The sequence below is a fragment of the Bacillus sp. N5-665 genome (assembly GCF_022637375.2).
Classification (GTDB): Bacteria; Bacillota; Bacilli; order Bacillales; family Bacillaceae_G; genus Bacillus_A; species Bacillus_A wiedmannii.
On sequence record NZ_CP093325.1, the window covers coordinates 4,790,001 to 4,847,671 of the forward strand.

The 57,671-nt window shown below is 35.8% G+C and carries 49 protein-coding genes, 1 rRNA gene and 1 pseudogene (2 of these 51 cut by a window edge); 19 read left to right on the top strand and 32 right to left on the bottom strand.

Going from position 1 to position 57,671, the window contains the following annotated elements; all coding sequences use genetic code 11:
* Nucleotides 1-735: ribosomal RNA gene (locus MNO09_RS27325) — 16S ribosomal RNA — on the bottom strand; it reaches 817 nt to the left of the window's first position.
* 734 nt (nucleotides 736-1,469) lie between these two features.
* On the opposite strand from MNO09_RS27325, the gene MNO09_RS27330 reads away from it, so the two are divergent.
* Entirely contained in the window at nucleotides 1,470-4,514 is a 3,045-nt protein-coding gene (locus MNO09_RS27330) for an efflux RND transporter permease subunit (protein ID WP_070169402.1), read from the top strand.
* A gap of 43 nt (nucleotides 4,515-4,557) precedes the next feature.
* Here the strand turns inward: MNO09_RS27330 and MNO09_RS27335 are convergent, their stop codons facing one another.
* The 4 genes from MNO09_RS27335 to MNO09_RS27350 form a co-directional block, all read right to left on the bottom strand.
* On the bottom strand, nucleotides 4,558-5,082 hold the full coding sequence (locus MNO09_RS27335; protein ID WP_000465765.1) for a P-loop nucleotide/nucleoside kinase family protein: 525 nt from the start codon (nucleotides 5,080-5,082) through the stop codon (nucleotides 4,558-4,560).
* A gap of 135 nt (nucleotides 5,083-5,217) precedes the next feature.
* A complete protein-coding gene (gene pstA, locus MNO09_RS27340) occupies nucleotides 5,218-6,138 on the bottom strand; it encodes a phosphate ABC transporter permease PstA (RefSeq protein ID WP_000994129.1) in 921 nt (306 codons plus the stop codon).
* A 2-nt stretch (nucleotides 6,139-6,140) separates the two neighbouring features.
* Nucleotides 6,141-7,031: a phosphate ABC transporter permease subunit PstC gene (gene pstC, locus MNO09_RS27345; RefSeq protein ID WP_241950074.1), complete on the bottom strand. Its 891-nt coding sequence runs from the start codon at nucleotides 7,029-7,031 to the stop codon at nucleotides 6,141-6,143.
* A 71-nt stretch (nucleotides 7,032-7,102) separates the two neighbouring features.
* Complete coding sequence (locus MNO09_RS27350) at nucleotides 7,103-8,005, bottom strand: phosphate ABC transporter substrate-binding protein PstS family protein (protein ID WP_000245097.1); 903 nt, start codon at nucleotides 8,003-8,005, stop codon at nucleotides 7,103-7,105.
* Nucleotides 8,006-8,514: 509 nt separating this feature from the next.
* Between MNO09_RS27350 and MNO09_RS27355 the strand changes: the two genes are divergently transcribed.
* From MNO09_RS27355 to MNO09_RS27365, 3 genes are read left to right on the top strand one after another with little or no spacing between them, the layout of a single operon-like run.
* Nucleotides 8,515-8,772, top strand: a complete 258-nt coding sequence (locus tag MNO09_RS27355; RefSeq protein WP_000252989.1) for a FeoA family protein — start codon at nucleotides 8,515-8,517, stop codon at nucleotides 8,770-8,772.
* A complete protein-coding gene (locus MNO09_RS27360) occupies nucleotides 8,769-9,491 on the top strand; it encodes a FeoB small GTPase domain-containing protein (protein WP_000033857.1) in 723 nt (240 codons plus the stop codon). Before MNO09_RS27355 ends, MNO09_RS27360 begins: the two co-directional genes overlap by 4 nt.
* Nucleotides 9,469-10,869: a nucleoside recognition domain-containing protein gene (locus MNO09_RS27365; protein ID WP_000443603.1), complete on the top strand. Its 1,401-nt coding sequence runs from the start codon at nucleotides 9,469-9,471 to the stop codon at nucleotides 10,867-10,869. The genes MNO09_RS27360 and MNO09_RS27365 overlap by 23 nt, the downstream gene beginning before the upstream one ends.
* 211 nt (nucleotides 10,870-11,080) lie before the next feature.
* Here the strand turns inward: MNO09_RS27365 and MNO09_RS27370 are convergent, their stop codons facing one another.
* From MNO09_RS27370 to MNO09_RS27400, 7 genes are all read right to left on the bottom strand, one after another.
* Complete coding sequence (locus MNO09_RS27370) at nucleotides 11,081-12,247, bottom strand: Ger(x)C family spore germination protein (RefSeq protein WP_140399204.1); 1,167 nt, start codon at nucleotides 12,245-12,247, stop codon at nucleotides 11,081-11,083.
* Entirely contained in the window at nucleotides 12,231-13,355 is a 1,125-nt protein-coding gene (gene gerLB, locus MNO09_RS27375; protein WP_000802029.1) for a spore germination protein GerLB, read from the bottom strand. Before gerLB ends, MNO09_RS27370 begins: the two co-directional genes overlap by 17 nt.
* Nucleotides 13,356-14,834: a spore germination protein GerLA gene (gene gerLA, locus MNO09_RS27380; protein ID WP_095205680.1), complete on the bottom strand. Its 1,479-nt coding sequence runs from the start codon at nucleotides 14,832-14,834 to the stop codon at nucleotides 13,356-13,358.
* A 101-nt stretch (nucleotides 14,835-14,935) separates the two neighbouring features.
* A complete protein-coding gene (locus MNO09_RS27385; RefSeq protein WP_000561012.1) occupies nucleotides 14,936-16,408 on the bottom strand; it encodes a sodium:solute symporter family protein in 1,473 nt (490 codons plus the stop codon).
* Nucleotides 16,405-16,602 (bottom strand): DUF3311 domain-containing protein, encoded by a 198-nt coding sequence (locus tag MNO09_RS27390; protein WP_000719861.1) that lies wholly within the window; start codon nucleotides 16,600-16,602, stop codon nucleotides 16,405-16,407. Before MNO09_RS27390 ends, MNO09_RS27385 begins: the two co-directional genes overlap by 4 nt.
* A gap of 1 nt (nucleotide 16,603) precedes the next feature.
* Entirely contained in the window at nucleotides 16,604-17,779 is a 1,176-nt protein-coding gene (locus tag MNO09_RS27395; RefSeq protein WP_000382108.1) for a M20 family metallopeptidase, read from the bottom strand.
* A gap of 132 nt (nucleotides 17,780-17,911) precedes the next feature.
* Nucleotides 17,912-18,622: a C39 family peptidase gene (locus MNO09_RS27400; RefSeq protein ID WP_000734466.1), complete on the bottom strand. Its 711-nt coding sequence runs from the start codon at nucleotides 18,620-18,622 to the stop codon at nucleotides 17,912-17,914.
* A gap of 376 nt (nucleotides 18,623-18,998) precedes the next feature.
* Between MNO09_RS27400 and MNO09_RS27405 the strand changes: the two genes are divergently transcribed.
* The 8 genes from MNO09_RS27405 (at nucleotide 18,999) to MNO09_RS27440 (ending at nucleotide 27,343) form a co-directional block, all read left to right on the top strand.
* The gene (locus MNO09_RS27405) at nucleotides 18,999-20,414 is read left to right on the top strand and encodes an amino acid permease (protein WP_001076072.1); all 1,416 of its coding nucleotides are present in this window, start codon (nucleotides 18,999-19,001) and stop codon (nucleotides 20,412-20,414) included.
* A 282-nt stretch (nucleotides 20,415-20,696) separates the two neighbouring features.
* Entirely contained in the window at nucleotides 20,697-21,572 is an 876-nt protein-coding gene (gene qoxA / locus MNO09_RS27410; RefSeq protein WP_001176181.1) for a cytochrome aa3 quinol oxidase subunit II, read from the top strand.
* 33 nt (nucleotides 21,573-21,605) lie between these two features.
* Nucleotides 21,606-23,540 carry a cytochrome aa3 quinol oxidase subunit I gene (gene qoxB / locus MNO09_RS27415; protein WP_000762383.1) on the top strand — a complete coding sequence of 645 codons (1,935 nt, stop codon included), beginning with the start codon at nucleotides 21,606-21,608 and terminating at the stop codon, nucleotides 23,538-23,540.
* A gap of 13 nt (nucleotides 23,541-23,553) precedes the next feature.
* Nucleotides 23,554-24,156 carry a cytochrome aa3 quinol oxidase subunit III gene (gene qoxC / locus MNO09_RS27420; protein ID WP_000729313.1) on the top strand — a complete coding sequence of 201 codons (603 nt, stop codon included), beginning with the start codon at nucleotides 23,554-23,556 and terminating at the stop codon, nucleotides 24,154-24,156.
* A complete protein-coding gene (qoxD, locus tag MNO09_RS27425) occupies nucleotides 24,157-24,468 on the top strand; it encodes a cytochrome aa3 quinol oxidase subunit IV (protein WP_000531382.1) in 312 nt (103 codons plus the stop codon).
* Nucleotides 24,469-24,750: 282 nt separating this feature from the next.
* Entirely contained in the window at nucleotides 24,751-26,580 is a 1,830-nt protein-coding gene (locus tag MNO09_RS27430) for a monovalent cation:proton antiporter family protein (protein WP_000399985.1), read from the top strand.
* A gap of 53 nt (nucleotides 26,581-26,633) precedes the next feature.
* Nucleotides 26,634-26,891: a DUF4022 family protein gene (locus tag MNO09_RS27435; RefSeq protein ID WP_000926994.1), complete on the top strand. Its 258-nt coding sequence runs from the start codon at nucleotides 26,634-26,636 to the stop codon at nucleotides 26,889-26,891.
* Nucleotides 26,892-26,905: 14 nt separating this feature from the next.
* Nucleotides 26,906-27,343, top strand: a complete 438-nt coding sequence (locus MNO09_RS27440; RefSeq protein ID WP_000633770.1) for a GNAT family N-acetyltransferase — start codon at nucleotides 26,906-26,908, stop codon at nucleotides 27,341-27,343.
* A gap of 39 nt (nucleotides 27,344-27,382) precedes the next feature.
* Here the strand turns inward: MNO09_RS27440 and MNO09_RS27445 are convergent, their stop codons facing one another.
* The 3 genes from MNO09_RS27445 to MNO09_RS27455 form a co-directional block, all read right to left on the bottom strand.
* On the bottom strand, nucleotides 27,383-27,811 hold the full coding sequence (locus MNO09_RS27445; RefSeq protein WP_002096846.1) for a hypothetical protein: 429 nt from the start codon (nucleotides 27,809-27,811) through the stop codon (nucleotides 27,383-27,385).
* Between the two features lie 4 nt (nucleotides 27,812-27,815).
* Nucleotides 27,816-28,016 carry a helix-turn-helix transcriptional regulator gene (locus tag MNO09_RS27450; RefSeq protein ID WP_000301181.1) on the bottom strand — a complete coding sequence of 67 codons (201 nt, stop codon included), beginning with the start codon at nucleotides 28,014-28,016 and terminating at the stop codon, nucleotides 27,816-27,818.
* A 136-nt stretch (nucleotides 28,017-28,152) separates the two neighbouring features.
* Nucleotides 28,153-29,445, bottom strand: coding sequence for an NCS2 family permease (locus MNO09_RS27455; protein ID WP_000487201.1), 1,293 nt, complete (start codon nucleotides 29,443-29,445; stop codon nucleotides 28,153-28,155).
* A gap of 280 nt (nucleotides 29,446-29,725) precedes the next feature.
* Between MNO09_RS27455 and MNO09_RS27460 the strand changes: the two genes are divergently transcribed.
* Together MNO09_RS27460 and MNO09_RS27465 are read left to right on the top strand one after the other, a co-directional pair.
* Nucleotides 29,726-31,117, top strand: coding sequence for an amino acid permease (locus tag MNO09_RS27460; RefSeq protein WP_001164884.1), 1,392 nt, complete (start codon nucleotides 29,726-29,728; stop codon nucleotides 31,115-31,117).
* 170 nt (nucleotides 31,118-31,287) lie between these two features.
* A complete protein-coding gene (locus tag MNO09_RS27465; protein WP_000791502.1) occupies nucleotides 31,288-32,835 on the top strand; it encodes a DNA-binding protein in 1,548 nt (515 codons plus the stop codon).
* Nucleotides 32,836-32,870: 35 nt separating this feature from the next.
* On the opposite strand, the gene MNO09_RS27470 is transcribed toward MNO09_RS27465, so the two are convergent.
* On the bottom strand, nucleotides 32,871-34,592 hold the full coding sequence (locus MNO09_RS27470; protein ID WP_000656722.1) for a DUF2339 domain-containing protein: 1,722 nt from the start codon (nucleotides 34,590-34,592) through the stop codon (nucleotides 32,871-32,873).
* Nucleotides 34,593-34,725: 133 nt separating this feature from the next.
* Nucleotides 34,726-36,027: a branched-chain amino acid transport system II carrier protein BrnQ1 gene (gene brnQ1 / locus MNO09_RS27475; RefSeq protein WP_000771654.1), complete on the bottom strand. Its 1,302-nt coding sequence runs from the start codon at nucleotides 36,025-36,027 to the stop codon at nucleotides 34,726-34,728.
* Between the two features lie 252 nt (nucleotides 36,028-36,279).
* On the opposite strand from brnQ1, the gene MNO09_RS27480 reads away from it, so the two are divergent.
* Entirely contained in the window at nucleotides 36,280-37,665 is a 1,386-nt protein-coding gene (locus tag MNO09_RS27480; protein ID WP_000446267.1) for a peptide MFS transporter, read from the top strand.
* A gap of 30 nt (nucleotides 37,666-37,695) precedes the next feature.
* Here the strand turns inward: MNO09_RS27480 and MNO09_RS27485 are convergent, their stop codons facing one another.
* The 5 genes from MNO09_RS27485 to MNO09_RS27505 all read right to left on the bottom strand — a co-directional run bounded on the left by MNO09_RS27485 (nucleotide 37,696) and on the right by MNO09_RS27505 (nucleotide 41,774).
* Complete coding sequence (locus tag MNO09_RS27485) at nucleotides 37,696-38,817, bottom strand: YHYH domain-containing protein (RefSeq protein WP_000813418.1); 1,122 nt, start codon at nucleotides 38,815-38,817, stop codon at nucleotides 37,696-37,698.
* 139 nt (nucleotides 38,818-38,956) lie between these two features.
* Nucleotides 38,957-39,589: a class A sortase gene (locus MNO09_RS27490; protein ID WP_001041721.1), complete on the bottom strand. Its 633-nt coding sequence runs from the start codon at nucleotides 39,587-39,589 to the stop codon at nucleotides 38,957-38,959.
* Nucleotides 39,590-39,705: 116 nt separating this feature from the next.
* Nucleotides 39,706-40,179, bottom strand: a complete 474-nt coding sequence (locus tag MNO09_RS27495; RefSeq protein ID WP_033657839.1) for a hypothetical protein — start codon at nucleotides 40,177-40,179, stop codon at nucleotides 39,706-39,708.
* Entirely contained in the window at nucleotides 40,172-40,390 is a 219-nt protein-coding gene (locus MNO09_RS27500) for a helix-turn-helix transcriptional regulator (RefSeq protein WP_000154013.1), read from the bottom strand. Before MNO09_RS27500 ends, MNO09_RS27495 begins: the two co-directional genes overlap by 8 nt.
* Nucleotides 40,391-40,502: 112 nt before the next feature.
* Nucleotides 40,503-41,774 carry a 3D domain-containing protein gene (locus MNO09_RS27505; RefSeq protein WP_001105794.1) on the bottom strand — a complete coding sequence of 424 codons (1,272 nt, stop codon included), beginning with the start codon at nucleotides 41,772-41,774 and terminating at the stop codon, nucleotides 40,503-40,505.
* 646 nt (nucleotides 41,775-42,420) lie between these two features.
* On the opposite strand from MNO09_RS27505, the pseudogene MNO09_RS31115 reads away from it, so the two are divergent.
* Nucleotides 42,421-42,939: pseudogene (locus MNO09_RS31115) on the top strand (methyl-accepting chemotaxis protein); the annotation flags it as partial.
* 134 nt (nucleotides 42,940-43,073) lie between these two features.
* Nucleotides 43,074-43,886: an undecaprenyl-diphosphate phosphatase gene (locus tag MNO09_RS27515; protein WP_000434545.1), complete on the top strand. Its 813-nt coding sequence runs from the start codon at nucleotides 43,074-43,076 to the stop codon at nucleotides 43,884-43,886.
* A 118-nt stretch (nucleotides 43,887-44,004) separates the two neighbouring features.
* Here MNO09_RS27515 and MNO09_RS27520 read toward each other — a convergent pair whose 3' ends face one another.
* A complete protein-coding gene (locus tag MNO09_RS27520; protein ID WP_001268325.1) occupies nucleotides 44,005-44,208 on the bottom strand; it encodes a hypothetical protein in 204 nt (67 codons plus the stop codon).
* Between the two features lie 172 nt (nucleotides 44,209-44,380).
* Between MNO09_RS27520 and MNO09_RS27525 the strand changes: the two genes are divergently transcribed.
* Nucleotides 44,381-45,532 carry a VanZ family protein gene (locus MNO09_RS27525; RefSeq protein ID WP_000128049.1) on the top strand — a complete coding sequence of 384 codons (1,152 nt, stop codon included), beginning with the start codon at nucleotides 44,381-44,383 and terminating at the stop codon, nucleotides 45,530-45,532.
* Nucleotides 45,533-45,539: 7 nt separating this feature from the next.
* Here MNO09_RS27525 and MNO09_RS27530 read toward each other — a convergent pair whose 3' ends face one another.
* The 6 genes from MNO09_RS27530 to bdhA form a co-directional block, all read right to left on the bottom strand.
* Complete coding sequence (locus MNO09_RS27530) at nucleotides 45,540-46,853, bottom strand: D-arabinono-1,4-lactone oxidase (protein WP_000948938.1); 1,314 nt, start codon at nucleotides 46,851-46,853, stop codon at nucleotides 45,540-45,542.
* The gene (locus tag MNO09_RS27535; RefSeq protein WP_000373764.1) at nucleotides 46,841-48,013 is read right to left on the bottom strand and encodes an amino acid deaminase/aldolase; all 1,173 of its coding nucleotides are present in this window, start codon (nucleotides 48,011-48,013) and stop codon (nucleotides 46,841-46,843) included. Before MNO09_RS27535 ends, MNO09_RS27530 begins: the two co-directional genes overlap by 13 nt.
* A gap of 109 nt (nucleotides 48,014-48,122) precedes the next feature.
* The gene (gene sph, locus MNO09_RS27540; RefSeq protein ID WP_000676780.1) at nucleotides 48,123-49,124 is read right to left on the bottom strand and encodes a sphingomyelinase C; all 1,002 of its coding nucleotides are present in this window, start codon (nucleotides 49,122-49,124) and stop codon (nucleotides 48,123-48,125) included.
* A 72-nt stretch (nucleotides 49,125-49,196) separates the two neighbouring features.
* On the bottom strand, nucleotides 49,197-50,048 hold the full coding sequence (cerA, locus tag MNO09_RS27545; protein ID WP_000731006.1) for a phospholipase CerA: 852 nt from the start codon (nucleotides 50,046-50,048) through the stop codon (nucleotides 49,197-49,199).
* A 264-nt stretch (nucleotides 50,049-50,312) separates the two neighbouring features.
* Nucleotides 50,313-50,657 carry a potassium channel family protein gene (locus MNO09_RS27550; protein ID WP_000948235.1) on the bottom strand — a complete coding sequence of 115 codons (345 nt, stop codon included), beginning with the start codon at nucleotides 50,655-50,657 and terminating at the stop codon, nucleotides 50,313-50,315.
* A 118-nt stretch (nucleotides 50,658-50,775) separates the two neighbouring features.
* Nucleotides 50,776-51,828: a (R,R)-butanediol dehydrogenase gene (gene bdhA / locus MNO09_RS27555; RefSeq protein WP_000645835.1), complete on the bottom strand. Its 1,053-nt coding sequence runs from the start codon at nucleotides 51,826-51,828 to the stop codon at nucleotides 50,776-50,778.
* Nucleotides 51,829-52,054: 226 nt separating this feature from the next.
* On the opposite strand from bdhA, the gene MNO09_RS27560 reads away from it, so the two are divergent.
* Nucleotides 52,055-53,233: an MFS transporter gene (locus tag MNO09_RS27560; protein WP_000873252.1), complete on the top strand. Its 1,179-nt coding sequence runs from the start codon at nucleotides 52,055-52,057 to the stop codon at nucleotides 53,231-53,233.
* Nucleotides 53,234-53,516: 283 nt separating this feature from the next.
* On the opposite strand, the gene inhA2 is transcribed toward MNO09_RS27560, so the two are convergent.
* The 3 genes from inhA2 to rbsB form a co-directional block, all read right to left on the bottom strand.
* Entirely contained in the window at nucleotides 53,517-55,916 is a 2,400-nt protein-coding gene (inhA2, locus tag MNO09_RS27565; RefSeq protein WP_001252996.1) for a M6 family metalloprotease immune inhibitor InhA2, read from the bottom strand.
* 316 nt (nucleotides 55,917-56,232) lie between these two features.
* On the bottom strand, nucleotides 56,233-56,880 hold the full coding sequence (fsa, locus tag MNO09_RS27570; RefSeq protein ID WP_000667669.1) for a fructose-6-phosphate aldolase: 648 nt from the start codon (nucleotides 56,878-56,880) through the stop codon (nucleotides 56,233-56,235).
* Nucleotides 56,881-56,914: 34 nt separating this feature from the next.
* On the bottom strand, nucleotides 56,915-57,671 hold the 3' portion of the coding sequence (gene rbsB / locus MNO09_RS27575; protein WP_000758981.1) for a ribose ABC transporter substrate-binding protein RbsB. The gene runs 170 nt beyond the window's last position; the window shows 757 of its 927 coding nt (coding positions 171-927); its start codon lies beyond the right edge, outside the window — the gene reads right to left on this strand; its stop codon occupies nucleotides 56,915-56,917.

A 57,671-nucleotide genomic window follows, 5' to 3' on the forward strand; every position in this document is an offset into this window, starting at 1 on the left:
GCCACTGGTGTTCCTCCATATCTCTACGCATTTCACCGCTACACATGGAATTCCACTTTCCTCTTCTGCACTCAAGTCTCCCAGTTTCCAATGACCCTCCACGGTTGAGCCGTGGGCTTTCACATCAGACTTAAGAAACCACCTGCGCGCGCTTTACGCCCAATAATTCCGGATAACGCTTGCCACCTACGTATTACCGCGGCTGCTGGCACGTAGTTAGCCGTGGCTTTCTGGTTAGGTACCGTCAAGGTGCCAGCTTATTCAACTAGCACTTGTTCTTCCCTAACAACAGAGTTTTACGACCCGAAAGCCTTCATCACTCACGCGGCGTTGCTCCGTCAGACTTTCGTCCATTGCGGAAGATTCCCTACTGCTGCCTCCCGTAGGAGTCTGGGCCGTGTCTCAGTCCCAGTGTGGCCGATCACCCTCTCAGGTCGGCTACGCATCGTTGCCTTGGTGAGCCGTTACCTCACCAACTAGCTAATGCGACGCGGGTCCATCCATAAGTGACAGCCGAAGCCGCCTTTCAATTTCGAACCATGCAGTTCAAAATGTTATCCGGTATTAGCCCCGGTTTCCCGGAGTTATCCCAGTCTTATGGGCAGGTTACCCACGTGTTACTCACCCGTCCGCCGCTAACTTCTTGAGAGCAAGCTCTCAATCCATTCGCTCGACTTGCATGTATTAGGCACGCCGCCAGCGTTCATCCTGAGCCAGGATCAAACTCTCCAATAAAGTTAGTTTGTCTAGCATCTAAAAATAAAAATTGACGTTTCACGTTGTTTGTTTCGTTCAGTTTTCAAAGAACTTGTTTGCCGCTCCAGAAGCGACTTCACCATATTAACATCTTCGTTTTTTGATGTCAACTAAGTTTTAAAATTTCTTTTTTGTCGTTTTCTGCGTTTCCGCATCAGCGACGTTTATTAATATACCATCATGATTTTTAAATAACAAGTGTTTTTTTAAAAAAACACAAAAAAATATCCATCCTACTTTCTTCTATATAGAGACGCCTCATCCCATCTACGGAAAACAGCTATTTAAATTGTATACCAATACACTCTAGTTAACCAAACTGTATTTCATAACCCCTTCCTAGATTTTCATTCTCTTCTATATTAACGCCTGATCATTCGCTTCTCTATAGACTAACAATATAAAAAACAAATTAATCCAAACTAAAAAATAGATTCACCACTTCCTACATAAAGCAAACATGCCGATTTTTAGTTTTGTTCCTCCACACAAACTATTAATTGAACGAATCGGTTGTTTACAGACAGCTCGATTAGGTAATAGTCTTATCGCTCGGCGAATAGCGGCATAAATAACGAAATTCCAACAAAAACATTAACTTAAGATTATTGTTAGAATTTTTTTACATTTAATTAATGAAAAATATCCATTTTTTGTTATATAGTAAGAAAGGACGTACTCAACTATAAATAAACCAATGGAGGAATTACTTTATGGATAGGTTAACAAAGTTTTCATTAAAAAACCGCGCTGCTGTTATCATCATGGTTTTTCTCATTTCCGTACTTGGCGTTTATTCCGGATCTAAACTACCTATGGAATTTTTACCAAGCATCGATAATCCAGCAGTCACTGTCACAACCTTATCTCAAGGACTCGACGCTGAAGCGATGACGAAAGAAGTAACTGATCCCCTCGAAAAACAATTTCGCAATTTAGAACACATCGACAGCATCACCTCTTCTACGCACGAGGGATTATCACGTATCGATATCGCGTATACATCCAAAGCAAATATGAAAGACGCAGCACGCGAGGTTGAAAAGGCCATTAACACAATTAAATTACCTAAAGATGCAACGAAACCAATAGTTAGCCAATTAAATACTTCTATGATCCCACTCGCTCAAATTGCTATCCAGAAGCAAAACGGTTTTTCAAAAGCAGATGAAAAGCAAATCGAAAAAGAAATCGTACCACAACTCGAAAGCATTGATGGTGTTGCCAACGTTATGTTTTTCGGAAAATCAACCTCTGAATTATCTATCACACTAGACCCAAACCAATTAAAAGATAAAAACGTAGCAACAGAACAAATATTAAAAGTTTTACAAGGAAAAGAAACTTCCACTCCAGCTGGAGCAATTACCGTTAATAAAGAAGAATATAATCTTCGTGTCATTGGGGATATAAAAAATGTAGATGATATTAAAAACATAACTGTTGCACCTCAAGTAAAATTGCAAGATGTTGCTCAAATTGAACTTAAACAACACTACGATACAATCTCACATATAAACGGAGAAGAAGGAACCGGATTAATCATCATGAAAGAGCCAAGCAAAAATGCAGTTGCAATCGGAAAGGAAATCGATAAGAAAATCAAAGATATAAGTAAACAATATAAAGATCAGTTTTCTATTAAACTTTTAGCCTCAACTCATGAGCAAGTTGAAAATGCTGTTACTAGTATGGGCAAAGAAGTAATTCTTGGAGCAATTGCTGCAACTCTAATTATCTTAATCTTTTTGCGTAACTTCCGAACGACACTCATCGCCGTTGTCAGTATTCCATTATCTATTTTATTAACACTCTTTTTACTACACCAATCTAACATCACACTTAACACCTTAACGCTTGGTGGTTTAGCAGTTGCAGTTGGACGTCTCGTTGATGATAGTATCGTTGTCATCGAGAACATTTTCCGCCGTTTACAAAAAGAATCTTTCTCTAAAGATATTATTCTCGATGCAACGAAAGAGGTCGCCGTCGCAATTACTTCTTCTACTTTAACAACGGTCGCTGTTTTCTTACCTATCGGCCTCGTATCAGGAGTAATCGGAAAATTAATGTTACCTATGGTATTAGCAGTTGTATATTCTATACTATCATCCTTAATCGTTGCACTAACAGTTGTTCCACTTATGGCTTTTTTACTACTCAAAAAAACAAAGCACAAAAAGCCAAGTTCTTCACCACGATATGTCGCTACATTAAAGTGGGCTCTTTCGCATAAATTCATTATTCTACTTACTGCTTTATTATTATTCGTAGGATCAATTGCAGCCTATGTATTACTACCGAAAGCGAACATAAAATCTGAAGACGACACAATGTTATCTATTAATATGACTTTCCCAACTGATTACGCTCCTGAAACGCAAAAACAAAAAGCCTTCGATTTCGAAAAGAAATTACTTTCTAATTCGGATGTAACGGATGTTATTTTACGAATGGGATCTAGCGCAGAAGATGCACAATGGGGGCAAACGACAAAAAATAATCTTGCCAGTATATTTGTAGTCTTCAAGAAAGGCTCTGATATTGATCAATATATTAAAGAGTTAAAGAAAGAACATAAAGCTTTTGAGCCTGCTGAACTAGATTATATAAAAACGAGTTATTCAAGCTCTGGTGGTGGCAACAATTTGCAATTCAACGTAACAGCTACTAACGAAACGAATTTAAAAGAGGCTGCTACTATCGTCGAAACAAAACTAAAAAATATGACTGCTCTCTCTAAAGTAAAAACAAATTTAGAAGACTCTAAGAAAGAATGGCAAATCCATGTTGATCAAACAAAGGCCGAACAACTAGGCTTAACACCAGAATTAGCAGCTCAACAAGTAGCATTCCTTATGAAGAAATCACCTATTGGTGAAGTTTCAATTAATAATGAAAAAACAACTATTATAATAGAACACAAAAAAGAAAACATTACTAAACAAGAAGACATTTTAAACACAAACATACTATCACCTATTAATGGACCAATTCCTTTAAAAGACATTGCAACTATTTCAGAAAAGCAACTTCAAACAGAAGTCTTCCATAAAGACGGAAAAGAAACGATTCAAATTACTGCCGAGGCCTCAAATGAAGATTTAAGTAAAGTAAGCGCAGAAGTAAACGAAACGATAGCTAACTTAGACTTACCTAGCGGCGCAAAAGTAACTATTGCAGGTGCAACTGAATCTATGCAAGAGAACTTCACAGATTTATTCAAAATTATGGGGATTGCAATCGGGATTGTATATTTAATTATGGTTATCACCTTCGGACAGGCGCGCGCTCCTTTTGCAATTTTGTTCTCCTTGCCATTAGCTGCTGTTGGCGGTATTTTAGGGTTAATCATTTCAGGAACACCTGTTGATGTAAATTCCTTAATCGGCGCATTAATGTTAATCGGGATTGTCGTTACAAACGCTATTGTATTAATAGAAAGAGTGCAACAAAATCGGGAACACGGCATGGAAACAAGAGAAGCCTTACTAGAAGCGGGTTCTACTAGATTACGTCCAATTATTATGACAGCTATAACGACAATCGTCGCTATGCTTCCTCTCCTATTTGGTCAATCGCAAGCAGGAAGCATGGTATCAAAAAGTCTTGCCGTCGTTGTCATCGGTGGTTTAGCAGTCTCAACCGTTCTTACATTAGTAGTCGTTCCAGTTATGTATGAACTATTAGATAAAATCGGGAGAAAAAGACGCTCTCGTAGAAAAATAAGCACTTCTACAGAAACACCTGATATTTAAAGAAAAAGGCGTTATCTTCAAGAACGAAGATAACGCCTTTTCTCTACTTACTGATATAATCCATCATTTTTTGAGCATATCGCTCTAGAGGTTTACCAGAATCTACAATAAGACATTCACTATTTAAAGGTCTTTTACTACCATCTAACCACTTTTTAAAAGCTACTTCCGAATCGACTTTTCCAATCTGACTGACCATACGTTTACGTGTTTGTAACCTATTATTAATCTCCTCCATATCATTAAGATAGCATTCAATATATTTATATTTCACACCATGTTTATTAGACAGTTTCATTCCTTTTTCAACCATCCCTTCATATAAACATGGACTATCTAATATAACACTATGCCCTTGTTCTAAATAAGAATCAATCAATGCCCATTCAACATCGTATGATACTCCTCCAACAATTGTCGATTCAACCCCTTTCATTTCTAATGATTGTAACAATGCCGATTTCAAAACGTCATGATTTACAATTACAGCACCCGTTAACTTCGCTATATACTTAGAAACTGTCGATTTTCCCGATCCAGGAAAACCTGACATTTGCAGAAAAAACAAATTAACTTCTCCTCTCACCTGTACCTATTCATCTATATAATCAATTACAAATTCAACAATCATTACATCCATTCCTTCTATATTAAAATACAAAAAGAACTCTCTACTTATAAGTAGAGAGTTCCTCTTTATAATTTATGCCACTTTTGCTTTCTTCGTCGTTTTACTTTTTCTTTTCGTTCCTGTAAAACGCTTGTGCAATATAGATGCTACCAAGCGTGAAATAACGTTGAATAGTAATACCATAATAATTAATACAGCTGCAGATTTTGTCGCAATCAACTTTGCATCCGGAATAACTCCTTCAGAATTTAACTTCCAAATGTGAACCGCTAACGTTTCAGCTGGTCTAAATGGATTTAAAGGATGCGCAGGACTTGAGAAGTCCGCTGCTGAATTTAAAATCGGGGATGTTAAACCCGCTGTGTAAATTAACGCTGCCGCTTCACCAAATATACGACCTGCCGCTAAAATAATACCTGTAATAATTTGCGGTAATGACGACGGAATAATGATACGAGCAATTGTTTGCCATTTCGTTGCACCTAATCCAAGACTTGCCTCTTTTACATTATGAGGCACTTCTGAAATCGCATTTTCACAAACACGTGTTAAACCTGGTAAGTTTAAAATAGTTAAAGCAAGAGCACCGCCCATTACTGTGTATCCCCAACCCGTCATGGTAACGAACACTAACAAACCGAATAAACCAACAACAATCGAAGGTAACGACGCCATTGTCTCAATACATAAGCGAACAAAATTTAAAAAGCGCCCTTGTTTTGCGTACTCTGCTAAATATATTCCAGCCCCTAACCCAAGAGGAATAGATATAACAAGCGTTATAACAAGCATGTAGAAAGAATTGAATAACTGTGGACCAATCCCACCACCAGCTCTTGTATTACTTGGTTCTCCAAACAAAAAATCAGGATCCCAAAATCCCCATCCCTTTTGCAGAATTTCAAACACTAAGAATACTAGCAGAGCTACAACTAAAGCCGCAACCGCATAAAAGATACCTGTCCAAATTTTATTTACCGTTCTTGCATTCATTATTATCGCTCACCTCTTTGCCCAATCGCTCGAATTACTAAAATAAACAGGAATGAAATAACAAGTAAAATCATCGCTAAAGTCCATAGCGCATTATTCCAAGCAGTTCCGTTTAATGTATTTGTCATGTCCATTGTCAAAATACCAGTTAACGTCGCTGTCGGGCTATATATTCCTTCTGGTAATTTAATTGTGTTCCCGATTACCATTTGAACCGCTAATGCTTCACCAAAAGCACGCGCTAAACCTAAAACAACACCTGTTAAAATCCCTTTTTTCGCAGCAGGAACAATCACTCGGCTAACCGCTTGCCATTTCGTTGATCCTAGACCATAAGAAGCTTCTAAATAATCAAATGGAACAGAGCGTATTGCATCAGAAGCGATACTAGCAATAGTAGGTAAAATCATAATACTTAATACAACAATACCCGCAATTAGACTAAATCCCACTCCCCCGAACGAATCACGTAATAGTGGCACTAAAATCGTAACCCCTAATAATCCGTATACAACCGAAGGAATACCAACTAATAATTCTAAAACGGGCTTCAATACTTTATTTCCAAACTTTGGCGAAATTAAATTCATGAATATAGCAAGAGCTATAGCAATTGGTGCACTAATAATAACCGCACCTAACGAAACCACCGTTGAACCTACAATAAAAATCAAAGCCCCGAAGGTTCCTTCGTCAGCATTTGGATTCCATTTTGTCGATGTTAACATCTCAGTAAATGAGATACCACTTTGTGTAAAAGATTGAATACCTTTACCGCAAATAAACGCAATAATAGCTAATGTAATTAAAACAATAAAAATACCACAAAACGTAACAAGCGATTTTCCTATATATTCACTTTTTACGTAATTAATTTGTTTTTTCCCCTTCATCACAGGTCAGACCCCACTTCATAGATTGAAATGAACAGGACTGGCCTTGCAGCCAGCCCCATAAAAATTTATTACTTATTTAATTTAGACATTGGGATGTAACCCATATCTTCTACTTGCTTTTCAAAGTCTTTTCCTTTTACATAATCAATGTAAGCTTTCGTTGCTTCTTTCGCTTCACCTTTTGTTACCATGTACTCGTAAGACCAGAATGGATATTTACCAGACGAAATGTTTTCAACTTTTGGTTCAGAACCATCAATTTTCACTGTTTGTAGCGCACCTTTTTTATCGCCAACCATGTAAGACATTGCTAAATAACTTACTGAACCTGGAGTAGAATTGATCGCTTGCTCTACTGCACCGTTAGAATCTTGTGTTGTACCAGTTCCATCATTAATTTTCGCTTCTTTCATAACTGTCTTTTCAAATGTAGCACGTGTACCAGATGAAGCTGGACGGTTAATTACGTTGATTTTTTCATCTTTCCCGCCTACCTCTTTCCAGTTTGTTACTTTCCCAGTGAAGATATCTTGTACTTGTTGCACTGTTAAGTTATCAACTTTTACATCTTTATTTACGACAAGCGCGAATGCAATACCCGCAACCTTGTTATCTACTAATTCTTTCGCTTTTTCAGCATCTTTTATTTTATCCCCTGATGGAACATCTGAATTACCAATTTGTACTGCACCCGATGCTACTTGGTTAATCCCAGTTCCACTACCGCCGCCTTGCACTTGAATAGAAACTTTTGAATTTTTCTCCATGAATTTCTTTCCAGCTTCCTCCGCAAGAGGTAGAAGAGCTGTAGAACCAGCTGCTGCAATCGTACCTGATAATTCTTGTTTTGTATTATCGCTTCCTTTAGCAGTTTCTTTACTAGCTGTATCATCTGCTTTCCCACATCCAACTAACGCCCCTGCTACCACTAAAGCTGCTAAAGAAAATTTAATACCTTTTTTCATAACCATGTCTTGTACCCCCATTTGGATTATCACTTTTCGAATTCATTTTCTTTCGAACACAAATTCATTGTAGGACAACAATATTATGTGAGTGTTAAGCAATTTTTAATTTTAAGTAAATGACGATAATAACCCTTAAAAGCTAGGAATCCCAACATTTATAGTTAAAGAACCCAACAAAATCCACACGAATTAAGCTGTAATGTAAATTTATTCTTAACAATGTAAATTCAATGTAAATGTTTTTCGCTCTTTTCCCTTTTTAATTAAAAATACATTTACAAATACATTGTATCTTTTAACTTTTACACTCTTACTTTATTTACATTCAACAGAATTTCAGTAATATTTTTTAGTACAACTAAATAAATTGGAACAATTCTAAAAATAAATGAATATTTTTAAAGTACCAATTGACAGCATCATCCAATGTAGTCTACTATATTATTAACAAAAAGTTTACCTAAGGAAACTTTTTAAACTTAAACAAACAATATAGAGATGAGGTAACTTTTATGGTATCGGCTAATACAAAACCACTTTCCGAGTTTAAGACAGGAGAGTTTGTACAAATTGAGAAGATACAATTAGAAGGAACTATGAAACGACGTTTATTAGACTTAGGATTTATCCCTGGGGCAACAATTAAAGTATTACAGCGCAGTCCGCTTGGAGATCCGGTCGCTTATCAAGTAAGCAATACAACTATCGCACTACGTAAGGAAGAAAGTTCCCTTATTTTCGGGGTATTAATAGGAGATGATTTCAGATGAGCAAACATCGTATTGCTTTAGCTGGCAACCCGAACACCGGGAAAAGTACATTATTTAATACTTTAACAGGCTTAAAACAACACACTGGAAACTGGACGGGAAAAACTGTTTTAAAAGCTGAAGGGGAATATGAACATAACGGAAGTAAATATACATTAATAGATTTACCCGGAACTTACTCACTATATTCAAATTCTGCGGATGAAGAAGTAGCAAGAGATTATATTATATTTGAAAAACCAGAAGTAACTGTAGTTGTTATAGATGCAACTGCAATGGAAAGAAATTTAAATTTAGCTCTCCAAGTGATGGAAATGACAAGCAATGTAGTCATTTGTATTAATTTAATTGATGAAGCGGAGAAAAAAGGCATCGTTATTGATGAAAAGAAATTAGCAAAATCGCTCGGTGTACCTGTAGTTAAGATTTCTGCTCGTAACCGAGTAGGTATTGGGCATTTGCTAAGCGTTATCGCTAAAGTAGCAAATAAAAAATTAATTCCAACACCAATTAAAATTTCTTACAGTGAAAAAATCGAAAATATGATTCAGGAATTAGAACCACAAATTTATAAAGTGTTCGGTGATATGTATCCAGCACGTTGGATTGCGTTACGTATATTAGATGGAGATAAAAATTTCTTAACTACACTTCAAAAACACCATAATGAACCGCTTGTAAGGGAGGTCGTAATGAATGGAATCTCACTCAGCCAGTAAAGCTCTTCCATTAGACTATATTATTCAACATGCACAAACACTCTCAAAAGAAGATATACGAGATGATATTGTCGGAGATATTTATCGAACATCTGCAAGCATATGTAAAGAGTCTGTTCAATATACAAATACTGATAAATTGTATCGTTCTGAAAAACTAGATAAAATTTTCACATCTCCAATCTGGGGATTTCCAATTATGCTCGGTATTTTATCTATTATTTTTTATCTTACAATTGCAGGTGCTAACGTACCATCTGATATGATTGCTGAGTTTTTCGGATGGGCCGAAGGATATTTAACATCTTGGTTCCAGGCAGCACATGCACCCGAATGGCTACATGGCATTTTAATACTTGGTTTATTCCGTGGTATCGGTGCTGTTATTAGCGTTATGTTACCACCTATGGCAATCTTTTTCCCTATGTTCGCACTATTAGAAAACTACGGATACTTACCACGTGTCGCTTTTAATATGGATCGCTTATTCAAACGCTCCGGTGCACATGGCAAACAATCTTTAACAATGGCAATGGGATTTGGTTGTAATGCAGCCGCTATTATGTCAACGCGTATTATTGAATCACCACGTGAACGTATGCTTGCAATCTTAACAAACAACTTCGTTCCTTGTAACGGTCGCTGGCCTATGTTAATTTTAATGGCTTCCTTATTTATGGCCGCTGGTTATACAGGTAGTATGCAAACATTAGTTACTGCTGGCGTTGTAGTTGGAATGGTTGTAATTGGTGTTATTATGACATTAACTGTTTCTTGGGTACTATCAAAAACAGCTTTAAAAGGTGTGCCAACTCACTACACTCTTGAGTTACCACCGTACCGTAAACCAAAAGTTTGGAATACAATTGTACGTGCAACACTCGATAAATCAATTTATGTTTTAAAACGAGCTGTTGTTGTAGCTGCCCCTGCTGCTGCATTAACTTGGTTACTAGCTAATATTTTCATCGGTGACACAAGCTTACTTATGTATTTTGTAAACTTCCTAGATCCGTTCGCTAAAATGTTAGGACTTGATGGATTTATTTTAGCTGCATTCATTCTTGGACTACCAGCGAATGAAATTGTTATCCCTATTTTATTAATGTCTTATTTATCAACTGGAGCTTTAACTGAAATAGACGATTTTAATCAAATTAAAAATCTATTCTTAGAAAATGGTTGGACTTGGTTAACAGCGTTAAACACAATGTTGTTCTCACTTCTTCACTTCCCATGTGGAACAACACTGGTTAACATATATAAAGAAACAAAAAGTGCAAAATGGACATTCTTATCGTTTGCAATCCCTACCGTTATCGCCATTGTTGTGACATTCCTCTCTACACAGTTGGTACATTGGTTAGGGCTTGTATAAAAGCAAAGCATACATAGAAGGTATCCCCCTTCACATATGCTTTGTGCGAAAGAAACCTGAAATCATTCAGGTTTCTTTTTTTGTGCATCAGTATTCCAAGGCTGTGCTCCATACATTGTGAGTTTCTTATGAATAAAGTATATGGCCCCCGGAAGAATCGCCATTAATATTGTGCAACTAATTCCTAATCCAGTAAACACCTTCCATCACCTTACTTTACTCTTTTTGGTAAAGCTGAACCTGAATGCTCAATTGTCGGATGAACATGAACAGTAATCTCAGCATTACTAAAGTAATTTTCACCTTGATCCCAATTCTTATCTATCTTCTTCCATTCTTTATAATTATGCCGCTTATATACGTTCCCTAACTCTAATACATCTACCTTATATTTTTTTTGAACAAGCTTAATCGATTTTTGAATGCGCTTCTCCATTTCCTCCGTGATGTTTTTCTTTAATCGCTTTTCGTTCATAATTTGTTTATGATCACTAAAATGCAACTCAGCCAATGTTCCTTCCAAAAACAAGTGAATATCGAACTTCGGTTTTGTAGCATTTTCTGTAGATACTTTAATCTTTCGACGCATTTTATGAATTTCATATGTAATAAGCTGGTCTTTTTTACGAATGGTAAAGAATCCTCCAATTTTCTTACCTATTATATAATTTATTCCAAATGTTTCTTCTCCATTCAAACTACCTACACACTTATTATCCTTCCCGCGAAACAACGCTGCCCCGTTCATTTGTACCCCTTGCCTTGTTAATTCAAGAATAGGTAATACGAAGCTTCGGTTGGAAATCATCTTTTCCTGAACTTCACCAATTCTTGCAGCCTCAATCATTTGAGCATTTTTCGGAGGATGTTCAGCTAACATATCAATATACTGCGCCGGTAAATTTTCAGGCTTAGCGCTCTGCTTCAAAATAGCTTCTGCATTTTTCTTAGAAACGAACAAACGTATATTTCTTCTCATCTCATGATCACGAATATATACATCTAACGTATTTTGTAAAACATATGGATTCGATAATAAATCTTTAGAAAAAATTATCACTTGTATGTGCGGAAAGAATAGTGAGCGACTAATTTTTTTGGCAATAATTCGTATTTGCTCAAAGACACTATCTGCCTTCGCACTCACATTAATATAATTTTCGCTATCTCCACCACCTTGTCCACCTTGTTGCGACAATTTACTGGGGAGTACCATCTGATACGTCCCTTTCATAATTGGATTCGCTTTCTTTTTTTTCACAATATCATAGGCTGCACCTACTACAAATCCTCTTTCTTCTATTTCTTCTAACTCAGAGCATCCACCTATCGATCCCGCTAACACTAGAAGCATTATAATTTTAAGAAGGTGTTTCATTTCTACCATTCCTTCTTTTTATTTTATATACAATAAAAACTAACAAAGGTGCTAACACGACAAAGCCCATATCTATCCAAGCTAAATAAGTTCCGTAATTTGACAAGTCATTCAAACTACTAGGTATCATATTCAGCATAAAAATAATCGGGGCACTTACGAAAATAAAAATATGTTTCTTCACTTTCGGAAACATAGCACAAAACAATAAAGATGCGACGTCATAATACATTGCTGTAGTGTTATAAATAGTAATAATCCAAGTAGTAAAAAAAATCGCATCAAACCTTTCTAAAAACCCCCCACCAATTTCAATTTCTTTCCCTAGTTCAATTGTTGGATATGTCAATCCACGTGTTGTCATATATGTAAAAACACTAATACAAGTTACATAAATTAAAATGTATGACAACACGTTTACCATCACCGCTTTTGCAACTGCCATCGGTGCCTTTTTCACTGACTTATCGTTCAACATCACAGCATAAAACAGAGCTACCTCAAATCCGATAAATGTGAAAATAGAGTTTTTAACTCCTACAGCATATTGACTGACGTCCGTTTGAAAAGCTGGTAGTAAATTATTTATTTCCATTAAATTTATATTCAATAAAGAAAGCAGCACTATCGCAATTAAAACTATAGGTAAAAACAAAACGTTTAGCCTTAATAAAGCCGCTCTCGATCCTGCTATTCCATAAATAACAACTAATAGGAAAAAGAAAGACAATAGTTGCACTGGTGTATCACTAAATAAATACGTTTGTGAAATAATTGCAATCATTCGCGATTCATATGCTGTCAAAGCAGCAAACGTTAATACTAAAATGCTACTAATTGTGTATGCAACAGGCTTCGTCAAATGTGCACTCGTATATTGAACAAAGTTTTGTTTTGGGAATAAAATAGCTACCCTCGTTACAAACCACCCTAAAACCGCACAGACTAATCCACCCAAAAGCAAAATAATCCAACCGTCCGAAAATAAGGTTTGCGTAGCAATATCTCGCGGCATAGATAATGCACCTATACCGATAATTGTTGACGATACCGCAAAACCAATTTCACGAGATCCAATCTCTTCATCCCCATATTCAAATGGCTTCAATTACTCTCGCTCCTTTGGACGTATTGTAGAATCTTTCGTTTGTAAGTACTCTGGTCTTTCTTTCAACATTGATTTTGGCAAGCGAATCATTTCTTCTTCCCAATCTTTATAAAATGCAGGAGCAATAGGCGTTGTATATGGCACCCCAACACTCTTTAAATTCGTAATATGAATCGCAAGTGCAATAAGAGCTAAAATAATTCCATATAGTCCAAAAGCAGTCGCCGCTAAAACAAAGACAAAAAGTAAAATCCGAAACGTAATCGTAATGCTATATACAGGCAGTGAAAATGTAGCAATTGCAGTAACTGCAATAATAATTACTAAAAACGGATTTACAATCCCTGCGTTCACCGCAGCTTCTCCAATTACAAGACCACCTACAATCCCAATTGTTTGCCCCATCGGTTTTGGCAACCTAATTCCCGCTTCTCGTATTAACTCCATCGTTAATGCCATCATTAACGTTTCTATATATGCCGGAAATGGTACCCCTTCTCTCGCTCCCGCAATAGAATAAGCTAATTTAGAGGGAATAAGCCCTTGATGATACGAAACAAGCGCTACGTACGTGGCAGGTAGTAAAACAGCAGCAATACCTGATCCCATACGTAAAATTCTTAATAACGTACCAATTACCCAGCGCTCATAATGATCTTCTACAGATTGAAAAATATCAACAAACACTAGTGGAGCGATAAGAGCAAATGGTGATCCGTCCACTAAAATGGCCGCTTTTCCTTTCGCTAGCGCAGCCACTATATTATCAGGTCTTTCTGTATTCAAAAATTGCGGGAATGGTGATAAATTATTGTCTTGAATTAATTGCTCAATCGTTCCTGTCTCAAGAATAACGTCTGCCACTATTGATTGAAGCCGTCGATCTAATTCGTCTACAATATAAGGGTTAATAATATCCTCTATATAGACTAAAGTTACTTCTTTTTGCGATCGCTTCCCCATAATATAGGATCGAAACCGTAACTTCGGATCACGTAAGCTGCGGCGAATTAACATCTTATTTACGTTAATATCTTCATTCAATCCAATTCTTGGTCCACGTATTAAATCTTCTGTTACTGGAGATTCTAGACTTCTTTTTTCCCATGCTCGGCTATTAATGACAATAGCGGTTTGAATATTATCAATTAATATAACTGTGTCTCCTGCTAAAATCGCATTTATAATGTCTGGAAACGTTGTCTTCATACCGACTTCTGCAATAGAAATAAAACGATCCAATAATGTTTGAACAACAGCTTCTTCTTTTTGTACTTCTTCATATTGAAGTGTACGAACTACATATTTATAAACATTATCCTTATCTGTTAACCCACATAAAAAAATAACCGCACAGCGTGTAAAACTACCCGCAAGGGCAACTTCCCTAATTGTTAAATCATTAGGCGAACCTAATTCATCCCTAATTTCTTTCATAACTTCAAATAAGTTACCTTTTAACTCTAACAATTCCCCCACCTAACTTCCTTTTCAACAAGTTTTTAGTTAGATTCCGCTAATAGAAGAAAATATATACAAAAAAGAGCTATCTCTTTTCAAAGATAGCTCTAGCACACGGATTACTTTTCTACTATTATACTGTCTGTCTTTATAGACACATTTCTCGTGAACCCGCTAACGATAAACATCACAATCATATTCATTAACAATGCGACTATACCTACATTTAAATCTTTTATATATTGAGGGAAACCTGGAAACATTGTAGCTATAGTTGAACCAGATAAAGTAATATATGCGACCACTAACAATCCAATCCCCATTCCTGCAATTGCCCCTTGCTTCGTAATAACTTGACGTGGAAACAAACTACATACAAGCGCAGGGAAAAGTTGTGTCACTATACTGTATCCCATTAAAAGAAGTGCTCCTATTGTTTCTCCACCTTTAAAAGTGAACAAAACAGCTACAAGCGTTACTACAGGAACAAATAATTTTGCCGCTTTAGCAACTTGTCTATCTGAAGCAGATGGGACCATTGTTCGGTAAATATTTTTTGCTAATAAAGTAGATGCCGCCATAACAAGCATGGAACCCGGAACTAATGCTGTTAATACTCCTGCACTACCAATAATACCAATAAACCATGGATCAAATGTTTGAAGAGCGAGACGGAATAACGAAAGGTCTACATCCCCTCCCTTTAACCCTGGAACTTGCAGTATAGCTGCAAACCCTGCAAAGAACACGAAAAGTAAAACTAAAGAATACAATGGCATAATTGCCGCATTTTTACGAAATACTTTTTCATTTTTTGCAGAGAAAGCAGAAGCGAATGTATGGGGCCACATATAGAAACCGAGAGCTGTTAATACAATAGTAGAAACAAACCAAGAAATGCTCATTCCTTCATCAGGTAAAGATAGAAATCCTGGTTTTGCTGCTTCTACAGCTTCAAACATCGGCTGAAAACCTCCGTAATAATGATATGGTAAATATATACCTAAAAACATAACGATAAACAGGATCATAATATCCTTCAAAGCGGCTGTCCAAGCAGAGCCGTATATGCCTGAAACCATTACATATATCGTTATAACAATCGCACCAATCCACACTGCAATAACTGGTGATACCCTGCCGTAAGATGCTTCCGAAACGATAATACCTAATCCTTTTAACTGTAAAACAAGGTATGGGATAATTGAAATAACCCCAATGACAGAAACGATAATGCCAAGCGTCTGACTCTTATATTTCTTCACAAAAAAATCTGGCTGTGAAACAAGATTATGCTCTTTCGCATACTTCCAAACTGGCGGCAATAAAAAGTAAGATAAAATATAAGCTAGTGCACCATAACCTAAAATATAGAAAGTAGGTGCTCCTTTACTATACGCCCATCCACTTCCGCCTAAAAATGTGAACGTCGTATAAATTTCACCTGCCATAAGAAGAAAAACAAAAATAGTGCCAAAGCCTCTTCCTCCAACTGACCATTGCTCTAAATTCATATCTTTTCCATGTTGTGCCCGAATTCCTAAAAATAGTGCGAGAAACAAAAATAAAATAATGATAAGTAAGGCGATCATTTTACATCCCCCTTATTAGCAGGATCAAATACGTACACAAGCCCCATACAAAGAGACGTAATGAGCACCGATAATAATACCCAAAATAATAAAAATGGCATCCCTAATACGTAAGGAGTAACTGAATTAGCAAATACAGGTCCAACAACTAAACAAAAAACTGGAATAAGCGCTAATACGTGTATTTTCTTCATCTCATTCTCCTTTACTTATAAAATTCATAATAGATGATACAAAAACTTCCACTCCAATCGGTAATGCATCTTCATCAATCGTAAAACGAGGATGATGGTGCGGATATATAATTCCCTTCTCTTTATTTCCCGCTCCGATAAAAAAGAATGTCCCTGGCGCCTTTTGTAAAAACGCTGAAAAATCTTCCCCAGCCATCGTCGGTTGTAAACGAGTAACTCGTTCCCTTCCATAAAGCTGTAATGCAGTTTGCTCAATAATCTCTGTAACTTCATAATCATTTACTACTGGTCGATATCCATATTCATAAGAAAATGTATATTTCGCTCCGTAAGATTCCGTCACATGCTTCACAATCCGTTCAATCCTTTTCTCTGTTTCTTCTCGCAACTCATGTCTTAAACTCCGCACTGTCCCTTCAATCTCCGCTTGTTCTGGAATCACATTATGGGTTGTCCCAGCATGAAATTGCGTAACAGATACTACAAGAGAATCTAACGGATTCGTGAGGCGAGATACAATGTGCTGAAGTTGCGAAACGACTTGTGTACCGATTGCAATACTATCAACCGTTTCATGAGGGATTCCAGCATGTCCACCTTTTCCTTCTATCGTAATTTTAAAAACATCTGGGGCAGCCATTGCAGGACCATAAATTACACCTATTTTACCAACCTCTAACGATGCCCAAAGGTGAGCACCAATAATATAATCCACACCTTCCATTACGCCCGCTGCAACCATTTCCTCTGCACCGCCAGGAAAGTTTTCTTCTGCATGTTGGAAGAGAAAACGAATCTCTCCTTTAATCTTCTCTCTTTTTTCTACTAACTTATGTACGACCCCAAGTAATATCGCTATATGTCCATCATGGCCACATGCATGCATAACACCTGGATATGTAGAAATAAAATCAAACTCATTTTCTTCATGAATAGGAAGAGCGTCCATGTCAGCACGAACCGCGATGGTTTTACCAGGTTGCTTACCAATCAACCTTGCCATTACACTATATTTAGTAGGTCTTGACACTTCTAAACATGGGATTTTTCGAAGTATATCGAATACAAATTGCGATGTTTTTTCTTCTTGAAAAGATAACTCTGGATACTTATGAAAATGCCTTCTCCACTCAATCAATTGATTTTTCGATAAAACCAGTTCCTTTGCAACATCCATTTCTCTTCGCCCCTTCTTCACCAAGTTAAATGTTATTATAACGTGAATTGTTAACTTTTAAAAGAATATTCTGAATTTTCCATTATAATAACTTAAAAATAAAAAGCCATCAAAAAGATGACTTTTTCAGTATTATAGAATAGTAATCGCTTGTTTCCCCATTTGCTCCCAAGCTTTCTCAAACTCTGCTCGCGGAACAGCAAAACGCGGATTATTTTTAAGCGGATCATTTACATATACAAAGTTTTGATCATACCCAACTATTACTACACTATGTTCATAATATGTAATTTTCACTTCGCCAGAGCTTGTATTCCATGTTTCAAAACTACTCTCGGCTAGTGGCTTAAACGTTGTATTAATAATGACCCATACTGGCGAACCGGAACTAACTACTTTATACATATCTTGCACGTCTCTACCTGTTAAATTAACTACTTTTTCAGGAGCATATTTTTCTGCTAAATTAAAAATGGGTTGATTATATACACCATATCCTGGCTCTGCCTTCGTATAAATATTTCCAACAAACCCCTCATAAGGATTTCCACGTAAACCATTTTGTTCAAATGGAACACGATGAATTTCGCTAGCAAGTTGCATCTTATCTACTTGTATACCTTTGTATTTTAGCAACATAGCCAAACTTGTAACTTCACATCCACGAGGTAATTCTGGTAACTGCTTTATAAACGGAACATTTTCAATCATAGTTGCTTCTTTCATTTCAGATAAAAACTCTAAACGGAACACTTGCGCCTTTTGTATAATTTTATCTTTCCCTATAAAAAACGCGGCAGCAAATATAATTCCAAAAACAAAAAGATATTTTAACTTTTTCATTTTAAACAAAACTCCATTAATTATTATTTTACAGACATACCTCTTATCATTGTACCTTTCTTCTTACTAGTTTGCTAGAAAGATTCTATGAATTATTGTTCACACTTCCATCGTTATAAAATTCTAATTATTTTTAATAAAAAGAAAAAACAATATACTTTTCTGAATATTTTTGCTAAAATCAAAATAATTAACATAGTGAAGATATCACCTTGTTAATAAAAACATTCTTAGAGTATTTAGTCATAGTTCGCATTTTTACATACTCCATTCATTTCATAATAAATAAGCCGAGTATGTGTCACATCCCCCACTAATGATTAAAAACTCGGAATGAAAATCAATTCATACAAGAAAATAACGGGGTGAGGGGCATATGAATCAACAAGTAGAACAAACAGATTTAAAACGAACAATGAAAAGTAGACACCTATTTATGATTGCACTTGGTGGGGTTATCGGAACTGGCCTATTTATGGGATCTGGTCAAATCGTCCATAACGCCGGTCCTGGTGGTGCTATTCTTGCATTTTTAGTCGGTGGATTTGTTATGTATTTAACGATGTTATGTCTTGGTGAATTATCAGTTGCTATGCCAGAAGCAGGTTCATTCCAAAGCTATGCAAGCAAATTTATTTCACCTGGTTTTGGATTTGTTGTCGGTTGGATGTATTGGTTAAATTGGGCTGTTACAGTTGGGGTAGAGTTAACAACTGTAAGTATTTTAATGAAACGTTGGTTTCCAGACGTTTCTTCGTGGATTTGGTGTGTTACATTTGCAGCAGCACTCTTTCTTGTAAACGCATTATCAGCAAAGGCATATGCAGAAGCAGAATTTTGGTTCGCAAGTGTAAAAGTCGCAACCATTGTTATTTTCATCGTACTCGGTGGTGCAGTTATGTTCGGTCTACTAGACTTTAATGGAAAACCAGCACCAATGCTTCACAATTTCACTGAAAATGGCGGGTTATTTCCAAACGGTGCATTAGCTGTTCTTCTTACGATGATTACAGTAAATTACTCCTTCCAAGGAACAGAATTAATCGGAATTGCTTCAGGAGAAAGTGAAAACCCTGAGAAAACAATTCCAAAAGCGATTAAAAATACCATTTGGCGAACTCTCTTCTTCTTCGTCCTAGCAATATCAGTTGTTGTAGGTTTACTCCCATGGCAAGAGGCTAATCTAGTCGAAAGTCCATTTGTACTTGTATTTGATGTGGCTGGTGTTCCATATGCAGCTGACATTATGAACTTTGTTATTATTACAGCAGTATTATCCGTAGCCAACTCTGGTCTATACGCAAATTCTCGTATGCTTTGGGCGATGGCAAAACAAGGAATGGCAAGTCCAGCTTTTACGAAGTTAACTAAAAAAGGAGTGCCACTAAACGCATTAATTTTCAGTCTAATTTTTGCAAGTTTGTCTCTATTAACAAGTATATTTGCGGCAGATACTGTCTTTTTAGTTTTAACATCTATTGCAGCTATGGCCGCTGTCGTAGTTTGGATGTCAATCGCAGCTTCACAGTTTTTCTTCCGTAGAAATTTCTTAAAAAACGGCGGGGACATTAATGATTTAAAATATCGCACACCACTTTATCCAATCGTTCCAATCGTAGCATTCTCACTCAATTTCATTACATTTGTTAGTTTAGCTTTCATTCCAGATCAGAGAATTGCTCTTTATTGTGGTATTCCATTTATGATTTTTTGTTACATTTTATACCAATTAAAATATAAAAAAGTTGTCACATTTGAACAACAAATAAATCTAAAAAAAGAAGTAAACTAAATATACAAAATATTCAGCTATCTTTCTTATCATAAGATAGCTTTTTTCTATTTCTTGGATATCTTGGTATAACTTTATTTATCTTAAAATTTCCACAATCACGTTTTTCACTGGAAAATGGTTTACAATGTTATCAAGTTACAAATGATATTCACCTTAAAAAGTGTGCATTTGTGTCTATTTTTTAACAATATCACAAAAACTATTGCCATCTATAAATTAATAGGTTTATATTGTTTTATTGGCATAGTTTCAATCCAAGGAGAAAGGAGATTTTCAATCGTGCAACTAAAGAAAACGTTTTGGAAGCTGGCTTCGCTTCTTCCGTTATCATTACTTCTGTTCCTCGGCGGCTGTGATAAGAAACTCGCAGTATTAAATCCGCAAGGACCTGTTGCAAAAGCACAGTATGATTTAATTGTTTGGTCATTCTTGCTTATGTCATTAATTATCGCAATTGTATTCATCTTGTTTACAGTCATCTTGATTCGTTATCGTGAAAAACCAGAGAATATGGACTACGAGCCACCTGAACAACACGGTAACACATTATTAGAAATTATTTGGACGCTTGTTCCTGTTATTATCGTTATCGCATTATCGATTCCAACAGTAAAAGCAACGTATGCTTCGGAAGAGGTTCCGGAAGAGTCCAAACATATTAAACCAGTTGAGATTTATGTTACATCTGCAAACTGGAAATGGTTATTCAGTTACCCAGAGGAAAAAATTGAAACCGTTAACTATTTAAACATCCCAGCTGGTGTACCAATTCAATTCAAACTGACTTCTGTCGGTCCAATGAATGCTTTCTGGGTACCAGAACTTGGTGGTATGAAGTACACTATGGATGGCATGATTATGGATCTTTATTTACAAGCTGATAAGCCGGGTTCTTACCTAGGCCGTAGTGCGAACTTCTCTGGTGAAGGATTCACACATATGGAGTTCGAAGTTGAAGCAAAAACTAAAGAGAAATATGACAAGTGGGTTAAAGAAGTACAACAAACTGCTCCTAAACTAACAGAAGATAAGTACAACGAAATTGTTAAACCTGGTGTAGTTGGTCGTATGACATTCTCTAGTCACCACTTAAGTTATGTAGATCCAAAATCACTTGAATATTGTGATTACAACTACTACAAAAACAAAAAATAATAGCTATTATTCCAACAGATTGGAGTGAACACAGTGAAGCTTGATGAATTCTTTGTCACAGGTGACCCGATTATTTACGGTGCAGACGCTTCTATCGTTCTTGTGACATTAGCAATCATTTTCGTACTAACAAAGTATAAAAAATGGAAATGGCTTTGGGACGAATGGTTAACAACTGTTGACCATAAAAAGATTGGGGCCATGTATATTATTTCTGCGGTTATCATGTTATTCCGTGGTGGTATGGACGGTTTAATGATCCGTGCACAGTTAACATTCCCAGAAACAACTTATTTAAATGCTGAACACTATAACGGAATCTTCACAACACACGGTACAGTTATGATTCTTTTCATGGCGATGCCATTCGTTATGGGATTAATGAACCTTGTAGTACCATTACAAATTGGTGCTCGTGACGTTGCATATCCGTTCTTAAATGCTTTAAGTTTCTGGTTATTCTTTGTCGGAGCAATGTTATTCAACATCGCTTTCGTAATCGGTGGTTCTCCAGACGCTGGGTGGACTTCTTACTTCCCAATGGCAGGTACAGAGTTTACTTCTGGTGTAGGAAATAACTACTACGCAATTGCATTACAGATTTCAGGTCTCGGTACGCTAATGACCGGTATTAACTTCCTTGTTACTATCTTAAAAATGCGTACACCTGGTATGACTTTAATGAGAATGCCAATGTTTACTTGGTCAATCTTAATTACAACAGTTATCATTATTTTCGCTTTCCCAGTATTAACAGTTGCTCTTGCATTAATGACATTTGACCGTCTATTCGATGCTCACTTCTTTACGATGGCGAGCGGCGGTATGCCAATGTTATGGGCCAACCTATTCTGGGTATGGGGTCACCCTGAAGTATATATCGTTATTTTACCGGCATTCGGTATTTTCTCTGAAATCATTAGTACATTCTCACGTAAACGTCTATTCGGTTACAGTGCGATGGTATACTCAATGGTTGCAATTTCTTTACTAAGTTTCGTCGTATGGCTTCATCACTTCTTCACGATGGGTGCAGGTCCAGCGGTTAACTCATTCTTCTCGATTTCGACAATGGCGATTTCGATTCCAACCGGGGTTAAGATCTTTAACTGGTTGTTTACACTGTATAAAGGACGTATTCGTTTTACAGTTCCAATGCTTTGGTCATTGGCATTTATTCCAAACTTCGTAGTCGGTGGGGTTACAGGGGTTATGCTTGGTATGGCAGCAGCTGATTATCAGTACCATAACAGCTACTTCCTAATTGCTCACTTCCACTACGTATTAATCGCAGGTACAGTATTCGCTATGCTTGCTGGATTCACATTCTGGTATCCAAAAATGACTGGTCATATGTTAAACGAACGCCTAGGTAAATGGACATTCTGGATCTTTATGAGCGGATTCAATATCTGTTTCTTCCCAATGTACTTCTTAGGTTTAGACGGTATGACTCGTCGTATGTACACTTACTCTGAAAGTCTTGGATGGGGATGGCTAAACCAAATCGCATCTGTTGGTGCGGTAATGATGGGTATTGGTTTCCTAATTCTTTGTTACAACGTAATTTGGAGTGCTCGTCACGGTGAACGTGACACAACTGGAGATCCATGGGATGGCCGTACACTTGAATGGGCAACTCAATCTCCTGTACAACATTACAACTTCGCGAAACTTCCTGAAATCAAAGAAGCTGATGCTTTCTGGTACATGAAAAAACGCGGAGAAACAGTTACACCAGCAGCAGAAGATATCAAACCAATTCACATGCCAAGTAACTCTGGTGTGCCTATTATTGCGTCTTTATTCTTCGGTCTTGCAGGTTTCGCATTAGTATTTAGCTGGTTCTGGCTTGCAGCAATCGGCGGCGTTGGTATTTTAGCTTGCTTAATCTATCGTTCATTCGATTATGATGATGGCTACTACGTAAGTGTTGATGAAATTAAAGAAACAGAACATATAGCATGAGAGGTGAAATGATATGGCGGCTTTAGATAAAAGCTTACCTTTGGAATATCAATCCGAGCAAAGCAGATTGAATATCCTAGGATTCTGGATTTTTCTTGGGGCTGAAATTATGCTGTTCGCAACACTTTTCGCCTCTTATCTAGTACTTGCTGGTCGTACGGCAGATGGCCCAACCCCAGCGCAACTGTTTGAACTTAAAACGCTTTTAATTCAAACATTACTACTTTTAACAAGTAGTTTCACATGTGGTATCGTAATTCACGAAATGCGTAAGCACAACCAAAAAGCAATGCTTGGATGGTTCATCCTTACATTACTTTTAGGTGCAGGTTTCCTATTCTTTGAAATCGAAGAGTTCATTATGTACATCGGTGAAGGCGCAACAATTCAAACAAGTGCTTTCCTATCTGCATTCTTCGTTCTTCTTGGAACGCACGGAGCCCACGTAACAGGCGGTATCATTTGGGCAATTTGTGTTATTATCCAAATTTTAAAACGAGGTTTAACACCAGTTACAGCTCGTAAAGTATTTATTATCAGCTTATACTGGCATTTCCTTGATCTTGTTTGGGTCTTTATTTACACACTAGTTTACTTGAACGGGATGGTGGCGTAAATGGGTCAAAATAACAACCAGGCAAACGGGCATGCGCATAGCGGATTCCCTTGGTCACACGTTTTCGGATTTATTTTATCGCTTGCACTAACGTTTCTAGCGTTATACGTGGCACTTTATACAAACTTGCCACTTTCAACAATCTTAACAACTATTATCGTAATGGCTGTTGCGCAAGCGTTGTTACAATTAATTATGTTCATGCATTTAAAAGAAGGAGAAGGAAGAGTTCAAATTCTTACTATGATATACAGTTTCTTCGTTGCAACTGCAACAGTTGGTTTAACTGTATGGATCTTCTTCTCAATGTAATGTACATGAAAAAGACTGCTGAGATTCCTCAGCAGTCTTTTTTTATCCCTCATTAACGAGCAGTAAGACCCCAGGGGGATCAACTGCCCGTAAAAGCCTTCACTTTATCCCCTCTCCTATTACATCCACATTACGGAATTAACAACAGAATCATGAAAAATATACTTATTATGACAAATCTTAAGAAAACTCTTTCTTTATGAAATCGAATCCATATGCGTTGCTTTTCTACCTATTATATGGCTAAATAAGTACTATATTTATTTGAAGGGAGAGAACGCAATGGAACATCATACTTCTGTTCTATCACTTATGGTTGTCGTTGCAATCGCGTTTTTCGTTCCCCTTTTGTTACAACGCTTTAAATTAAAAGCACTTCCTGTCGTTGTTGCAGAAATCATTGCAGGAATCTTTGTAGGTAAAAGTGGGTTTAATATTATTGAGCCAGATATGTGGCTTCAAGTCTTATCGACACTAGGATTTATCTTCTTAATGTTCTTAAGCGGTTTAGAAATTGATTTTTCTATCTTTAAACAAAAAGGGAAAAAGAATACGACAAACGAACCAAACACATTCCAAGCAGCAAGCATTATCTTCTTATTTATTTTCATCTTATCTTATGCCCTATCATTACTGTTCGTATGGCTAGGATTCGTGGATAATGCAATGTTTATGACTTTAATTATTTCAACTATTTCTTTAGGTGTTGTTGTACCAACATTAAAAGAGAATAACTTAGGAAAAACGGCAATCGGACAAATCATTTTATTAGTCGCTGTTATTGCAGATTTAGTTACAATGATTTTACTCGCTGTATTCGTCGGATTAAATTCCGAAAGCGGCCAAAGCATGTGGCTCCTTCTTCTTCTATTCGGCGCTGGTATTGTTATTTACTTCGTTGCAAAACGCTTTAAAAACATTCCATACTTAGATAGCTTAAAAGCTGGTAGTGTACAAATTGATACACGAGCTGTTTTTGCACTCATCTTAATATTAGTTGGGTTATCTGAATCTGTTGGAGCTGAAAATATTTTAGGTGCCTTCTTAGCAGGGGTACTCGTATCGTTATTATCACCAAATGAAGATATGGTTGAAAAACTGGATTCCATCGGCTACGGTTTCTTCATCCCTATTTTCTTCGTAATGGTTGGTGTGAATCTAGAAGTTTGGTCTATTTTTAAAGAACCTTCTAGCATGCTAATGATCCCAATTTTAATTGTAGGACTCTTTATTTCAAAACTGTTACCATCACTCGTCTTACGAAAATGGTATCCACGTAATATCGTACTAGGAAGTGCCATCTTATTAACATCGACACTTTCTTTAGTTATTGCAGCTGCACAAATTGGTGAAAAACTAGGAATCATCAGTCCAAGTTTATCTGCTTCCCTTATTTTAAGCGCAGTTATTACTTGTATTTTTGCACCTATATTATTTAAAAAAATGTTCCCAAAAGTAGAAACACCAAAACCAAAAGTTTCTATTATTGGCGCAAGCAGAATTACCCTTCCGTTATCACTTGATTTAAAACGAGAAGATTATGACGTAACACTATATATGATGCGTCAAAATAAAATAAATGATGAGGAAGCGAAATCACATGACTTCCCTATCGTAAAATTAGATGACATCACAATCGCTTCATTAACTGAACAAACAGCATTTCATGCAGACCGCGTTGTTGTTGCAACAAGCGATGATGAACAAAACTTATTATTAGCAGAACATGCAAAAGAGCTAGGGGTTGAACATGTTATTGCAAGTGTAGAAGATCCACTTCTACAAGAAAAAGCAACGCAAGAACATATCGCCGTATTCTCAACAATTAACTCTACACGTATTCTATTACGTGCACTAATTGATAAACCGAGTCTCGTTCGCTTAATTACAACAGCAAACGAAACAGTCCGTGAAGTGGAACTACGGAGTAATAAATATAACGGCGTTGCACTTCGTCGCCTTCCATTTTTAGGCGATGTACTCGTCATTCAAATTTATCGTGGAAATAAAGCATTAATCCCACATGGTGATACAAGCCTACAACACGGCGATACATTACTTGTAACTGGCTCAAAAGAACATATCGATACACTAAAAAGCATATTAGAATAGAAAAATGCCCCTCACATAATTGAGGGGCATTTTTTTCCATTTTATATGGTAAAATGTTACTATCACATATTATGAGGATGGATCACATTATGTCTATTGTAACTTTAGCTCTTTTATTATTAGCAGAAATACTCGTTGCCATTATTCTAATCGGTGTTAGCATTGAAATTTGTAGCTACGGATGGAAAAAATCGAATGGAATAAAATACTCTTGCCTCTTACTTTCACTCCTTCTCGGAACTGCTAGCATACTCGGACTTTTCGCCGCACCTGCCTATTTCTTTATACAACTAACAGAAAACGCCTTATAAGAAAGGATGTTAATATGATTACCGTGAAAAATATTGAGGGATCTGAAACTTACGTATTACGTCAAAAAATTTTACGCCCGAATCAAACATTAGCAGATTGTAAATACTCTTCCGACTATGAAACGGACACCTTTCACTTAGGCGCATTTATAAACGATGAACTAATTAGTATCGCTTCCTTCTCAAAAGAGATATACCCTGACTTACTAGCAGGTATTCATTATCGTCTACGAGGAATGGCCACATTACCTGAATTTCGAAACAAACGTGCTGGAAGCTCCTTAATTCAGAAAGCGGAGCAAGTCTTGCAAGAACGCCAAGCAAATATATTATGGTGTAATGGCCGAATTACTGTAGCTGAATATTACAAGCGCTTAGGCTTCCAGGAACATGGTGAAATCTTTGAAATTGAACCGATTGGCCTTCATAAAGTACTGTATAAAAGAATATAAGAAAAGCTTTCCGCAATATGGGAAAGCTTTTCTTATATTTCAATCTTCACTTTTTATTTTTCTCATATATATGTATATAAACAAACTAGGAACTAAAAAACAAGCAAACATAATAAGTCCTGTCATACTAATTTCCTTTATAGAAATATCTGGTGTTACAATGATACAAATAGCTACAATTCCAATAACAATACCTACTGGAATAAATAATAATTTCATAAAATAGCTCCGTGATACTCCACCTGTATGCTCATATGCCTCTACAGAATGTTTTAAATTTAAGAAGTTACTGACTACGATCCCGCACATAAATACCATTAATAAATCCGAAACACTTTCATATCCTGCATCTTGCAAAACGTAGCGATAAAAAACAATACCTAGTATGACGATATTTTGTAAGATGAAAACGAGTCTAATATGTTTTAGCCCCTCAATCATTAAACGTTCATCTTTCACCATTCTCATCCCCTCACTCCTCTTCCTCCCAAAATAAATCATTCAATGTTTTGTCTACCGCATAACAAATTTTCAAACATAAATCTAAAGACGGGTTGTATTTCCCCTTCTCAATTAAACTAATCGTTTGCCTTGTAACGCCTACTTTTTCTGCTAATTGTTGCTGCGTTAAATCTAACTGAACACGCGCGACTTTTATTTTACTTACAGCCATTCATGTTCCTCCTTCACCTATATTGTAACATATATATTCCATTAAGTAATTTATATTTTACTCCATTAATTTGATTTTCACCTTATTATACACAAAAAAGGAGCCTCTCATAAGAAGCCCCTTTCCTATATCTATATTATAAGAATAAATGACATCCAAATAAAATTGTAAATAAGTATAGTAACGGATGTACTTCCATCGCTTTCCCTTTCACAATTTTTAAGACTGGATACACTAAAAATCCAATTGCAATTCCATTCGCAATGCTAGACGTTAACGGAATACCAACGAAAATTAAAAATGCTGGTAATGCATCTTCAAATTCATTCCAATTAATATCACGAAGACTTTGCGCCATTAAACTACCTACAATAATTAATGAAGGAGCTGTAATAGCGGCTACACTTGATAAAGAAGCAATCACAGGGCTGAAGAATGCCGTTATAATCGTTAGACCGACAACTACAATACCTGTTAATCCTGTTTTACCACCTGCAGCAATACCAGCTGATGATTCAATCGTCGCTGCTGTTGGGCTTGTTCCAAATATAGAGCCTGTAGTCCCGCCAATTGCATCTGCAATAAACGCTTTACCAAAACGTTTCTCTGTATTATCTGTAATTAAGCCTGCTTGTTTAATTAAACCGAGTAGTGCACCTGTTGTATCAAATAACAGTACAAGTAAAAATGAAAATACAACACCATATAATCCGTATTCAATTACATCTGAAAAGGCGTTGATTGGGTTTGAAACGATAATTCCCTCTGGTAAATGAGGCATCGCAACAATTTTATCCGTAAACTTCAGTTGCCCTGTAAAGAAGGCGATAACTCCTGTCACAATCATACTAATAAATAATGCACCACTCACACGTAATGCCATTAATACCGCCGCTAATATTAAACCAATTAAAGTTAAAATAACGGCTGGAGAATGAAAATCACCAATCGTAACTAAATTAGATGGATGATCAACGATAATTCCAGAAAGGCGTAATCCAATAAAAGCAATAAATAGTCCAATTCCACCTGCAATTGCATGTTTTAAACTATCAGGAATTGCGACAATTAGCTTTTGCCTAAATGAAGTGAAAGATAATAAAAGAAAAATGATACCTGTTACAAATACTGCTGAAAACGCAATGACATATGTAATCCCCTCTGCCTGTTGAACAACAGAATAAGCAAAATACGCATTCATTCCCATAGCTGGAGCAATAACAATTGGATAGTTAGCTAAAAACGCCATACATAGCGTCCCTATAACAGTCGCAATAATAGTTGCTGTAAAAGCTTGATCAAATGGTACACCTGCATCAGATAATATTTTCGGATTGATGACAAGAATATACGCAAATGTAAAAAAAGTTGTGATGCCAGCTAAAAGCTCTTGCTTCACAGAAGTGTTATATTTTTGTAATTGAAACATGGTTATGTACCCTTCCTACATCTGAATTATTATCACATATTCTTTTCTTACTAGTATGTGAGAAAATATAATACTTAATCTTAACAATCAATAAAAAGAAGAGTCAATATATTCACTAATAGTTCGAATTTTAAGTTTAAGTCTGACAAGTACAGATGTAGTACAGTTAATCATGTTTATTTTTGTAGCATAACAGATAGAAATGTTTTATAATTTGAAATAGTTAAATGTTTAGTAAACGCATTCAAATATCGTTCACTCTACAAGGGGGATTCTTCTTATGCAGCACACAAACAAATCTGAAACTTTAAACCGTGGTTTAAAAGAACGACATATTACTTTAATGTCGCTCGGCTCCGCTATTGGCGTTGGACTATTTTTAGGATCCGCTTCTGCTATTAAGCTAGCTGGCCCTTCTATTCTACTAGGTTATATGATCGCCGGACTCGTTATTTTTTTCATTATGCGAGCACTCGGAGAAATGGCAATTGAACAACCTGTTGCCGGTTCTTTTAGTAAATATGCTTATGATTACCTTGGACCACTAGCTGGCTACATTACTGGTTGGAACTACTGGTTCTTATGGGTTGTTACTTGTATGGCTGAAATTACAGCGGCTGGCATTTACATGCAATACTGGTTCCCAGATATCCCGCGCTGGACTTGGGCTTTACTCGCTCTATTATTAATGAGTGCTTTCAACTTCTTATCCGTAAAAGTATTTGGAGAACTTGAATTTTGGTTTGCTCTCATCAAAATTGTCACAATTATCTGTATGATAATTATTGGAGCTGGTATTATTTTATTCGGATTCGGAAACGGTGGTATCGCTACTGGTATTTCAAACCTTTGGTCACATGGTGGCTGGTTCCCAAATGGTTTTTCTGGGTTACTACTCTCTTTACAAATGGTGTTATTCGCTTATTTAGGCGTTGAATTAATCGGTGTTACAGCGGGTGAAGCTCAAAATCCGAAAAAAACACTCGCAAAAGCAATCGATAACGTATTTTGGAGAATATTACTGTTCTACGTTGGGGCTCTATTCGTTATGATGGCAATTTATCCATGGAATGAACTTGGTGAAAAAGGAAGTCCATTCGTATTAACATTCCAGCAAATCGGTATCGCAAAAGCAGCAGGGATTATTAACTTTGTCGTATTAACAGCAGCTCTTTCTTCTTGTAATGGTGGTTTATTTAGTACAGGCCGTATGCTATTTACATTAGCTCAGCAAAAGAAAGCACCTGAAAGATTTGGTCGTTTAAATAAAAACGGTATTCCGAGTCAAGGAATTATAGCAACAGCTATCGTTTTACTCGTTGGTGTTATATTAAACTATCTTGTGCCCGCAAAAGTGTTTACATGGCTGACTAGTATTTCAACTTTCGGGGCAATTTGGACTTGGGGCATCATTTTAATCGCTCAAATTAAATTCCGTAAAGGTTTGCAAACTGATAAAAAGGACAAGCTAACATATAAAATGCCTTTACATCCATTAAGTTCATATTTCTCACTCGCTTTCCTTGCACTAGTATTAGGTATAATGGCGTATTCAGAAGATACAAGAATTGCATTGATTGTTGGTCCTATTTGGCTTATTGGTTTAGCTATCGTGTATTACATGAAAGGGTTCCATAAAATTGATGAAACACCTAATTCAAAAATTAGTTAAACCCAAAATCTCTTCCTAATTCATTAGGAAGAGATTTTTTCATTATTCACACAAATATTTCTCAATTAAATTAACGTTATCTTTACACTATTTAATATTTTCTATCTTTCTTTCCTGAAAAAAATAGATTACATTATTAAAGCAAATATTTTTATTAGGGGGATTCTTCTATGAAGAATAAAAAATGGATTACATTTTCTTTAGCAACAGCAATTACACTAAGTATAGGAGCTTCAGTCCTTCCGTCTACTTATGCCGAAAGCTCAGTAGACCCAGCTCCTGAAATTGCTGCAAAAGTTGTAAATCAAAATAGCGGGAAGAAAGTATTATTCGATAATACACACGGTCAAACGGCCGGGACCGCTGACTGGGTTATTGATGGTGGCTTTTCTGATTTTGGAAACGGTATTGCCCAAAACGGATATCATGTAAAAGAACTTCGTAAATCAACACCGTTTACGTACGAAGATTTAAAAGACTACAATGTATTTATCGTTCCAGAAGCTAATATTCCTTACAAGAAATCTGAACAAGATGCAATGTTACAATATGTGAAAAATGGCGGAAGTATTTTCTTTATCGCTGACCATTATAATGCAGATCGTAATAAAAATCGCTGGGACTCTTCTGAAGTATTTAATGGATATAGACGCGGTGCATGGGATAATCCTGCAAAAGGAATGTCTAGCGAAGAAATAAATTCACAAGCTATGCAAGGAGTAGAAAGCTCTGATTGGCTATCTGACAACTTCGGTATTCGCTTCCGTTACAATGCAATTGGTGATGTTTCCGCTAAAAATATTGTGTCACCTGAACAATCATTCGGAATTACAAAAGGTGTTTCATCTGTAGCAATGCATGCTGGTTCTACTCTAGCTATTACAAATCCAAAACTAGCAAAGGGACTTGTTTATCTTCCAGAAAACCCATCAAAATGGAATAACGCTGTTGATAGCGGTGTTTATAACGGCGGTGGTGTTGCAGAGGGTCCTTATGCCGCTATCGCTAAAGTAGGACTTGGAAAAGCTGCCTTTATCGGTGACTCTTCTCCCGTTGAAGATGCATCGCCAAAATATGTTCGTGAAGATTCTGGCCAAACAAAGAAAACTTACGATGGATATAAAGAAGAAAACGATGCTATCTTACTAGAAAACATCGTAAATTGGCTATCGAATAAAGAAACATTTACAAGTTTAGATCAAGTAAATGGTTTACAACTTGATTTACCTACCACTTTACAAACATTTGAACAACCAAGCTTATCAACTGAGCCACAACCTGAACCTTGGAGTGCGCCAAATGCAGGTTATCAATGGTTTAATACAAATACTTTTAAACCAGGTTCATACGGTTATAACGGTGCTGTAACAGCAAACGACTACGTAGTTACACACCCTAGCACTCTACCAAACAATGAAGTGTTCCAAATAAAAATCCAAGTAAATAACTTATTACCAAACACAACATACACTAATTACTCTTTAGGTATATTCACTACTGGCGGTACACAAGTAGCAAAAGTTCAAAATACAAATGGTTCTTGGCCATCTGCTTTTGGATATAGTAGTGCATTCTCTTTCACAACAAACAGCTTAGGTTCTGCTGAGAAGATTGTAAATGTACAAATCAATCCAAATACTGCTGGACAAGCAACTCTTCGTCTACGCCAAAATACGACAGCGAAATACAATGAAGCTGTAATAATTGATAAGAAATAATGAAAAAGGCAATCCGCATGCGGATTGCCTTCTTCTCACTTCTCTTCTTTCGAGAAAAACATTCTTGAAATAACGATACCTATACTTCCTACAATTAAGAATAACACAGCCCTGATCATCATCGATACTTCTGGTAAGTCCAGAAGGAATAGCTTCCCTATCGTTACGACTAACACGACTAAGCCGGCATACAATATTTCATTCATATTTTTATTCCGTCCAAGCCAAACGGCAAATAATGCATATACCATCCATAATAACGATACAGATACGCTTATTATACTTCCATCTGTAGACAGCACTTCACCGACTCTAGTAATTGCAATAAATACGATAACCATAAACCAATAGAGCGTTATAGAATAAACATATTTTCCAAAGCTCCTTAACACATCTTTCGCTTGTTTCATGCAGTAATAAAATGTACCTATTAAAATAATATGGGCAACAAACCCAGCTGAAATGAAATGATCAAACGGACTAAAAATAGTCTGTATCATTCCAATCGCGTAAATCGTCGCACTAACATACAATTTCATCTGTTGTTTTACTTTAATAGCAGTCACCATACCGAGGAAACCTTGTAATAATAATACAATCGCTGCATTCACTAAACTATACTCATATAAAATCGCTAAACTAAATGCACCCATTGCGAAACCAAATAAAAGATTTGTAAATGTAGAATGTCGATTCTTCCTATATTCAAACACGAACATAATAGCGTGCACGAGTGCACTAATCATTAATCCCCATGTTGTAAATTCAGGTATTTTTGAAATGGCTAATATAAAGAAAACTGCATTCGCACTAAATATCGCCAAACGTGGCTCTAATATAAAACTTCTCTCCGTAAACATATGCCAAAATAATAGTAAGTGAATCAAACCATAAACAACCGTTAACTGTATTTGCAAATCCTCTACTAACATTGACATAATAGCAAAGAAAACAAAAAGGACAATAGCAGCAACAGCATAAGAAATCATATATAAATACTGATAACGATTTTTCAACGCATACCATAATAAGCTAAGTGTTAGTATCGTCTCATATCCAAAGAAAATATAAGGATTAGGAGTCGTACTATTTAATAAGAATGGCACGAAGAACGCTCCTACGGCTACGAATATAGTAAGATATTCCGATTGATACCTCTTCGCTACATAAATACCTAAAATGACCCATGCAATATTACATACAAACGCAACACTTGCTGGAATAAATCCATATAAATAATGCGCCGCAAATGTCGTTAAAACTATACCCGTAATACTTCCTCCTGCTAATACTAAACCCAACGCTTGCCGCTCTCGTTTAATTTGAATATCACCTATATAATAAAAACCGATTGATAGGACAATACCAAACACAATTCGTATTGCAGGTGTTAATAATCCAGCATCTACCCCTGCTTTAAATAACCAGATTACTCCAAGTAACATAATGCCAACAAATATGCGTGGTAACCAAGTTTGGCAAAACTTAATAATATTAAATGGTTCTGGTTTAAATGCAGATATATCTACTTGTTTTACCTCACGTTCTTGCACGGGCTCCTTTATTGTAACTACTTCTTCTTTTTGCTTTTCCTCCATTACCGTTTCAATATATTCTTTCTTTTCTTTACTAACATGTTGCTGAGCATTTTCTACTTCTATTTCTCTTTGTTTTGCTTTCAATTCAAAAAGCGCTTCTTGAATCGTTTCAATTGCCGTTTCTAGCGCTTCTATTTTCTTATTTAAATCCTCCTTCATACGCTCCCCCCTCATCATCTATTCAAAACCTATATATTACCAATTACCTTTATCATACTCTTAGTCTATTCATTTTCAATACTATTTTTCCAAAAAAAAAGGTGTCTTCCGAAATAGGAAAACACCTTTTTACTCATTTATTCTTATTTAGAACAATACTAACTATAACGCCAATACAAACACCTATAATAGCTGGAACAATCCATCCAACACCTTCTGTATAAAACGGAATGTATTTCAATATTGATGTCCACTGATTCATCATTACATTTTTATTGAAAATATCGATTGCACTAAATACCGCTACAATCCCAACAGTTACTGCATATACGTATGCATACTTTCCAATATATTTATGGAATAACCCTAGAATAATAAGCGTTAATGCAACTGGATAAATAAACCCAAGAATCGGTACTGATACTTTTAAAATTTGTGTTAATCCTAAATTAGCTAAAATCATACTAACAAAACTTAATATAAATGCCCAAACTTTATACGCTACTTTCGGAAATGCACTTGCGAAAAATTGACTACAAGACGTAACAAGTCCGATTGACACACATAAACACGCGATCGTAAAAATAAGACCTAATAAAACGACTCCGCCTTGTCCAAATAATGTAGTCATAACTTGCGCTAACACGTTCGCCCCATTATCAAATGTACCTAACGAACCGCTAATTGAACCAACATATCCAAGTATGACATAAATAATAGATAATAATAGTCCTGCACCAATTCCAGCAATACTCATATATTTCGCTAAACCTTTATCATCTTCAACACCTTTTGCACGAAGAGCATTTGCAATAACAATCCCAAAAATTAAAGCGGCTAGCGCATCCATCGTTAAATATCCCTCTAAAAAGCCTTGGAACATAGGAGCTTGTCCATAGTTTCCAGCAGCCTCTTTCACACTGCCAACTGATGTAAACATACTCTTTATAAAAATAAGGGCAATCATACCTAATAATAACGGTGTTAAAACTTTTCCGAACAACCCCATTAATTTAGACGGTGATAAACTTAACCAGTACACAATGCTAAAGAAAATAACCGTGTAACATAATAAAACTACACTTCCCGATTCTGTGAAGAACTGACCTGGTCCCATTTCAAAAGCTAAACTTCCTGCACGTGGTATACCAAGACCTGGTCCAATAAATAAATACACGATACATGGGAAAATAATGGCGAATGAAGAATGAACCCTACCCGCTAACGTTTGAAAGCTTCCCGCTTTCGCAATAGCGATAACACCCAATATAGGAAGACCTGTTGCTGATATAATAAATCCTATTAATGAAATCCACACATGTTCTCCTGCTTCATACCCAAGGAAAGGTGGGAATATAAGATTCCCCGCTCCAAAGAACATCGAGAATAACATAAGGCTAATCAGTAAAATTTCTTTTTTCTGTAACAATTTCATTTGTTTCTCCTTCTTTAATTTCATCTTTTATGAAATCAATTTCACATATAAAAAAGTGCAATAATCCGCTTCCTAACAAAGAAAACATAGTCCATAGTCTAACATAAAAGAAACACCCATTCTATAGCTATCCCTCTTTTCCAATTTCTTCTGAAAAATCAACCTTTATTGACTTATAATAGTTAATAAGGTAAAATATTAAATGTACAAAATTATTAACTTTGTTTTTGTTTGTGTCAGGAGGAAAATAACATGGAATCAACGATACAACTAGAAAGAGAACAACAAAGAAAAAAGAAACATCCTCCAGGTTTATACTTACTCTTCTTTACAGAAATGTGGGAAAGATTTAGTTACTATGGATTACGAGGATTATTAACATTATATTTAACGACAGCTTTAGTAAGCGGTGGTCTTGGGTTTAGTCCCGCATGGGCACTCTCTATTTACGGATTTTATACTGGAGCTTGTTATTTCACACCATTGATTGGTGGATACTTAACAGACCGTTTTCTAGGTAGACGAAAAGCCATCACAATTGGTGGTATAACAATGGCACTCGGTAACCTTACACTATTTGCCTTGCAAAACCAATTAGGCCTATACCTCGGATTAGCGCTTATTATTATCGGTAATGGATTCTTTAAACCGAATATCTCTACACTTGTGGGAGAATTATACGAAGAGAATGATCCAAAACGTGATAGTGCATTTACCATTTTCTATATGGGTATTAACGTCGGATCATTTTTAGCTCCACTCGTTTGTGGATTTTTATCAGAAAATTTATTCAAAACAACAATTGATGGCGTTGTACATTATGGATTCCGTTACGGTTTCTTAGCAGCTTCAATCGGAATGATTATTGGACAAATTTTATTTACAACATTATCAAATCGCTACCTTGGTGATATCGGTAAAAAACCAACTCGCGATTTGCAAACAGCTGATGGACAACCAACAGTTGGAGATACACCTTTAACAAAAAAAGAAAAACAACGTACCGCAGTTATCGTCATTTTAACATGCTTTGTTGTCTTTTTCTGGGCTGGCTTTGAACAAGCTGGTAGTTCGTTAACATTATATACAAACAAATTTGTAGACCGCTCTGTTTTCGGATGGGAAGTTCCAACATCTTGGTTCCAATCGGTCAATCCATTATTTATTATTTTACTTGCTCCAGTCATTTCAGCATTATGGGCAAAACTTGCAACTCGCAAGCGCGGGGATTTAAAAATCCCAACAAAAATGGGACTTGGTATGATCTTGCTTGGTATCGGTTATATCATTCTCGTTATCGCTACATTAAAAACAGGTAGTGATGAACATAACATTACAGAAAAAGCAAACTTACTATTTATCGTCTTTACGTATCTTTTCCATACGTTAGGTGAGCTATTCTTATCACCTGTTGGACTATCAATGGTTAGTGCACTTGCCCCAGTAAAACTTGCTTCTTTATTAATGGGAGTATGGTTAGCAAGCTCAGGAATCGCCAACATTTTAGGTGGACAACTAGCAAGCTTCACAACTTCACTTGGGTATGCTGAAGTATTTACAGTAATCGGAGCTGCAGCAATTGTGTTAGGTTTTGTTTTATTATTAATTTCTAAGAGATTAGTGAAATGGATGGAATAAAAAAAGATGAGGGATTCCCCTCATCTTTTTTTATGCATTCTTACCTTTTTCTATCGCTTGTTCGTACAGCTCTTTATGTTCTTTATATTCACTTGGCACAAAATTCTTATAGAAGAATGCAAGCCAACTGTCTCCTTTTTTATAGCCTTCTTCTCTAATTTCTGCTGCTTTTTTATTTGATTTAAATCCTTCAATAAACCATTTCTTTAACGATTCATTTTTTTCATACTTAGCAGGAATTTTCAAATCATAGTTTTCAAATGCATACTTATAGCCAGCCTTTTCTACTGCTTTTTTTGTAGACTTATAGCCCTTTTCATAAGCTGTTTCATACGCCTTCACATACACATCTTTCTCTCTATTTCCAGGTTTCTTTCCAGCTAGTTCCTTACCTGCCTTTTCCCCTAGTTCAGCTTGCTCTTTTTCAATTTTTTCTGTTCTTTCTTTATTCCCTACTTGGAAACCTTCTGCAAAGTTCGGCTTAAACTCCGGAGCAATTTGACTATCTTCCATCGTCTCTTGTGCTAAACCTTGCTCTTTTCCTTTTTCAAAATACGTTTTCTTCTGTTCTTCTAAAGACCAAGATGCAGCATATGCAGTTTTGAATGCTTCTTTATATGTATCTGATTTTCCAGCTAAATGTGATTCCGCATCATTTTTCCCTGCTTTAAAATCAGTCTCTCCACTTTTTTGTCCCTCAAGCTGCCCTTTTTCCATATCAGCTTGACGCTGTGCTTCCTCTCGCTTACGTGCCTCTTCTGCTTTTCTTTGTTCTTCAGCTACACGTTGTCTCTCTTCCTCTGCTTTTCTTTGTTCCTCCGCTACACGTTGTCTCTCTTCTTCAGCTTTACGCTGCGCCTCTGCGGCACGTTGTTTTTCAGCTTCAGTATTGCGCTGCGCTTCTACTTGTCTTTCAGCTTCTACAGCACCATTATTATTTGGGCTAGGAGCTGAACTCGTTGCACCACTACTAGAAGCTGGCTTATTGTGATAATGATATTCCCCGTACTGTAATCCCCATTTTTCACAATTTGTACGACACGTATGTCCCCCATTAGCATCTGTACGCCCTGGATGCGCATAGGCTGAAATTGGAGCTACCAATAACGCTACACTTGTTGTTAAAAGAAGTTTCTTCACCTGTTGTTTCACTCTTGTTCCTCCCAAAATCTTGAATTCTAACTTTATTATACATAAATAGAAAAATACTTAAATACCAACTAAAATATTCTATTATTTCTCAACATTAGTAAAAAAGAAGGTCAACTCTTTAAAGAGTTGACCTTCTTTTTTACTTCTTCGCCTTCGTTCCTACTAAATCACCAGCAACAACGTAACGCTTAGAATTATCTTTCACAGATACACATGTAATAAGCGTTATCTCATCTTTCCCATGATCCTCTACAACTTCCCACTTATCAGGAGTTACTTCAGATACACCAGTAACCGCATACTCATATTCGTTTTCATTATCATACAAATAAATTTTATCGCCTTTTTTCAAAGAAGCTATATCACTAAATAAAACACCTTTTTTAGACATATTATGTCCTGCTAATGCATAGTTCCCTTTTCCCATTACTTGATTTTCTTTTACTGTTGCTGCACCTGATAATAGGTTTTTCTCAGTAGAAGATTTTAAAACAGGAAGTTCTAATGAAACACTCGGGATCGAAATACGACCAATTACTTGTTTCTTATCTAATGATGCATTCGCTACTTCTGCTAAGTCTGGCTGATTAATTTTCGAAGCATCTACAAATTCCGTCTCATGTTTTTCATAATCCATCTTTTGAACAGCCTGCACATTTTCAGTCTGTTTCTTTTCAGCCTGATATCCATCGTAAAATGGCTTTCCGATTAACACACCACCTACAACAAATAGAAGGATTGCTACTATACTATAAATTCTTTGCTTATTCATATACAATTCCTTTCCCTTACAAAATCTTACTCTATATAAAATGATAAGATAATATTGCTATATGTACAAGTGTAAGCTAAAAAGAAACCTTCTTGCTAATGCAAGAAGGTTTCTTTTTAGACTAATTTATTTCTGTATAATGATACGTAAAAGACTGTCATTTGAACAAAAAGCATGAAAAATAAAATATATAACGGATATCCAGGAATATATAAATTAGCTACAGGAGAAAGTGTTAAAAATCCAATAGCAATAACTACTCCGTACCAGAATGAAATAAATGTTGTTCGGCACGCCTTTTGCGTGATTTCTTTTTCCCGCTCATCTGTCTGTGGAAATAATAACGGGTACATCCAATAAGAAAGTGCTTTATGTTTCTTCTTTTGAACTTTATAAAAAATCGTCGTTATAATAGCTACAATTGTTAACATTCCTAATGGTATCATATTGATTGTTACTTCAAATGGCAATTTCTCAGTTTCAATAATATTTGCCAGCTCTATCCAAGCATAATAGAGTTCAATAAATGCCCAACAAGCAATCACAAATCTCAGCACATTTACAATATAAGAAACAGCAATTTTATTCATCATTCTCCCCCTCCTTATTTAAAACAAACACATCTTCCATCTTTAACTGAAATACATCGCAAATCGTAAGTGCTAATAACAGTGAAGGGACATAATCCCCTTTTTCAATTGCCGCGATTGTTTGTCTTGTCACTCCAACCTTTTCTGCTAATACACTTTGCGAAAAATTAAACCGAGCTCTTAATTCCTTCACTCTATTTAAAATGGTCAAATTTACCACCTCTCACCGTCATTGTATGCTATCCTTAACAAAATGTAAACTCAACTTAACATTATAATTACAAAAAAATCCAACTTTACATATTGTAAAGTTGGATTACATGTTAATTTAAAATTGTAAGCTTAACATTTTTTCTGCCCCATTTACTAGATGAAGCTTTATCTGGCATTAAAACATCAATTTTGTGACCTTTAATCGCGCCACCAGTATCTGCTGCAATTGCTTCTCCGTATCCTTCAACATATACGCGAGAACCTAATGGGATAACAGATGGGTCCACTGCAATTAATTTCATTCCTGGGTTTGCAGTTAGGTTATAGCCTCCCCATGCAGAATATACTTGTTGACCTGGTGCATAGCCATTTTCACCTGGATCTGCTGTATAAGCTGTTGCATGTACATAGATTTCTCTTCCACCAGCAGCTGGTTTAGATGGTTGTGCAGGTTCTACACTTGAATTATTATTTTTAGTTTGAGCTGGCTTACTAGCTTGCTCTTGCTCTTGCTTTTGCTTTTGTTTTTCAGCAACATCTGCCTGTGCCTTAGCTAAAGCTTCTTGCTCAGCTTTTGCAGCTGCCTCTGCTTTTGCACGCTCTTCTGCTGCAATTCTTGCTGCTTCTTGCTCACGAGCAATTGTTTCTTGTACTGCCTTCATATTTGACTCAATTTTAGCTTTTTCTTCTGCTGCTAAATTAAGTTGGCTTGCAACCTGATTATATTTAGCTTGAACTGTTTGTAAGTTATCTTGACGCTTTTTCAAGTTATCCTGCAACTCAGCTTGTGCTTTTGCTAATTTTTGTTTGTCTACTACTAAAGATGCTTCTTTTTCATCAATTGTTTTCTTATCCTCTTCAATTTGACGAAGATCTTGTTCTTGTAGACGTAAAATTTCTTTATCAGCTTCTAAAATAGTAGAAACTGCGTTCATACGTTGTAAGAAATCTGCAAAGTTTTTTGACTCTACTACAACTTCCACTACTAAACTTGTATTTGAACTGTTTTGAACAGAAACCATACGTTTTCTCATAATATCCTTACGAGCAAGGACTTTATCCTCTAAAACGACAATTTCATTCTTTTTTTGCTCAATCTGCTTATGTGTTTCATCAATTTTACGTTGAATAGCAGCTTGATCCTCTTTATTTTTTGCAATTGTATTATTTAAATTATGTAGTTCGTTTTCGATACCTTTAATTTCTTTACTAACAGCTTGCTTCTCTTGCTCTTTCTTTTGCATATCTGCATCGTTTTGCTGCAATTGCTGTTGCATGTTGTTAAGTTTCTCGTCGTTTGACTCTGCTTTTACAGCGACTGTACTAGAAAGACCGATAATTCCTGCTAATACTAGACTACTGATTCGCTTAAAATAGTTCATAATCCGACTCCCTTCTTATACAGTTATACATGATTTATTTTACAGTTTGTTTACAATACCATTAAATACAGTTTATTTTTCATGACGAAAAAAAGGGAATTATGCATAAAATGTAATAGATTCTTAAATATTTAACAATTCCTATATTTAAAAATTATAAAAGATGCTAAAATCCAAATATAGAGAAAATATAACTTCTAAAGGCGGTTGAAATAAATATATGTTTACTCAAAAAAAATCACTTCTACATAAAATTGATCAATTAGAAAATCGTATACAAGAACTAGAAGCAGAATTAAAACAAAAAGATACTGAAAAACAAGTGATCATTTCTTCTATTCACGACCGTGTGCAAAACGTCGTTCAAGAGCATCAACTTGTAAATAATCAACACCATACACTTCAAAATTTAGTTCAACAATTAAACTCATGTTTCGAAAATGTTTCAACGCGTACTACACATTCCAATGAATTGAATAACGAAATGTTACAAAAAGAACAAAGCTTAATTCAATCTATTGAAGAAATTATTGACTGTTCTAATGAAGGAAAAGAATCTGTTCACCGTTTACTTATTGTAATTAACAAATTAGGTGAACAATCTCAGCGTACGTCTAACAGTATGAATCATTTAAGTGAACGTTCAAAAGAAATCGAGCAAATTGTAGAAGTCATTCAAAACATTGCAGCACAAACGAATTTACTTGCTTTAAATGCGAGTATTGAAGCTGCGCGCGCTGGAGAGCACGGTAAAGGATTCGCTGTCGTTGCTAATGAAGTAAGAAAGCTAGCGGAAAGTACAGCGGAAAGTACAAAAAACATCGGCAACTTAACGAAAAAAATTCAAGAAGAAATTGAAAAAGCATACGATAACACAAAAGATAATTTACATTTAGTCGATGAAGGTGTAGAAATGAGTGCCGATACAAACGCTAGAATTGAAAATATTTTAATTATGATTCAAACGTTACAAAATGGTGCTACAAATGTTATTAAAGCTATCGAAAACCAAAAATCTTGTAATGATGATATATTACGAGAATTCGCTAATACACAACAAATGTTCCAAAAATTAAATACTACTATTATGAACCACATTCATGATGCCGAAAAAGTCGATGTTCAATTGACTAAAGGTCTTCAAGAAACAACGGCTTCTCATTAATAATAAAAACCCCTTATAGCGCGCTATAAGGGGTTTTTATTATATTTCGAATATTTATTTCTTCTCAATATTCATCCGTATCTTTGTTATAATGAACAAGTTGTTTCTTTCGACTAATAAACAAGGAGGTTTTTATGGAACAATTTCATTACATTTTAAAATATTTAATTCTTGGTCTGTTCCAAGGACTAACAGAACCAATTCCGATTTCTTCAAGCGGTCACCTCGTTTTAGCACAGCATTTGCTAGGACTAAAAATAGAAGGGTTTAGCTTCGAACTACTTGTTAATTCAGCTTCATTATTAGCTGTATTACTTATTTATAGAAATGATTTAATTCGTCTAACGAAGAATGGTCTATCTTATATATTCACAAGAGCAGAAGACGCAAAATCAGATTTCTTCTTTATTATTTATCTTGTTATTGCGACCATTCCAGCAGGTGTTATTGGTGTTTTATTTAAAGATTACATCGATCAGTACTTAAAAGGTGTGCAGATGGTTGGGATTTCCCTCCTTATTACTGCTGTCGGCCTTTGGATTATTAGAAACTTGCGTGGGCGTAAAAATGATGGCGACCTTTCTATGAAAGATGCAATCATCGTCGGATTAGCACAAGCTTGCGCACTAATTCCTGGAATAAGCCGATCAGGTGCAACAATCGTAGCAGCGATGTTACTTGGTATGAAGCAAGAAACAGCTCTTCGTTTCTCATTCTTACTATATATCCCTGTTAGCTTAGGTGGTTTATTACTAAGTATTACAGACATTGCAAAAGATCCAAATCTAGACACATTATTCGTACCATATGTCGTTGCATTTATCGCAACATTTATCATGACGTATATTTCTTTAAAATGGTTTATGAACATTATGGCAAAAGGAAATTTAAAATATTTCTCTTTCTATTGCATTATCGTAGGTGTACTTACTCTTATTTTCTTATAAAGTTCAACTTACAAATCGAAAAACGAGTCATTCTATTAAACTAGGATGACTCGCTTTTTTATATCTTTATAATGATAAAACCCCTCTTACCTTTCTGTACAGTAAGAGGGGCCCCCTTTTATGCGTATACTTTCTTTTCTTGACAATACAAACGAATAACATGTTTATTTTGTTGAAATACATCATGCGTTAGGCGGATAATAATAAAATTTCGTTTTGTTTGATCATCATGAACAAAAATCTGTTCTCCCTCCTGAAAACGCCATGCACTTTCAAAAGTTCTAATATGATCCCCACTTACAGAAAAAAGCTCATATCGCATATCTTGTACCCTCTCTCAACTTATAATAATCACAATATCCTTATATTAAATTTAGTGTAACTTAATCCCGTTTAAATTTGAAATTTTTTCTATTTCGAAATATTTTAATTTTGTTTTTAGGCTCTTTTAACGTTATAATGATAAACGAATTTTCAATGAAAGGAGCTTCATTTTGACTGCATATTTATTTCCAGTAAAAACAGCATTTATTTTATTTCCTATTTTAGCAATGTTTCTCTTAATACCTTTTTTAATATTTAACTACCGAAAGTATGGTTATTTAAATAAATGGCGTTCATTTATTTTATACTCATTATTACTTTACTTATTAAATGCCTATTTTCTTGTGATTTTGCCGTTACCACAAACATATGATACTTGTAGCCTACAACCGGCTAATACGCAACATATGCAACTATCACCATTTTATTTCATACAAGAAATTAGTAATCATACCTCGGCAATTTTAACGAAACCAGCTACTTATTTCTACCTATTAAAAGAATCTGCGTTTTTACAAGTAGCATTTAACGTTCTATTAACCGTTCCATTTGGTATTTACTTACGTTATTATTTCCGACGTAGTTTCTTACAAACAATTTGTATTTCTTTTTGTCTTTCACTCTTTTTCGAGCTAACACAAGTGACTGGACTATACGGTATATATAATTGTGCCTACCGCTTATTTGATATAGACGATCTGTTTTTAAATACATTAGGCGGCGTAATTGGCTTTATCATTGCACCAATATTTACGTACTTCCTTCCGAAAGCAAACGAATTAGATAGTCATATTGATTTGGAAACAAAACCAGTCGGATTCGTTCGTCGTTTTATCGCGATGCAAATTGATTGGATTTTCTTATCTATCGTTGTACCTGTCATTAAAAACAAAGGAAATTCCTTCTTTGTTTCTAATATTCAATCTTACACGAACATATACGAACTCATTTTCATAACGTGTTCGATCTTTATTTACTTTATTATCATTCCATACTTTACGAATGGAAAGACAATTGGTAAAGCATTGCTTCGTATTTACGTGAAAGGGAAATCAGATCGTATTACGTTGAAGGAACTATTCATCCGTTACGGTATATTCTATTTCGTTTTAGGTGGAATCAATTATATTCTTTCTAGTAGCTCTATCTTAAATCTTAAAGAGCCTTTAGTATTAGTAGTTATATTATTATTCCAACTCGTAATTAACGGTCTATTTATTATTCATGTTTTATTACATGTATTTAGTCGTGATAAGTTACTATTTTACGAGCGAATTAGTCAAACAAGAAATGCAATCATACTAAAAAAAGCTGACAAGTAATACTTTGTCAGCTTTTTTTCATAATCGTAAATAATTTTTCTGTGTAAGGGTTTGAAAACATTTCTGCTTCATCTAATAACTTCCTCACCTTTAGAAACGAATGCAATTCTGGATATATATTTTGTAATTTTTCGTACGTTAACGTATGCATTTTTCCCCAATGCGGGCGTCCCTCATACTTTAGAAAAATTTTCTCCACCTCACCAAAATAAGCAGCATACTTCATACCTTTATACATATGAACAGCTATATACGCTGAATCTCTTCCATACGCTGGACTGAGCCATATGTCATCCCTTTTCACATAACGGCATTCAATTGGGAAGTGCACTTTATACTTTTTCTTTTCAATAAGGCTTGAAATTTCTTCTACAACGGTCCGCATATACTTTGAAGGAACGCTATACTCCATTTCATAAAATGGAACCGCACGCGATGTAGCAAACACTTCATAACTCGGGCCGATTATTTTTGTATTCGGTACAGCTTTAGCCGATAATCGACTTACTCCTTTACTTATAGAAGGAAACCATTTACATCCTTTAGATAACAAAGAAAACATCTTATTTTCAAGCAACTCTACCTTTAGTTTATGCCATTTCAAATCACTTTTTTTACCCGTTGTTTCGTTTGTAAATTTCACTTGTACTTCATCTGAATAAGGAAAAACAAAAAACTCAAAATGGCGATTCTTCTTATATTCTTCTAATTTGTTCATTACAGTAGATAGTGACTGTTTTTCACTTTCATACACAAGTGAATACGCCCTGATAACTTTCAATTTTATTTTTACAATGATACCTAGCATCCCAAGCGACAACTGAAAGGCTCTCCAATATTCCACATTCACAGTTTCCGAACAAACTATACTCTCACCTGTAGATAAAACTGCGGTAATCTCTATAACTTGTGTTGATAAACTCCCAAAGGTAACACCCGTCCCATGAGTTCCCGTACTAATCGCTCCTGCAATAGATTGCGAATCAATATCCCCTAAATTTTCTTGTGCATAACCTTTTTCTTCAAGTAACTTTCCTAGGTCATATAGCTTTGTTCCTGCCCATACTTCAACGGTCATCTTCTCCGCATCAATATTCACAATGCCCTTCAATTCATCTAAAGAAACTAAAATTTCTTCCGTTTGCACAAGAGGTGTAAACGAGTGCCCTGAACCGACAACACGAATTTTCTTCTCCTTTTTTCGCGCAAGCCCTACAACTTCTACTACATCTTGTATACTTTCTGGATACATCGTATAATGCGGCGTTCCTTCTACATTCCCTGTCCAATTTCTCCATTTTTGCCCCTTTATAGAAAGCATTGACCATCCCCCCGATATGTTGAATACTCCCCAACAATCTCTCCTTCTTTCACACGATATAAAAAAGGAAACCGCTCACTTAATTCTCCAGCTTTACTATGGCGAAACAAGATAGAATCTCCTATCTCTACTTGTTCCTCGCCGTTATAAAAAATCGGTGTTTGTACCTCGCCAGCACCTTCTAAAGCTAACAATTTTGCACCATTTGGCCTCCAAACCTCAGGTTCTTTATCTTTCCCAATTGCGCCTGAGGCAATATATCCACCGCCTAGACAAGTGTAAATAAACGGGGCTGATTTCCGCACAACTGGTAAGGCAAATCCGACAGCTGGATGAAATTTGACCTCTTTATAATAATCAAACAGTTTCGGAGCGTAAAAAGCAGAACCTATTGTAATCTCTGAAACTGAATTATCTTGCTCAGTTGTTTTTATACTTCCTGTGCCTCCCCCATTTACAAACCTTAGTTCAATACCTAGGTTTTGTATTTCTTTTACGATATGTCCTCTTCTTTCTTTAACTTCTAACACTGACTTCTTCTTTAAATACGAAATCACTTTACTTTTCACTCTTTGATTCGGTATGTGATCTCCTACCCCAGCAATTTGAGCTTCATATCCCATTACACCATCTAGTATTAAAAATGATGATTCTTTCACCCTTTTTACTATTTTCAAAGCACCTTGCACATCTTTTACCGGTGATCTGTTTACCCCAAAATGAAATTGAAAAAAACGACTACTCATATCAATATCCAAACAAACACGAAAACACCCTTTAGACTCCTCAGCAATTTTTTCTAGATAAACAATATGGTCTTCACAATCCACCATACAAGTTATAATGAGGCCTTGCTTTGTTAGCAAACTTATTTCATGTAAAGCCCTTTTATCATAAGCAGGATATCCGAGCAATAAATCATTGAATCCTTGTTCAATTAAAAACAAAGCCTCTCTAGGTGAAAAACACATAATACCTTGAAATCGATCATTTGTAGCTAAAATCTTTTGCATAACTGGAACAGAACGTAACGATTTACTCGCTATACGAATCTTCTTATTCCCACTTAATTCTATAATCGATTGAATATTTCTATCTAAAGCCACTTCATCCAAAAATGCACACGGTAATGGAACCTCTTTAAAAATTCCTCGATCCACATTTTTCTCTCCTCTTCTCTATATGTCTTATACATATTGGAAAGAAAGTTTAAATTTCCTCTACAAAATAAAAAAGTTTCTTCCTATTTAAGAAGAAACTTTTTTAGGACTATTTCATAGAAATAGTTGCCTCTATTGGATAATGATCAGAATAATCATCATACGTATATTTTTTGAGCCATGATGTAACAGACCACTTTGGAGATTTCGGTTGTAATACTTTATTCTCTATAAATGATGGATTCGCATGATCTTTACTTGCAATAATATAATCTAAATGTTCAGCAGATGCATCTGGATAATTGTATTTCGCAATACTGTTTGTCGTCGCATCCCAAGTTGCTGTATGTCCTGTATAAGATGGAATAGAAGCGTGCAATGTTTTAAACATAGATGCGTACTCTGAGTCACTATTGTTCTCTGCATTTATTTTATTCACGTTCATATCGCCACCAAATAGGACGTACTCGTCATTTGGTATATTCTTATTTTTTATAAAATCTTGAATTTCTTTTAGCTGGTTTGTACGTACAGATGCAGGTGAAGTTTTTCCGCACATACTATCTTCAGCCTGCAAATGCGTCCCAATTACATGAACGAAACGATCATTTTTCTTAATTTTCGTGTATACAAATCCTTTATTCGATAAATTATCTGGCCCGCATCCTTTTGCAAATACATATTGAATCTTTTCAACGATCGGCCATTTACTCACGATTGCAACGCCCCCATCTTCAGGAGTTGAAGATGAATAGCTACCTAACGTTTTATCCCATTCATTTCCGTTACTACGACCTAATACCGCTGTTTGATTTGGATATTCTTTCTTCAAATTCCCTAACAAACGATCTGATGCGCTATTATCAAACACTTCATTTAATATAACAACGTCTTGATTCTTTATATAATCTGCCGCCCCAATTAAATCAGCACGATCACTTTGTCCCCAGTTCGGATATAAATTTGTTGATAGCATATACACGTTATGCGTCATCACTTTCAAAGTATTATTTTGATTTGTAGATGTTTCTGCTTGAGCTGAAGATCCTACGTATAAAACTCCTAAACCAATCCCAAAGCTAAGTACACCTTTTAGCAGTTTTCCTTTCACGCTTCATACCTCCATGTATTAGTTATAAAAAGGCCAAATACTCTATTGTGAGATTTGACCTTTTTTTAATAATTAACGATCTCCGTACGTATCAAACCAAAGCTGAATGTATCCGGCAGTAACACGTTGTGCATCCATTAATCGCTTACCTGTCATTGGTGTAACTTCAGCGCGCCATTTATCTGCATATTCTTGTGATACAGCTGCTTTTACGAACCAATCTTTCGTATTATCATTTACAATGCCAGCGTAATCTTGTTTCGCTGCTACTGCCGCTCCGTGAATCCAATCTTCTGGATTTGTACCTTTCCAGTTCCAATATCCATTTCCATCCGTTACTTTATAATTATCTTTTATCGTATCTACAAAGTTTTCATATTTAGAATGGAATCCTTGTGGGTACGAAAGATTTGTAAAGTTTGCCGCATGCATCGGTTGGTTTACATCTCCTAAATAATGAAGAGATAATCCTAAATAAAAGAATGCTTGTTTCATATCTTTATTTTTATATGATTCACCAGCTAATTTAAAATATTTAGCGCCAGTTTCTTTTGCCTGCTTTGCAAATGGAATATATGTTTTTCCATTGTCTGGATCATAGAAATGTGAAGCAAATGTGCTATTATCATAATAAGGATTTTCATAGTCAGCAGCATAAATACCATTTTCTAATTCCGTACGCCATTCATTTAATTGTGCAACTCGATCTTGTTTTACAAGTGTTGTATTGCGAGACATAATATCAATGGCACGGTTTACAATCCATAAATGAGAGTTTACGCCTTCTTTATGTTTATCTTCAGCAGACCAGCGATGAACTATTTTTATTTTACTTCCTCCATCGTTTTCATGAGCAAATGCAACACTTTGTAACGGCGCTACTAATGTAATAGCTGCTGCTAAAGCAAGTACTTTCTTTTTCATCTGAAATCCTCCATTTTATAATTGAATTATTGTAAACTTTTTATTAGGATCCTATGATATCGTCCGGTTAACCTATGACTAGAATATCCCACCTTTCATGAAATTTCTATCAATAAATTAAAATATGCAAATGTTCATATCATTATAACTTTATACATAGTGAATATAATGAATGAATGCACTTATATTGTAATAAAGTATTGTTAATCTACTGCAAATGATTGTCTAAACTAATGTAAAAAAAGAGTAAAGCATCCACATGCTTTACTCTTTTTTTCTATTCGATAATATACTTGGCAGTTGTACATTAACTGCCAACTTATGAATAAATCCAAACACTAATCCAATCCCAATAAATATGTATAAGATTGTAAATATCTTTCCGAAATCAGTTTGCGGACTAAAATCCCCATCACCGACAGTCGTCAACGTGACCACACTAAAATATAAAGCGTCAAGAGGACGTAATCCTTCAACTGTACTATAAAAAATTGTACCAGATGTTAATGTTAAAAATGTTAATACGAATAATACTTGAAATTCTTTATCTTTCCACGCTCGTAAACAAGCTTTTAGCATCCGTTTCAATGTCAACATAAATGAAAGCATTAGACTACCCCTTCCAAACAAAATACCTGTAGTTAAAGGAAAGTCTATCACCTTTCTGTATAGAAAAAAAGTAGCCCTCTTCTATTTCTAGAAAAGGGCTACTTTTTACTATTCTCTATTATTTAGGTGAAACAAGAATTTTCACTTGTGTTTTATCTTTTACAAGTGCTTCAAATCCTTCTTCAACAACTTGATCTACTGTGATTTTTTTCGTAATTAATTTCTCTGCTTGAATTTGGCCAGAGCTAATTAATTTAATAACAGCTGGGAAGATATGACGGTATCCAAGAATACCGATAACTTCTTTTTCTTTTAGTACAAGGTTGTTTGGCGTAATTGTCGCATCTTTTTCCCACACACTAACAATTACAGTTTGTCCTTCAAAACTTGTACTTTCAATCGCTTGACGAAGTACTACTTCGACACCTGTTACTTCAAAGCTCACATTTACACCTAAACCACTTGTTAAGTTACGAATTTCTGCTAGTACATCTTGAGTAGCTGGATTTAATACATAATCCGCACCTGCTAATTTTGCTAACTCTTGACGTTCTTTAGAAAGTTCTACTGCAATAACAGGAGTTGCTCCTGCTGCTTTAGCTGCTTGAATGACAAGAAGTCCAATTGGACCACAACCAAATACTGCTACAGCTTCCCCTTCTTTTAATTTACTTTGACGTACTGCATGAACTGCTACCGCCGCTGGTTCTACAAGTGCACCTTGTTCATACGTCATTTCATCAGGAATATGGTGGACCATATCTTCTGGTACTACTGTATATTCAGAGAAACCGCCGCCTTCTCCGCCAAGACCGTGGAAAACAAGTTGTTCACAAACATTGTAATGTCCATGTTTACAAGCTTCACATTTACCACAAGAATAAATTGGTTCTACAACGACGCGATCTCCCACTTTATGAGAAGTAACGCCTTCACCGATTTCAACTACCTCACCACTAAACTCATGACCTAAAATAACCGGTGCTTTTACGTGTGTTAATGGGTGCTCTTCTGTTGGAATAAAAATAGGTCCTGCTAAATATTCATGCAAGTCTGTTCCGCAGATACCACACCATTTCACTTTAATCTTAACTGCTCCTGGTCTTACAGTTGGTTCTGGTACTTCTTCTACTCGTACATCGCGTTGATTATGCCAAAGTAATGCTTTCATTTTATACATCCCTCTCTACGTATATACTTAACCTGGTGAAGTTTACCAATCTATTATAATACTTCTATCCATATATTTCAAAAAAACAATCTCATTTCCACTAAATTTTAACAAATAACGTTCAATATTTTGTCACTTTGGACTTTTTTCCACATCTGTTAATGCTAATTTCATTGCGGTTGAAATTAGCATTATGCCATAATAGCAGAGGAGAGGTGAATATCGCTTGAAATATTTTATTTACTTTATTGTTATCGTAGCGTTTCTAGATACATTTTCACAATTACCTATTATGAGTACGTTCGCTCAAAGTCTTGGAGGATCTCCTCTTATTATTGGGCTAGTTGTCGGTATGTACTCATTCGCTAATATGATCGGTAATATTATTGCTGGCGCTGCTGTCGATAAATTTGGTGCAAAAAAAATACTTTATATAAGCATGGGACTTACGAGTTTCATAGTCTTGTTATACACCGTTGTTCAAAGTGGTGAACAACTATTAGTTGTGCGCTTTATGCACGGCTTTAGTGACGGATTTTTAATTCCTGCTGCTTTTACGTTTTTATCAAAACAAACAAATTCAGCAAGACAAGGTAAGGCAATGGCTCTATCTGGTGCTGCTGTTGGAACAGCGGCAATTGTAGGACCGGCTTTCAGTGGAATTATGAAAGCAACTGCTGGTATAGAGTGGGTGTTCATCACCATTTCTATTTTAATGGTCCTTGGTACAATCGTATCTCTATTCTTCTTACCAAATAACGTATCAAGAAAAGATACCTCAAGAACACAAATGATGAACAAAGAAGATATGATTGAACTATTGAAATCAGAACCGTTATTGCAAGCATATATTGGTGCTTTCACACTAATGTTCTCACAAGGAATTGTCACTTATATGCTACCAGTGAAAGTTGAGGCATTAGCGCTTAAAGCATCTACAACAGGCATGATGTTAAGTGTATTCGGAATTACCGCTATCCTCTTCTTCTTGCTACCAACAAACCGTATTTACGATCGATTTAATCGTTCAAAACTCATGCTAATTGGGATTGCAGTAATGGCATTCGCGTTATCTTTACTTGGATTATTCGCAACAAAAGGTATGCTCTTTATCGTTATGATGATTTATGGCATTGGATTCGCTATCCTTTTCCCATCGATAAATGCATTACTTGTTGAAAATACGACAGATGATAAGCGCGGAAAAGCATTCGGATTGTTTTATGCTTTCTTCTCATTAGGAGTTGTTTCTGGATCCTTTATAGTTGGTGCAATCGGGGCATCCCCTAGCGTCAGCTTCGTTATCGGAACTGCATTCTTATTAACATTCGCTGGAATGATTTATGTAAGAAGCAAAATAAAAAGTAAAGCAAACAGCAAAGTAAAAAAGACAATGATGGGTTAATTCCATCATTGTCTCTTTTATTGCCGTATATATTACTTTTGTGTATAGCCAAGTAACAATGTAAATAAGTTAAACTGTAAAGGCAACACTACATTTCTTCTTTTACAAAAAAAGTGTATAAATACCAACGATACTTCGACAATTTCCTCGGAAATATTTCCTTTCCCCACATAATTTGATACACTACATATGAACAGACCCTTGTATTACATAAGCTAAAATAATAACTTACTGTACAAATTGAAAAGCACACTCTTCATATGAAGAATGTGCTTTTATGTTATTAACGTTTAATCCAAACAGCGCCTGCCGATTTATCCTCTGCCTGTCCAACAACTTGGAATTTAAGTCCAAGGTTTGGAACTTTTCTTCCTGCATCTGCAATTTGTTTGTTACTATATACTTTTGAATCATCAAATGTTGTAACACCTTGTAATCCAGAATAGTTAAACTGTCCACGTGTTAATGAATTTGCACTCCATGCTGGTGTTTGATCAAATGAAAATGCAGCATCTGCAATTTGCATACCTGTATTACCGTAAGTTGGTCTTCCGTTTAAATTCCCAACAAATGCCTCTGGATGCGAATCCACAACGCCAAGGAATCCTTCACCTGGATGCACCCCAACCCAGTTATCTTTGAAGCTATCATCTGCATACCAAACGACAAGACCTGTATTATACACTGGACCTTTTCCTGCTTTTAATCCATTATCTGATCCCGCATAGTTTCTCCACTCTAAGTAGTAATAATGAGCTTTCTTTTCTGTCCCATCAGAAACAACAAAACCATTTAAATTCATTTTAGCCTGTCCTTCTGTATCATCAGAAAATACAACTTGTCCATCAACAGTTACATTTACATTATCCATCGCGAAACCTTTATATGTTACAGCCGGATCTGTAATATAATCGAATTGCAGTTTCACTTTTTCCCCTTTAAATTGACTTAAATCATATGATTTATCCATCCATTTTCCATCTGTTGTATCTTTATCTTCTTGGACTACTTTTTCTCCAAGTCTATCAATTAACGTTTTCGTTCCATCTTCTGTTACTGCATGCACTTCGACAAAATCGCACTCTGCTTCTAACTCATAATTTGCTTTATAATCGAATTTTGCATTTGTTCCTTTTGTTAAATCAAAGAATGGTGTCTCTAGTGTTGTATGCATATCATCTCCTCTTGTACTATAATATGCATGCTTTCCAAACTCCGGTTTAATCGTTTCAACACTCTTACCCGGTAAGTTAACACGTACAACGCCTGGACGATTGGATTTCGTAACACTTTGATCGATATATGTAGGAATTCCTACTCCACGCTTAATTTTATCGTAATCTACTTCTAAAATTTTTGCCCAGTTGCCGCCCATATTCTTTTGTAAGAAGTCTTTATTTTGTGGTGAGAAACTAGTTGGCTCTGTTCCTGCAATTTTCCCTGTCCAACTACCTCCACTCATTAATGACCACGCTTCGACAGGTGAACCAGTTCCAGTATATTTCGTGTCATATTCATCTGGTAAGCCAAGATCATGTCCAAATTCATGCGCAAATACACCTACTGCTCCATCTTCTGGTTCAATTGTATAATCATGCGCCGCTACTTTTCCACCAAAGTAATCTACCTTTGATTTTGTACCTTCAACCGCTACTGGATCTATTGCTAATTTTGAACGATGTGACCAAATTGCATCATCACCTAATTTACCGCCACCAGCTTCTTGACCAACGCCAGCATGGATTACCATTAAATGATCAATTACACCATCAGGTTCATTTTGATTTCCATCACCATTTGTATCATATCTATCGAATTGATCAAATTGAGATAAATCTAACCCTTTCTCAGCGGCTGCATGTAAAGCTTCTTTCACTAAATCACGTGCGCCTTTTGGTCCTTTATTATCGTGACCACTACTACCATCAGCACCGTAGTCAGACGCTTTTCCTGGAACAGTTAGCCATTCCGTTACATATCCATCTGTCGTATAACTTCCACCAGACTGCTCTTCATAATATTGTTTAAACGTTTTTACTTTCGAACCATCAAATAACGTGTACGGTTCATTACCAAATAACATTTTTTGATAATGCTCTCTACTAAAGTCATTCGAATACATATACCCTGGTGTTTGATCAATATTATTATGTTTATAATCACTAAATTCAACGAGTAATACTAATACTTTATCAGTTCGAACAGACCCTTTATATGGCGCTTGCTTTGCTTTAGAAGTTGGGACTTGTCCATTCAATTGTTTTTTATTTGGTTCTGGTTTTTGCTCAGGACTAACGTTTTTTTCAGGTTTTTTTACCTTTTCCTTTTCTTCCATTTTTTTCTCTTTTACTTTTTTCACAAAATCAGATGCCTCTTTAGCAGTATCCGCTGGTAGGATTTCTTTATTTGCCTGATCTCCTTGTTTCTTTTCAATATACTTTTCTACAGCTTTTTTCGTCTCTTCTTTAGAAGATGCTGGATTAATTGTTCCTCTTTCTTTCAACGCTTCCGCTAAACGATCTTCTTGAATTAAATTGTAATCAATTGGTGTTGTAGATACATTGTCTTTCTCTTTTGCTGGCGTTTCTGCGTATGCTAGCGGAGTACTCATTACAGATGTGCATCCGATAATTGCCGCAATTGCTAAAGATGATAACACTTTAAATGGCGCTTTTCTTCTCATTCTATTTCTCTCCTTTTATAAAACTTAAAATTCAGATAAATTAGTGCGTTTAAATCAAAATCCCTACTTTCTGCCCTCCCTATATAAAAAGGCATAATTCTATAAACGTTAAGCTTTCTGTTATAGAATCATGCCCCTCCAGTTTTCTGGTCAGAACCTCTACCTTTTTATGTCGAAATATGAAAAATAAAAAGTGATTTGATATATATTAAATAGCTTATATAACAAATTTAAAAGACAATATGCAAAATTGCATGAAAATTCTTTCAAACAAAAAAGAACCCTAGTCAATTAAACTAGGATTCTCGATTTTCTATTATTTCTCTTGTGTTTTTTCCCAATCAGCTAAGAATTTCTCAATTCCTTGATCTGTTAATGGATGTTTCACTAATGAAGCAATTACGTTTGCTGGGATTGTTGCAATATGTGAACCGTTTAATGCTGCTTCTGTTACGTGAACACTGTGACGTACAGATGCTGCAATGATTTCTGTTTCAATGCCGTGAATTGCAAAGATTTCTGCGATTTGGCGGATTAGGTCCATACCGTTATGACCGATATCGTCTAAGCGACCTAAGAATGGTGAAACGTATGTTGCACCAGCACGAGCTGCAAGTAATGCTTGAACTGCTGAGAATACTAATGTAACGTTTGTACGAATTCCTAAGTCAGAGAATGCTTTTACTGCTTTTAAACCTTCTGTTGTCATTGGAACTTTTACAACAACGTTTGGAGCAATTTTCGCTAATTCTTTTCCTTCTTCAATCATTTTATCAGCTTCTAAGCTAATTACTTCTGCGCTTACAGGTCCTTCTATAAAGCTGCAAATTTCACGAATACGCTCGTGGAAATCTACGCCTTCTTTTGCTACAAGTGATGGGTTTGTCGTTACTCCAGCTACTACGCCTAATGCATTTGCCTCTTTAATTTCATTAATGTTTGCTGTATCAATAAAGAATTTCATTTATTATTCTTCCTTCCTAATTTTCATTTTATATTTATTTATTTTTCTTAATAAGCTCTAATTCAATCGGAATAGATTTGTCCACTTTTTTACCTTGCGTGATCTCTTTTGCTGTTTGCATCGCCTTCTCTCCGATTAATTCCGGTTTTTGAGCAACTGTTGCAGCCATACGCCCATCTTTAACCGCTTTTACAGCATCTTCTGTTGCATCAAACCCAACAACGACTACATCCGTTTTTCCAGCAGACTTCAATGCTTCAAGTGCCCCTAATGCCATTTCGTCGTTATGCGCAAACACAGCTTTAATATCACCATTTGCTTGCAAAATGTTTTCCATAACAGATAATCCTTTAGCTCTATCAAAATCAGCCGCTTGTTTTGCAACTACTTTTAAAGACTTATCCGCTACGTTATGGAATCCTTTCCCACGCTCGCGAGCAGCAGAAGAGCCAGGGATTCCTTCTAATTCAGCAACGTTTGCTCCCCCGCCAACTAATTCACGAATGTAATCACTAGCCATTTGACCACCTTCAATATTATTAGAGGCAATGTGAGAAACAACTTTACCTGAATTTGCGACGCGGTCTACTGTAATAACAGGGACATTCGCTGCATTTGCCGCACTTACTGCTGAAGCAACAGCATCTGAATCGGTCGGATTAATAACAACTACATCGACACCTTTTTGAATTAAATCTTCAACATCGTTCGTTTGCTTTGCTGCATCATTTTGTGCATCAACAGCAATCAACTCGATGCCGCTATCTTTCGCTTTCTTTTCTGCACCCTTT

Coding starts and splice junctions, on each gene's coding strand:
- MNO09_RS27330 (WP_070169402.1), top strand. CDS start 1,470: ATGGATAGGTTAACAAAGTTTTCATTAAAAAACCGCGCTGCTGTTATC.
- pstA (WP_000994129.1), bottom strand. CDS start 6,138: ATGAATGCAAGAACGGTAAATAAAATTTGGACAGGTATCTTTTATGCG.
- pstC (WP_241950074.1), bottom strand. CDS start 7,031: ATGAAGGGGAAAAAACAAATTAATTACGTAAAAAGTGAATATATAGGA.
- MNO09_RS27350 (WP_000245097.1), bottom strand. CDS start 8,005: ATGGTTATGAAAAAAGGTATTAAATTTTCTTTAGCAGCTTTAGTGGTA.
- MNO09_RS27355 (WP_000252989.1), top strand. CDS start 8,515: ATGGTATCGGCTAATACAAAACCACTTTCCGAGTTTAAGACAGGAGAG.
- MNO09_RS27360 (WP_000033857.1), top strand. CDS start 8,769: ATGAGCAAACATCGTATTGCTTTAGCTGGCAACCCGAACACCGGGAAA.
- MNO09_RS27365 (WP_000443603.1), top strand. CDS start 9,469: ATGGAATCTCACTCAGCCAGTAAAGCTCTTCCATTAGACTATATTATT.
- MNO09_RS27370 (WP_140399204.1), bottom strand. CDS start 12,247: ATGAAACACCTTCTTAAAATTATAATGCTTCTAGTGTTAGCGGGATCG.
- MNO09_RS27385 (WP_000561012.1), bottom strand. CDS start 16,408: ATGATCGCCTTACTTATCATTATTTTATTTTTGTTTCTCGCACTATTT.
- MNO09_RS27390 (WP_000719861.1), bottom strand. CDS start 16,602: ATGAAGAAAATACACGTATTAGCGCTTATTCCAGTTTTTTGTTTAGTT.
- MNO09_RS27395 (WP_000382108.1), bottom strand. CDS start 17,779: ATGGATGTTGCAAAGGAACTGGTTTTATCGAAAAATCAATTGATTGAG.
- MNO09_RS27400 (WP_000734466.1), bottom strand. CDS start 18,622: ATGAAAAAGTTAAAATATCTTTTTGTTTTTGGAATTATATTTGCTGCC.
- MNO09_RS27405 (WP_001076072.1), top strand. CDS start 18,999: ATGAATCAACAAGTAGAACAAACAGATTTAAAACGAACAATGAAAAGT.
- qoxC (WP_000729313.1), top strand. CDS start 23,554: ATGGCGGCTTTAGATAAAAGCTTACCTTTGGAATATCAATCCGAGCAA.
- qoxD (WP_000531382.1), top strand. CDS start 24,157: ATGGGTCAAAATAACAACCAGGCAAACGGGCATGCGCATAGCGGATTC.
- MNO09_RS27430 (WP_000399985.1), top strand. CDS start 24,751: ATGGAACATCATACTTCTGTTCTATCACTTATGGTTGTCGTTGCAATC.
- MNO09_RS27435 (WP_000926994.1), top strand. CDS start 26,634: ATGTTACTATCACATATTATGAGGATGGATCACATTATGTCTATTGTA.
- MNO09_RS27440 (WP_000633770.1), top strand. CDS start 26,906: ATGATTACCGTGAAAAATATTGAGGGATCTGAAACTTACGTATTACGT.
- MNO09_RS27445 (WP_002096846.1), bottom strand. CDS start 27,811: ATGAGAATGGTGAAAGATGAACGTTTAATGATTGAGGGGCTAAAACAT.
- MNO09_RS27450 (WP_000301181.1), bottom strand. CDS start 28,016: ATGGCTGTAAGTAAAATAAAAGTCGCGCGTGTTCAGTTAGATTTAACG.
- MNO09_RS27455 (WP_000487201.1), bottom strand. CDS start 29,445: ATGTTTCAATTACAAAAATATAACACTTCTGTGAAGCAAGAGCTTTTA.
- MNO09_RS27460 (WP_001164884.1), top strand. CDS start 29,726: ATGCAGCACACAAACAAATCTGAAACTTTAAACCGTGGTTTAAAAGAA.
- MNO09_RS27465 (WP_000791502.1), top strand. CDS start 31,288: ATGAAGAATAAAAAATGGATTACATTTTCTTTAGCAACAGCAATTACA.
- MNO09_RS27470 (WP_000656722.1), bottom strand. CDS start 34,592: ATGAAGGAGGATTTAAATAAGAAAATAGAAGCGCTAGAAACGGCAATT.
- brnQ1 (WP_000771654.1), bottom strand. CDS start 36,027: ATGAAATTGTTACAGAAAAAAGAAATTTTACTGATTAGCCTTATGTTA.
- MNO09_RS27480 (WP_000446267.1), top strand. CDS start 36,280: ATGGAATCAACGATACAACTAGAAAGAGAACAACAAAGAAAAAAGAAA.
- MNO09_RS27490 (WP_001041721.1), bottom strand. CDS start 39,589: ATGAATAAGCAAAGAATTTATAGTATAGTAGCAATCCTTCTATTTGTT.
- MNO09_RS27495 (WP_033657839.1), bottom strand. CDS start 40,179: ATGAATAAAATTGCTGTTTCTTATATTGTAAATGTGCTGAGATTTGTG.
- MNO09_RS27505 (WP_001105794.1), bottom strand. CDS start 41,774: ATGAACTATTTTAAGCGAATCAGTAGTCTAGTATTAGCAGGAATTATC.
- MNO09_RS27515 (WP_000434545.1), top strand. CDS start 43,074: ATGGAACAATTTCATTACATTTTAAAATATTTAATTCTTGGTCTGTTC.
- MNO09_RS27520 (WP_001268325.1), bottom strand. CDS start 44,208: ATGCGATATGAGCTTTTTTCTGTAAGTGGGGATCATATTAGAACTTTT.
- MNO09_RS27530 (WP_000948938.1), bottom strand. CDS start 46,853: ATGCTTTCTATAAAGGGGCAAAAATGGAGAAATTGGACAGGGAATGTA.
- cerA (WP_000731006.1), bottom strand. CDS start 50,048: ATGAAAAAGAAAGTACTTGCTTTAGCAGCAGCTATTACATTAGTAGCG.
- MNO09_RS27550 (WP_000948235.1), bottom strand. CDS start 50,657: ATGCTTTCATTTATGTTGACATTGAAACGGATGCTAAAAGCTTGTTTA.
- bdhA (WP_000645835.1), bottom strand. CDS start 51,828: ATGAAAGCATTACTTTGGCATAATCAACGCGATGTACGAGTAGAAGAA.
- inhA2 (WP_001252996.1), bottom strand. CDS start 55,916: ATGAGAAGAAAAGCGCCATTTAAAGTGTTATCATCTTTAGCAATTGCG.
- fsa (WP_000667669.1), bottom strand. CDS start 56,880: ATGAAATTCTTTATTGATACAGCAAACATTAATGAAATTAAAGAGGCA.